The following is a 55749-nucleotide window of genomic DNA, read 5'->3' as shown; positions in this document are numbered from 1 at the left end:
ACTTCGTACATAAATCGCAAACCTTTGATCCAATCCTTCGGTTGGCTGCCGCATGGGCCTGTCCGGGCTCCGGGGCCCGTCCCGTAAGCATTCCTGACCATGGCCAGCCGGCATCTGGTGAGGCTATAGTACACTTTGGTCTGTTGCAGCTCGATTTTTATCGCGGCCCGAGAGCAGCATGCGGAATGTCGGGCCGGGGCCGCAAGCCGGTAGCTTCATTCATGCAGCGATGACCGGTGGTGCCTGACAGGAACAAACATTGGGAATAGTGGGAGCCTTGAACAGCATCGAGTTTTCCGTGGAAACGGCCATCGAGGCCGCCGAAGCCCTGCAGGCGACCCTGGCCCGCCGTACCCATCGCAAGAAGGTGATGGGCCAGGAAGTGATTCGCCCCGGTCAGTTGGGCGAGGCATTGCGCCTGCCGACGATTCTCGGCAAGCTGCGCAGCCGCCAGGCACGACGGCGCGAAGAAGGCCTGGAGGACTTCCAGAGCCTGTGGCCTACCCTGTCGCCCTCGACCCACGAAAAAGTGCTGAGCGAGATGGACTGGTACGACCCGCGCGCCCTCGACTGGGACGACAAGCGTTCCAACCGCCGCCCGCCGCCCCCCGAGAACGGATAGCCCACGACCATGACCGACCTGAGTGAACTGCGCCGGATCCGGCACGAACTGCATCGTCACCCCGAACTGTCCGGCCAGGAACAGGCCACCGCCCGGCGCATCGCTGAGTTGCTGCGCGCCTGTCAGCCGGACGAGCTGGTTGAAGGCCTGGGCGGCGCCGGCGTGCTGGCCGTGTTCGATGGCCGGGAGCAGGGCCCCGCGACGCTGATCCGCTGCGAACTGGATGCCCTGCCCATCCACGAACGCAGCAGCCAGGCCCATCGTTCCACGGTAGACGGTTGCGCCCATGCCTGCGGCCACGATGGCCATATGAGCATCGTCATCGGTCTGGCCCGGACCCTCGCCGAAAGACGCCCGGTTCGCGGCCGGGTCCTCCTGCTGTTCCAGCCGGCGGAAGAGGACGGCCAGGGCGCGCGCCGGGTCTTCGACGATCCGCGCTTTGTCCCTTACCGGCCGGATTACGCCTTCGCGCTGCACAATGTTCCGGGATTACCGCTGGGCGAGGTATTCACACGCCCCGGCCCTTTCAACTGCGCTTCAAGGGGATTGATTGTCCGCCTCACCGGCAAGACGTCCCATGCCGCGCACCCGGAGGACGGCGTCAGCCCGGCGCCGGCGCTGGCGCACCTGATGCAGGCGCTGCCCGGCCTCCCCGAGGCCTTCACCGAGAAAACCTGGGTGACCCTGGTGCACGCCCGCCTGGGCGAGAAAGCCTTCGGTACCGCGGCAGGCGACGCGGTGCTGATGGCGACCCTGCGCAGCGAGACCAACGACGCCATGACCGCCCTGTCGGAACGAGCCTGCAATCTGGCCCGCAAAGCCGCCGCTCAGGCCGGCCTGGGCGTGGCGTTCGAGTGGGAGGACGACTTCCTTGCCAGCGTCAATGGACAGGAGGGCTTCGAGCAGGTGGCACAAGCCTGCCGGAGCCTCGACGTGCCATTTCACCGCATGCCCGAGGGCTTTCGCTGGTCCGAGGACTTCGGCGTCTTCACGCTCCATGCCGAGGGCGCCATGTTTGGCCTGGGAGCCGGCGACGTCCACCCGCAGTTGCACAACCCCGACTACGACTTCCCCGACGAGCTGATTCCGGTCGGCCTTGGCGTATTCCGGACAATCGTTGAACAGATCAACGATTTACAGGAGTAGCCCGGAACACCGCCGACGGCATTGCGTTATTTACGTACAGGCAGACCGAAATTTTGACTTGGAAATGTCATCTTTCGGCCTTAGGTTAAACAGATGGGCGCTGTTAAGGAGAACTCACCCACGATGAAAACCTGAAAGGAGCCATTATGTGTAACCACGAGCATCATGAGCACTATGTTGCGAAACTGGCCGAAGGCAGCGTGATCCCCACGTTCCTGTGCGGTCACTGCAGTTCCCTGCTGCCCAAGGCGCGCATTTTCTCCAACGAAGGCGAGAATCGCCAGGATATGGCCTGTCACACCATCGGCCTGTGTTCGGCCGACGACTGCGGCGCGGTTAACTGCCTGGACGAGGCGATGCGCCAACTGGAGCAACAGAAAGACGATCAGCAGGCGGCCGGTTAATACCGGGGCCGCTCTGCCGGGGATGTGATCCCCGCCCTCCCGAACGCTGTTTTCTCAGCTATCCTGTATCATCAAGACCACCGCCGAAGCGGCGGCCGTCCCGTTTTCGTTGTAAGGAATTTGGACAGAATGCGTATTCTTCGTACTGAGGAACAGCGCTTCGCGCAGTTGCCCGATTTCCCGTTCGAGCCTCACTATGTCGAAGTCGCCCGTGGCCTACGCATGCACTATGTGGACGAGGGGCCAAGCGAAGCCTCCCCGGTGGTGATGCTGCATGGGGAACCCTCGTGGTCGTACCTTTACCGGCACATGATCCCGCCGATTGCCGACGCGGGTTTCCGTGTCCTGGCGCCGGATCTGATCGGCTTCGGCAAATCCGACAAGCCTGCGGAGCCATCAGACTACACCTACCTGACCCACATGGAATGGCTATTGACCTGGCTCGACGCCCTCGGCCTCGAACGGATCACCCTGGTGTGCCAGAACTGGGGGTCCCTGCTGGGACTGCGCCTCGCCGCAGAGCATCCCGATCGTTTCGAGCGGATCATCGTGGGCAACGGCATGCTGCCCACCGGGGACCACAAGGCCCCGCTGATGTTCAGCCTCTGGAAAAACTTCGCCGTCTACAGCCCCTGGTTCCCAGTAAGCCGGATCATCCAGCTGGGCACCTCGCGCCCCCTGACCGACGCCGAGCGGGCCGCCTACGACGCCCCTTTCCCGTCCGCCGATTTCAAGGCCGGCGCCCGCGCCTTTCCTCGGCTGGTTCCCGTAGCCCCGGACGATCCCGCCAGCGACGCCAACCGCGCCGCCTGGGAAGCACTGGAGCACTGGCACAAGCCGTTCATCACGTGTTTCAGCGACGGCGACCCGATCACTCGCGGCGGCGACCGCTACATGCAGCGGCGTATCCCCGGCGCCCAGGGCCAGCCGCACACCACACTGCGAGGCGGCCACTTCCTGCAGGAGGACGCGCCCCAGGCGTTCGCCCGGGTGATCATCGACGCCTGTCGTCAGCCGGTCGTGCGCCCCGCCTGAACGGACGCCGCTCAGCCGAAGACGGTCACCGTCTGGCGACTCAGTGCCACCAGCTCGCCCTGCCGGTTCCAGATACCGGCATGGGTATGACCGTAGCCACCACCGGCCTGGTCGATCCAGTTGCGGTACAGCAATGGCTCGTCGGGCGCCATCGACGGACGCGGGTGCACCAGTTCCAGCGACCAGCTCATCGAGCTGGCCGGAACCGGCTGTTTGACGTGCTGCAACACCGCCGGCGGCCAGGCATCCACCAGGGCGATCACATGGGCGTCGGTCATCGCGTCGCCCGGTTCACGAAAACGCATCCAGCCGCCCATTTCCCGCGAAGCCTGACCGGAAAACGGCAGATTACCGAACGCCCAGCGCATCTCGATGTGCTGTGTGAACTCCGGCGTCACACCCGGGATGTAATCCAGTGGCTGACAGTCCTCCGGCGCCGGCGCTTCCGGTGCGGGCTGCGCCGCCACCTGCACGCTCGATTCCCGCTCGCCGCCGAAACTGCCCAGGGCGACCAGCCGCACCTCGCCATCCTGCACGATGCGCGCCTCCACCTGGCTCGCCGCCCGCCCCTCACGCAGAAGGGTCGCCTCGATCGACAGCGACGCGTCCACCGTGACCGGCCCGACAAAGGCCACCTGCAGGGCCCGCAACGGGCGATCATCCGCCACCACCCCCTGCATGCGCTGGTACGCCAACCCCGCGACCAGTCCACCAAAGGTGGCACGGCCCTGCCCCCAACTGCCCGGAATGGCCAGGCGACCGCTGTCGGCGCCGGCGAGTAATGCCTCGAATGTCATGGTGCTGTGTCCTTTTTATCGGTTCTGAAAGCCAAAGAAGCGTGGATGCTGCCCCACCCACGAGCCTCGCGCAAGCGCGACCCGCGTGTATCTACTTATGACCCTGACGGGATTGCGCATATCGATCTGGCGCGCCAGCGTCTATAATACCCAGTTCACCGCTCCCCTTTTCTCGGACGTTGTCAGTCCCGGAGCGCCGTATTTTTTCCCGACCCCTGAGTTTCCTGAATGCAATCAAAGACTTTTGCCGAGCTCGGCCTTCACCCGGCGGTTCTCGACGCCATTGCCACCGTGGGCTACGAAAACCCGTCACCGATCCAGGCGCAATCCATCCCGATCCTGCTCACCGGACGCAACCTGCTGGGCATGGCACAGACCGGCACCGGCAAGACGGCCGCCTTTGCGCTGCCGCTGCTGAGCCGCATCGACCCGGAACTGGCCGCGCCCCAGATCCTGGTGCTGGCTCCGACCCGCGAGCTGGCGATCCAGGTGGCCGAGGCCTTCACCACCTACGCCGGGGGCTTCAGGAACCTGCAGGTATTGCCGATCTACGGGGGCCAGGACTTCCGGCCCCAGCTCAAGGCCCTGCAGCGCGGTGCCCAGGTCGTGGTCGGCACGCCGGGACGCCTGCTGGACCACCTGCGTCGCGGCACCCTGCAGCTTGATCAGTTGAAGTCGGTGGTTCTCGACGAAGCGGATGAAATGCTGCGCATGGGCTTTATCGACGACATCGAGGCAATTCTGGCGCGCACGCCGGAGAGCTGCCAGCGAGCGCTGTTCTCCGCGACCATGCCGGCGCCCATCCGCAAGGTTGCCCAGACTTACCTGAGCGACGCGGACGAGGTGAAGATCGAGAGCCAGACCCGCACCGTATCGCGGATCTCGCAGTTCGTGCTGCCGGTCTTTGCCGAGCGCAAGCTGGACGCCCTGACCCGAATCCTCGAAGTCGAACCGGTGGACGCCACCATCATCTTCGTGCGCACCAAGGCGGAAACCACCCTGCTGGCGGACAAGCTGTCCGCGCGCGGTCATTCCGTGGCGCCCCTGAACGGCGACATCAACCAGCGCCAGCGTGAACAGGCCGTGGAAGACCTGCGCCGGGGCAAACTGGACATCGTGGTGGCCACCGACGTGGCGGCCCGCGGCCTGGACGTGCCCCGCATTACCCACGTCATCAACTACGACGTGCCCTACGACAGCGAAGCCTACATCCACCGGGTGGGCCGTACCGGTCGTGCCGGGCGCGAAGGTAAGGCGATCCTGCTGGTGACGCCGCGCGAGCGCAGCTGGCTGCGCACCCTGGAGCGGGCTACCAACTCGCCCATGAGCGATTACCAGCTGCCGCCACCGGCCGATTTGCAGAAGCTGCGCGTGCAGCAGTTCGAACGTCAGTTGCTGGATTTTGCCGAGGACGGGCGTCAGGCCAAGGCCATGGCACTGCTGGATGCCATTGCCGAGCGCAACGATCTGGATATGGCAGGCATTGCGGGCGCCCTCGCCTGCTGGCTGGAATCGGCGCAACCGGGCGCGATGCCGCTCGAAGCCCCGGCCGAGCTGCCGATCCCGCCGGCGCGCAGCAAGCGCCCGCCCAACAAGGGCGACCGGCGCGGCTTCAAGCCGGGCGGCAAGAAGCCGTTCCGCAAGGGCAATGACCGCAAGCGCCCCGGCGGCAACGGCGGCGCGCCGAAAGGCAAGGCGCCGAAGCGTCAGCCGCCGCGGCGCTGATAGACGACGAAACTGTAGTCGTACGGGTTGTTATCGGACGCGGAGAAATCCTCCCGTCCGATTTCCTGCCACTGCCCCCAGTTCACTTCCGGGAACCAGGCGTCCCCCTCCACATCGTCGTGGACCAGGGTGACGTACATGCGATCCACATCGGCCAGGGCGTCGGCGTAGATCTGTCCGCCACCGATGATCATCACTTCCTCGCTACCATCCAGCTCCGCCTGGGCTCCGGCGCGGCGATAGGCCGCTTCCAGCGAATGCTCCACCGCCACACCAGCCGGCGCCTGCCAGCTTTCATCACGGGTGATCACCACGTTGAGGCGCCCCGGTAGCGGCTTGCCGATGGATTCAAAGGTCTTGCGCCCCATCAGGATGGGCTTGCCCATGGTGGCCTGCTTGAAATAGCGCAGATCCCCTGGCAGGTACCAGGGCAGCGCGTTGTTGCGGCCGATAACCCGGTTTCGGGCCATGGCGACGATCAGTGCCTTGCGCATGTCCACGCTCCTCAGATGGCGATGGGGGCCTTGATGCCGGGCATCGGGTCGTAGCCCTCGAATTCGAAGTCTTCCAGCTCGTAGTCGAACAGGCTGTCCGGGTTGCGGCGGATGTTCAGCGTGGGCAGGGCCCGCGGTTCACGCTTGAGCTGCTCAAACACGATCTCGTCGGTCAGGTGGTTCTGGTACAGGTGACAGTCACCGAAAGTGTGCACGAAATCCCCCACGCCCAGATCGCACTGCTGGGCAATCATGTGCGTCAGCAGGCTGTAGGAAGCGATATTGAAGGGGACGCCCAGGAACAGGTCGGCACTGCGCTGGTAGAGCTGGCAGGACAGCTTGCCGTCGGCCACGTAGAACTGGAACAGGCAGTGGCAGGGAGCCAGCGCCATGCGCCCCTCGCGGGCGTTGTCCTGCGGGCTCCGGGTCTCGTCCGGCAGCTCCGCCGGATTCCAGGCAGAGACGATCAGGCGACGCGAGTTGGGCTTGTTGCGGATCTGCTCCACCACCTCGCTGATCTGGTCCACCACCTCGCCGTTGGGGCACTGCCAGCTGCGCCACTGCTTGCCGTAGATCGGCCCCAGGTCGCCGTCTTCCAGCGCCCACTCGTTCCAGATACTGACCTTGCGCTCGCGCAGCCAATTGTTGTCGGTGGAGCCTTTGAGGAACCACAGCAGCTCGTAGATCACGCTGCGCAGGTGTACTTTCTTGGTGGTCAACAGCGGAAAGCCCTCGGACAGATCGAACCGCAGCTGGCGCCCAAAAACCGAGCGGGTGCCCACACCGGTGCGATCCCCGCGATCGAGGCCGTTGTCGACCACGTCCTGCATCAAGTCCAGATAGGCTTTCATGCTGCCTTTCTCCTGTATGCCCAAACCATCATGAGTATGCCGGCCAGCACCATCGGCAGCGACAGAACCTGCCCCATGGTGACCCAGTCAAACGCCAGGTAACCCAGTTGCGGGTCCGGCTGGCGGAAGAATTCGGCAATGATACGGAAACAGCCGTAGAGAGTCAGGAACAATCCGGACACGGCCATGCGCGGCCGCTGCTTGCTGGAGAACAGCCACAGGGCGGCGAACAGCAGCACGCCCTCCATCGCGAACTGGTACAGCTGCGAGGGGTGCCGCGCCAGGGCATCCGGCGCGGTGGGAAAGACCATGCCCCAGGCCACGTCGGTGGGCTTGCCCCAGAGTTCGCCGTTGATGAAGTTGCCGATACGCCCCGCGCCGAGACCGACCGGCACCAGCGGCGCGACGAAATCCGCCAGCGCGAAGAAGCCGCAGTTGAGCTTGCGACCGTACCACCACATGGCCAGGATCACCCCGATCAGGCCGCCGTGGAACGACATGCCCCCTTCCCAGACCCGGAACAGCCACAGTGGATCGCCCATAAAGGTCGGGAAGTTGTAGAAGACGACGTAGCCGAAACGACCGCCCAGAATCACCCCGAGGGCGATGTAGAACAGCAGATCGCCCATCTGCTGTTCGTTGACCGGCGACCAGGGCTTGCGGGTGCGCAGACGCCCGAGCCACCAGCCGACGGCAAAGCCGATCAGGTACATCAGCCCGTACCAGTGGATTTTCAGCGGGCCGAGCGATATCGCGATCGGGTCAATCTGTGGGTAACGCAGCATGCAATCTCTCTCTATGCGAGTCCGGGCAATCGATTATCCGCGCAGCCTCAAAGCAGGAAGCGGACACCGATCACCAACAGGATCAGGGCAAAAATCCGTTTCAGCAGCGCCGCATCCAGCCGATGGGCCAGCGCCGCTCCGAGGCGTGCGAACAGGACACTGGTCGGCACGATGCCAAGCAAAGCCGGCAGGTAAATGAACCCCAGGCTGTACGATGGCAGCTCCGGCGACTGCCAGCCGGTGGCGACGTTGGTCAGGGCGCCGGCGACGGCTATAGGCAGGCCGCAGGCGGCGGAAGTTCCCACCGCCTGCTGCATACGCACGTTGCACCAGCTCAGGAAGGGAACCGTGAGGGTGCCACCGCCGATGCCAAAAATGGCGGACGCCCAGCCCACACCACCGCCGGCGGCGACCAGACCGGGGCGCGCCGGCACATCACGCCCCGGTTTGGGTCTAACGTCGAGCAGCATCTTCAGCCCCACCAGGATCACGAACACGCCGATCACCAGCTCCAGCACATCACCGGGCAGCAGGGAGGCGGTCCAGGCACCCAGCATGGCACCGATCACGATCCCCAGCGCCATGGGTCGGAACAGCTCCCAACGTACCGCGCGATGCTGGTGATGGGAGCGGATCGAGCTGAGCGACGTGAAGATGATGGTCGCCAGCGATGTGCCCACGGCCAGATGGGCCGCCACGTCGCCGCTGACGCCCTGCCGGGCGAAGCCGAAGATCAGTACCGGCACGATAACCAGACCGCCGCCGATGCCGAACAGGCCCGCCAGTACGCCGGCGAGGGCGCCCAGAGCCAGGTAGATCGTCAACAGCAACGCCAGGTCCATCGCCAAACCGCTCCAATAGCCATCGCAAAGGCCCGTATGATACACAGGGCTATGCCATGGATCACTTGCCAGATTCCGAATGGCCCTTGACCCAATCCTTTTCCTCGGAGACGACCGGGAACACCATGTGCCTGATCCTGTTTGCCATTGACCAGCATCCCGACCTGCCTCTGGTGGTGGCCGCCAACCGGGATGAGTTCTACGAACGCCCCACCGAGGCCATGCACTGGTGGTCGGCACCGGAGATCCTGGCCGGCCGCGACAGCCGTTCCGGAGGCACCTGGCTGGCCATCACCCGGGACGGCTCTGTCGCCGCGGTAACCAACGTGCGGGACGGTCGGCCGGAAGCCGGCGAGCGGTCGCGGGGAAACCTGCCCATTGCGGCGCTGGAACGAAACACCGGCGATCTTAAACGGGAACTGGATGCCAGCCACGCGCAGTTCGCCGGCTACAACCTGGTGCGCGCCAATGGCCAGCGGGGCTGGTACTACAGCAATCGCGACAGCCATCCCGGACGCACGCTCTTCCGCGGGGCCTATGGCCTGAGCAATCACCTGCTGCAGAGCCCCTGGCCCAAACTGGTCCGCTTGCGCCACAGCCTGGTGAAGCATATGCGGGAGACACCGGTGGCGGATCTGCACGACGCCCTTATCGAGGCACTGATGGACACCACGCCGGCTCCCGATGCCTTCCTGCCGGATACCGGGGTGGGACTGGAGCGTGAACGCTTCCTCTCGGCGCCGTTTATCCGCAGCGAGCACTACGGCACCCGAGCGACGACCATTGTCAGCGTGCATCGGAACGGTGAGATCCAGGTCACCGAGCAGAACTGGCGGGCCCGGGGGGAGACCGGACCGCGCCAGACGTTCCGCTGGATCAGGCCATCATGACTCGGCGGGCGGGTCTTCGGGGCCAGACCGGGCCCGGATGCGTTCGCTCTGCAGGCGCATGATGTGCCCCATCAGGATTTCCCGGTCGGCATCCCCCATACGCGCCACGTCCAATCGCAGCAACTGCCCGCTGGCGGCCGGCTCGCTGGCCACCACCCGGGCCAACGCCCGCACCGTGCGCCTTTCCGGGTAGAACAGCAGATCGATCAACAGGTTCTCGCCGACGGCGATCCGCTCCTCGGTGGCGAAAGCGAAACCACCCACACTGAGACTGATGTCACGAGTGATCAGGCTGGGATCGCCGTTGGCCTGCCGCCCCACGCCCGCCGCTTCCAGGGCGAGTTCGAGCTTGCGGTTGAGCAGATCGGCAACGGTCTGCCCGGCCGGCGACTGTTCGGCAAAACGCCCCATGGCTTCGTCCAGCGCCAGATCCAGGTCCGCCAGTCGGGTACGCAGAGAAAGGTCCTGCATTTCTCCGGACAGGGAGGCCTCGTCGGAGAGGCGCACGTAACGCAGGGCGACCCGGTCGTCCACCCGATAGAAACGTCTGCGATCCCTGCCCTGCCAGCCCGTTGACTCCATGCCACTCATCCTGTGCCACCGTTTTCACCAGCATAGCCGTCGATCCGGCGGCAGCCAACGCAAACAGTGTCCGCTCTGGTATACTCCGCCGGAAACCGATCATCCGCGGAGATTTCCCGTCATGAGCGACGAGACCGCCGGCGTCACCATCGCCGACTTCGAAAAGTCCCTGAACGAGCTGGAAACCCTGGTGCGCGACCTGGAACAGGGCGACCTGCCGCTGGAGAAATCCCTGGCGGCGTTCGAGCGTGGCGTCAAACTGACCCGCGAATGCCAGCAGGCCCTCAAACAGGCCGAACAGCGGGTGGAGCAGCTGGTCAAGGCGGACGGCGATGAATTCGTCACGCAACCGTTCCACGAGGAAGACGAGGGGCAATGAGCGCCACCACCCTTCCCGACCAGACGGCCTGGCGCCAGGCCATCGAAACCACCCTCGACGGCTGGCTCGACGACGCCTCCGCACCGGATCCACGCCTGCAGGAGGCCATGCGCTATGCCGTCCTGGGCGGCGGCAAACGCATCCGCCCAATCCTGGCCATGGCGGCTGCCAGCGCCGCTGGAGGCACCCCCGAGCACGCCCTGGTGCCGGGCTGCGCCATCGAACTGATTCACGCCTACTCACTGGTCCACGACGACCTGCCGGCCATGGACGACGACGCCCTGCGCCGCGGCAAGCCGACCGTGCACATCGCCTACGACGAAGCGACCGCCATCCTCGCCGGTGACGCCCTGCAGGCCCTGGCGTTCGAGGCTCTCGCCGCCTATGGCGATTTCGCCGACGCCACCCGGGTGCCGATGCTGCGCATCCTGGCCAACGCGGCCGGTCGCAACGGCATGGTCGGCGGTCAGGCGATCGATCTGGGCGCGGTGGGGGAAACCCTGCCCCTGGAAGCCCTGCAGCGCATGCATCGCTGCAAGACCGGAGCGTTGATCGAGGCCAGCATCCAGTTGGGCGCCCTGGCTTCCGAACGCGCCGATGACGACCAGCGCCAGGCCCTGGCCACTTACGGCCGGGCCCTGGGCCTGGCCTTCCAGGTGCAGGATGACCTGCTCGACATCGAGGGCGCCACCGACACCATCGGCAAACCCCAGGGCTCGGACGCCGCCCGCAACAAGCCGACCTATCCGGCCTGCCTGGGTATTGACGGCACCCGCGATCATCTTCGATGCTTGCAGGAAGAAGCCAATGCGGCGCTCGCGATGTTTGGTAGCAGCGCCGACCCGCTGCGCCAGCTCGCTGATTTCGTCGTTACTCGCACGTATTGAGACATCGGCGACACCTAACCGAACGGAAATGTGAAACCGCGGAAGGTGATCCCGTATAATTGCCCCATATTGAATCAGAAGATACAGAGCGGATGCAGGATACGACCATTTTCAAGGAGATTCCGTCACGCCAGCCGAACACACCGCTGCTGGACGGAATCGACACCCCGGAGCAACTGCGCGACCTGGCGGAGGAGCAACTGCCCCAACTGGCCCGGGAACTGCGCGCGCACCTGCTTTGGAGCGTGGGCCAGTCCGGCGGTCATTTCGGGGCCGGCCTCGGCGTGCTGGAACTGACCGTCGCCCTGCACTACATCTTCAACACGCCGGAAGACCGGCTGGTGTGGGATGTGGGCCACCAGGCCTATCCCCACAAGATCCTGACCGGACGCCGTGCGCAGATGGGCTCCATCCGCAAGAAAGACGGCCTGGCCGGCTTTCCTAAGCGTGGCGAAAGCCCCTACGACACCTTCGGCGTGGGCCACTCCAGCACCTCGATCAGCGCCGCCCTGGGCATGGCCATCGCCGCGAAGATGCAGAATCTGCCGCGCAAGACCATTGCCGTCATCGGCGACGGCGCGATGACCGCCGGCATGGCCTTCGAAGCACTCAACCACGCCGGGCACCTGCGCTCCAACATGCTGGTGATCCTCAACGACAACGACATGTCCATTTCCCACAATGTGGGCGGGCTGTCCAACTATTTTGCCAAGCTGCTGGCCAGCCGCACCTACAACCAGGTGCGCGATGGCGGCAAGAAGGTTCTGCAGGGCGCACCCAATCTGATGGCGCTGGCCCGCAAGACCGAAGAGCATTTCAAAGGACTGATTTCCGGCGGCACCCTGTTCGAGGAACTGGGCTTCAACTACATCGGCCCCATCGACGGTCACGATCTGCCACTCCTGATCGATACCCTGCGCAACATCCGCGAGCTGGATGGGCCGCAGTTCCTGCACATTGTGACCAAGAAAGGCAAGGGCTTTGCACCGGCCGAGGCGGACCCGATCGGCTATCACGCCATCAACAAGATCGAGCCCAAACCGCCGGTCACTGCGGCCGAAACCCAGCCGGCTCCGAAGAAGCCCAAGTACGCCAACGTCTTCGGCCAGTGGCTGTGCGACTGCGCGGAACAGGACGAGCGTGTGGTCGGCATCACCCCGGCCATGTGCGAGGGCTCCGACCTCGTGCGCTTCGCCGAACGCTTCCCGGACCGCTATTACGACGTCGCCATCGCCGAACAGCATTCGGTCACCCTGGCCGCGGGCTTGGCCTGCGACGGCGCCAAACCGGTGGTGGCGATCTACTCCACCTTCCTGCAACGGGCCTACGACCAGCTGATCCACGACGTGGCGATCCAGAACCTGGATGTGCTGTTCGCCATCGACCGCGCCGGCCTGGTGGGCGAAGACGGCCCGACCCACGCCGGTTCCTTCGACCTGAGCTACCTGCGCTGCGTCCCCAATATGCTGGTAATGGCACCCTCGGACGAAAACGAAACCCGCCTGCTGCTGCAGACCGGCCTGGCCCACAGCGGCCCGGCTGCGGTGCGCTATCCGCGAGGGACCGGCCCGGGCACGGTGATCGACACCGACCTGAAAACCGCCCCCATCGGCAAGGGCCGAATCGTGCGCGAGGGCGAACGCATCGCCATCCTCAACTTCGGCGCCCTGCTCGCGGCGGCCATGCCGGCCGCCGAAGCGTTAGGCGCCACCGTCGCCGACATGCGCTTCGTAAAACCGCTTGACGCCGAGCTGGTGCGCGATCTGGTGGAGCGGCATGACCTGGTGGTAACGCTGGAAGAAAATGCGGTGGCCGGTGGCGCCGGCAGCGCCGTGGCGGAATTCCTGAACGAGGAAGGCATCGACGCCTCGCTGCTGCACATCGGCCTGCCGGACCGATTCGTCGACCACGGCAAGCACGGCGAGCTGCTCAGCGAGTGCGGCCTGGATACCGACGGCATCCAGAGCCGGATCGAGAAGCGCCTGGCACGCATGAACGACCAGAAAGCGCTGCGGGCGGTGAAGTAGCGCCGCCCTTCCTCTTCTTCAACCCAATCGAAACGTCAGCATCCGGGTCCGAGAAGGCCCCCCTTTTTTCTGGGCGCGTCCTGCTTCGTTAAATAAACGGACGAAGGGCTTGTCGAGCCGCCATCGACAACTCGATAGGAATACCCTGCACAGAGGCCATGGGCGGGCGCAGGCGCCCGGTATAGGCCTCCGAAACGATCGTTTCAGCGACATAAGCGAGGGGGGGGGGGGGAGACTATCTCAGGCTTCGTCGTCCTGGTGGGTTTCCAGCCAATGACCCAGCTTGCTCTGCTTGGTGGCGAGATAATTCTCGTTATGGGGATTACGGCCCACGTGCAACGGCACGCGCTCAACGACGTCGATGCCGAGGCCGGTCAGGGCATTCACCTTGCGCGGGTTGTTGGTCATCAGCTTGAGCCGCTTGATGCCCAGGTGCTCGAGCATGTCCTTACACATGCTGTAGTCCCGCAGATCCGCCGCAAACCCGAGTTGCTCGTTGGCTTCGACGGTATCGGCCCCCTGATCCTGCAGGTTGTAGGCTCGGATCTTGTTGAGCAGGCCAATGCCGCGGCCCTCTTGGCGCAGGTACATGAGGATGCCGCGGCCTTCGCGGGCGATGCTGCGCAGGGCTTCCTCAAGCTGGTAACCGCAGTCGCAGCGCATGCTGTAGAGCGCGTCACCGGTCAGGCATTCCGAGTGGGTGCGTGCCAACAGCGGCTCGTCCCCTTCCAGGGCGCCCAGGGTCAGGGCGATGTGCTCCTTTCCCGTATCCGGTTCCTCGAAACCATGCATGTCGAAGACACCGAACGGGGTCGGGAGTCGGCAGCTCTGGACATAGCGAACAGCCACGGCGTTACCTCACTCGTGTTAACAGGCGGCGCATTTTATCAGAATGGCCGGGGTCGGCGTACCCTGAGAACGTACGTAGGAAATGCGCTTCCGTATCAACCGCCTGTGGCGTTCATGAACCGCAGGATTTGAGGTTCGGAATCGTGGGAGAAGTAATGGCGCTCGGGCTTGAGCTTCATCGCCTCGTGCAGGGCTCGCTGGACAGCCTGGTCATCGCCGGGGCGGGAACGGATAATCTCGCGGAAATCCATGGAGTGTTCGTTGCCCAGGCACAGCAGCAGCCGGCCTTCGGTGGTCAGGCGAACCCGGTTGCAGTCACCACAGAAGTTGTGACTGTGGGGTGAAATGAAGCCGATGCGGTTGGCATCGTAGCCCTCCGCCCGCCAGTAGCGGGACGGGCCACCGGTATCAACGGACATCGGGCTCAGGTCGAACGCTTCGCCCAGACGCTCGCGGATTTCGTCGCTGGAACAGAAGGCTTCGGCCCGGTCGTGCTCGGTGATCACACCCAGCGGCATTTCCTCGATAAAGCTGATATCCAGCCCACGCTCCAGGGCAAAACGCACCAGCGGAACCACTTCGTCGTCGTTGCGCCCCTTGAGCACCACCGCATTAAGCTTGGTGTGCTCGAAACCGGCGTCACGGGCAGCGTCAATACCGGCCAGCACCCGCTCCAGACGACCGGTGCGGGTGAGCTGCCGGAAGCGCTCGGGGTCGAGGGTATCGAGGCTGATGTTCAGGCGATCCAGACCGGCGTCTTTCAGCGGAACCGAGTACTTATCGAGCTGGCCACCGTTCGTGGTCATGCACAGCTCCCGCAGGCCGGACATCGCCTTAAGCCGCTCCACCAGACCAACCACTCCCGGCCTGACCAGCGGCTCGCCACCGGTCAGGCGAATCTTGGTGACCCCGCAGGCCACCAGGTTACGGGCAATGGTTTCGATCTCTTCCAGCGACAGGATCTGGGACTTGGGGAGGAAGATCATGTCTTCCGCCATGCAATAGACACAGCGAAAATCGCATCGGTCCGTGACGGAGATGCGCACGTAGGTGACCTCGCGTCCGAAATTGTCGACCAATGCTGCTGTCATGTTCAGCTCCGCTTCCAGTGTCCGGACCGGCCGCCCTGTTTTTCCAACAGCCGGACCCGGCCGATTTCCATGCCGCGGTCCACCGCCTTGCACATGTCGTAGAGGGTCAGCGCCGCGATATTGACCGCGGTCAGCGCTTCCATCTCTACGCCGGTCTGGCCGGTCAGGCGGCACCGCGCCGTGATCTGCACGCCGCTCTCACCGTCTCCGTCGCCCGTCTTCGGCGCCAGTTCCACCTTAACAGACGTCAGGTTCAAGGCGTGACACAGCGGGATCAACTCGTGGGTTTTCTTCGCCGCCATGATGCCGGCGATGCGCGCCGTGGCCAGCACATCCCCCTTGGGGTGTTCGCCTTCGATGATCATGGCCACCGTCTCCGGCTGCATGGCGATAAAGCCTTCGGCCCGCGCCTCGCGGCTGGTGGCGGCCTTGTCGGTCACATCCACCATGCGCGCAGCACCGGTGTCATCCAGGTGTGTCAGCTTGCTCAAGGTATCCTGCTTCCTCTGTCGGATGGTCACCACCAGGCGCTGATGCCGGCAACACCCTGGCCGCCTGCATCGCGCGCCCTGGCAATGGCCGTGAAATCGAGCCCGCCCAGGGCGTAAACCGGCAGCTTGGCGCCGCCAGCCAGGTCGACGAACGCTGACCAGCCCAGGGACGCCGCCCCCGGATGGCTCCGCGTGGCTTCCACCGGGCCCAGCGTTGCGAAATCGGCGCCGATGGCCGCGGCATGCTGCAACTCCGCCTCATTGTGACAGGATACGCCCAACAGCGCCTCGCTGACCAACGGTCGCGCATCCAGACCGGCCGCTACCCGCCATGGCAGGTGTACGCCGGCTGCCGGCAGGCTAGCCAGCCGCTCTGGTGCACCGTGGAGCATCACGCCGATCTGCCGCGGGCCGCACCAGTCGATCAGGCGGGCGGCCAGGGACCGATAGTCGTTCTCCTCCAGCCAGGGAGCCCGCAACAGGAACAGCTCGGGCCGCAGATGGTCCAGGCGCGCGCACAGATGCTGGTAGAGCGCATCGCCGCCCAGCCCCTCACCGCCGCTGACGGGATAGGCGCGAGGCAGCCGGAGCGCCCGGATGATCGGGCGGTTGGCCGCTGGGAAGGCGTCGTCGCGCAGGGCGTCCTGATCCAGCCACTGCACCGGCTGGCCTTCCCGACCGTGGGGTTCGCCGTCGAACGACGATGTTTGCCAGACGTCGAGGAAGACCCGCTTGTCCCCGTAGTCGTGACGAATGCCGATCACCGGTTCCAGGGAAGCGCCCGCCACGCGGATACCGACTTCCTCCGCCAACTCACGCACCAGCGCCTGCTGGACCGTCTCTCCCGGCTCTACCTTGCCGCCGGGAAACTCCAGCAGACCGCCCTGATGGGCGTCCTCGGGACGGCGCGCGATCAGCACCCGGTCGCCCCGGCGCACCACGCCGACCGCCACATGCACGTGTTTCATGTCAGGTCCGGTACTCGGCGTTGATGGTCACGTAGTCCTGGGACAGGTCGCAGGTCCACACCGTGTCGTTGACCTCTCCCCGACCCAGGCCGACGCGGATGGTAATGTCAGACTCGTCCATCACCGCCTGACCGCGGGCTTCGGTGTAATCGGCCGCGCGGCCACCGTTGCGCACCAGGGCGACGTCCCCCAGGTCGATTTCAATAGCGGACAGGTCCAAATCGGGCACGCCCGCGCGCCCCACTGCGGCCAGGATGCGGCCCCAATTGGGATCGGAGGCGAACAGCGCAGTCTTGACCAGCGGCGAATGGGCCAGGGTGTAGGCCACATCCAGGGCTTCCTGCGTGCTGGCCGCCTGCTCCACCCGGATGGTGATGAACTTGGTGGCACCCTCACCGTCCCGCACGATGGCGTGAGCGAGGGTCATGAACACCGCTTTCAGCGCTTCGCGGAAGGCATTGAGGTGCGGGCTGTCGGCGGTCAGCCGGGGCGCTTCGCTGCGTCCCGTGGCGACCAGCATGCAGGCGTCGTTGGTGGAGGTGTCGCCGTCGATGGTGATGCGGTTGAACGACTGCTCACCCAGTTCGGACACCAGGCTCTGTAGCAGGGCCGGCTCGATATCCGCGTCGGTGGCCAGGAAGCCCAGCATGGTCGCCATGTTGGGACGAATCATGCCGGCACCCTTGCTGATGCCGGAAATATGTACCGGCTTGCCGTCCAGCTCCAGCCGACAGGTGGCGCCCTTGGGCAGGGTATCGGTGGTCATGATACCTTCGGCCGCCTCGGCCCAATGGTTCTCGGCCAGGTTGTCCAGCGCCTCCGGCAAACCATTGCGGATGACCTCGACGGGCAGGGGCTCGCCAATAACACCCGTGGAAAACGGCAGCGTCTGGTTCGGCGCGGTACCGGTCAGGTCCGCCAGCGCGGCGCAACAGGTCCGGGCATCGGCCACACCCTGCTCGCCATTACCGGCGTTGGCGTTGCCGGTGTTGATTAGCAGGAACCTTGGCGCAGCCTGGGACAGATGCTCGCGGGTAACCAGGACCGGCGCCGCACAGAACTGGTTGCGGGTAAAAATTCCGGCGACCTGGGCGCCTTCCTCCAGCGCCATGACCACCAGGTCGCGCCGCCCAGGCTTTTTGATGCCAGCCCGGGCCACGCCCAGACGCAGGCCGGTGATCGCGTGAAAGTCCGGCAGGGGACCCAATCCAACCGCCATTGGCTTACTCCTCTCTATCTCTGGGCAAGGCGAAAATCGCCGTAAAACAAAAAACGTCCGCAAGAGCGGATTGCCGGGGCAGATCCGATCCAGCGGACGTTGCTGGTGTCATGCGCACTTCCCGCCCGGGCCGCCGTCAATCGCGACGCTGCTGGCGCGGGCCCGAAAGTGGCCTCAGGCCACCTTGCCGTGACACTGCTTGTACTTCTTGCCGGACCCACAGGGACACGGCTCGTTACGCCCCACCTTGCGCTCATTGCGCACGAAGGTTTCCGGCTGTGGGCGGGGCTGGCCGCCTGGCTCGCCGTCGCCGCCCGGGGTGTCACCGCTGGCCTGGGCCGTCGCACTGGCTTCGTCATGCTTGAGGTTGGCGGCCGCCATCTGGCGCTCCAGCTCCTCGCGACGGCGACGCTCGATTTCTTCCATTTCCTGCTCACCCTGGACCCGCACATGGCACAGGATGCGCGCCACATCGCGCTTCATCGCATCCAGCATGTTCTCAAACAGGTTGAAGGCCTCGCGCTTGTATTCCTGCTTCGGGTTCTTCTGGGCGTAGCCACGCAGGTGAATACCCCGGCGCAGATGATCCATGTTGGACAGATGCTCCTTCCACAGGGTGTCGAGCACCTGCAGGAAGACCTGCTTCTCGAAGTTGCGCATGGCCTCGGCCCCGGCCACCGCTTCTTTTTCCTGGTAGACCTTGACCACTTCGTCGAGGATCCGCTCGCGCAGACTTTCCTCGTAAAGACGGTCGTCCTCGTCCAGCCACTGCTGGATCGGCAGCTCGATGGCCATCTCGGACTGCAACTGCGCTTCCAGACCGGCAATGTCCCACTGTTCGGGCATGCTCTGCGGCGGAATGTAGTCGCTGATCAGGTTGTCCACCACGTCGGCGCGGACGGTCTGCACCAGCTCGCTGATGTCCTCGGACGCCATGATCTCGTTGCGCTGCTCGTAGATTACGCTGCGCTGGTCGTTGGCCACATCGTCGTATTCCAGCAGCGTCTTGCGCATGTCGAAGTTGCGACCCTCGACCTTGCGTTGGGACTTCTCGATGGCGTTGGTGACCATGCGGTGCTCGATGGCCTCGCCCTTCTTCATGCCCATCGCCTGCATGATGTTCTTGACGCGATCCGGTGCGAAGATCCGCATCAGGTTATCTTCCAGCGACAGGAAGAAACGGGACGAGCCCGGATCCCCCTGGCGGCCGGCACGGCCCCGCAGCTGGTTGTCGATGCGGCGGGATTCGTGGCGTTCGGTACCGACAATGTGGAGACCGCCGGCCTCCAGTACCTTGTTGTGGGTTTCGGTCCACTCGGCCTTGATCTTGGCGATCTGCTCCTCGGACGGATTGTCCAATTCCGCCACTTCCGTTTCCCAGTTGCCGCCGAGCACGATGTCAGTGCCGCGGCCGGCCATGTTGGTGGCGATGGTCACCGCGCCGGGGCGGCCCGCCTGGGCGATCACGTGGGCCTCGCGCTCGTGCTGCTTGGCGTTGAGGACCTGGTGGTCGATCTTGGCCTTGCGCAGCAGCATCGACAGCAACTCGGACGCCTCGATGGAGCCGGTCCCCACCAGCACCGGGCGACCTTCGCCGGTCACGTCCTTGATTTCGTCGATGATGGCCTGGTACTTCTCTTCCTGGGTCAGATACACCAGATCGTTGTAGTCGATGCGCTGGATCGGCCGGTTAGGTGGAATGACCACCACGTCGAGGCCATAGATCTGACGGAACTCGAAAGCTTCGGTATCGGCGGTGCCGGTCATGCCCGCCAGCTTGTTGTACAGGCGGAAATAGTTCTGGAAGGTGGTGGAGGCCAGGGTCTGGCTCTCGGCCTGGATCTTGACCCCTTCCTTGGCTTCGATGGCCTGGTGCAGCCCCTCGCTCCAGCGACGGCCCGGCATGGTCCGGCCGGTGTGTTCGTCGACGATGACCACCTGGCCACCCTGGACAATGTAGTCGATGTCGCGCTGGAACAGGTGATGCGCCCGCAGGGCGGAATGCACATGGTGCAACAGGCTCAGGTTGGTGGCGGAATAAAGGCTGTCGCCCTCTTCCAGCAGGCCCTTGTCGATCAGCAGCTGTTCGACCTTCTCGTGGCCGGCCTCGGTCAGCTCCACCTGACGGCTCTTCTCGTCGATGGTGAAATCACCGGTGGGTTCACCCTCTTCCACCGGCTCGCCCATGTCCAGGCTCGGCACCAGGGTGTTGACCGCAAGATACAGTTTGGAGCTGTCCTCCGCGGCGCCGGAGATGATCAGCGGCGTCCGCGCTTCGTCGATCAGGATGGAGTCCACTTCATCGACAATGGCGTAGTTCAGCCCGCGCTGGACCTTGTCAGCGGTGCTGAAGGCCATGTTGTCGCGCAGATAGTCGAAACCGAATTCGTTGTTGGTGCCATAGGTGATGTCGGCCGCGTAGGCCTCGCGCTTGGACTGGCCGTCCTGTCCGGCCACGATCACACCCACCTGCAGACCCAGGAAGCGGTACAGCTGGCCCATCCACTCGGCGTCCCGCGAGGCCAGGTAGTCATTCACCGTGACCACGTGCACACCTTCGCCGGGCAGCGCGTTCAGGTAGACGGAAGCGGTCGCCACCAGGGTTTTACCCTCACCGGTCTTCATCTCGGCGATGTGGCCTTCATGCAGGGTGATACCACCAATCAACTGAACATCGAAGTGGCGCATGCCCATGACACGCCGACCGGCCTCACGCACGGTGGCAAAGGCTTCCGGCAGCAGTTGGTCCAGCGTCTCGCCTTCGTCCAGGCGCCGGCGGAATTCCGCGGTCTTGCCTTGCAGTTCGGCATCGGAAAGCGCGGTAAAGGACTCTTCCAGATCGTTGATGCTGGAGACGACCTTGCGCATCCGCTTAATTTCCCTGGCATTCTTGCTGCCGAACATCTTGGTTGCGAGCTTCGTGAACATAGACCACTGCTTCTTTGATTAACGAAATACGCCACCGGGGCGGCGGCGCCTGCCATTCTCAGGATATCCCCACCGGGGAAAGGCATCGTTGAAGACACCGCACCGCGGTACGGTGGGACATGGGGAGCCATCCCGGACATGCCATACAAGAACGGCATTCTAACCTTATTTGTTTTGAAGGCGAAAGGTAGGTCCGGTTTCCCGCGTGACCCGGGCCGTCTGGCCGCTTTGGGTCGGCCAATCAGCCAAAAAAAAGCCACTTGCGGTATCCCGAAGTGGCTTTGTTGTGCAGCCGCTATCGGCTGGCACGTTTGATGTAGTCTTCCGGGTTCTGGCTCTTGCCGTTGCGCCTCACCTCGAAGTGCACATGCGGGCCTGTCGAGCGCCCGGTGCTTCCCATCAGGGCAATCAACTGGCCTTTCTGGACCACGTCGCCGACCTTGACCTTGACGGTCTTGCAGTGACCGTAACGGGTCACCAGGCCATCACCGTGGTCGATCTCCACCAGATTACCGTAACCATAACGATCCCCGGCCCAGGTGACGACGCCGGCCGCCACGGCAATGATGTCGCTGCCTTCCTTACCGGCCAGGTCAACGCCGTCGTGCCACGTGCGTTTGCCGGTGAAGGGATCTGAACGATAGCCATAACGGGAAGACAGCCAGCCCCAGGTAATGGGCCGACCGGCCACAAAGCGTTCGTCCTCGATGCGCTCCTGGGACAGGAGCTGGTCGAGCAGGCGCAATTGCTGTTCGCGGTCGCCGATACGTTCGTCGAGCTGGTCGATCATGGCGCTCAGTTCCGGGGCACCGTAGCTTTCCCCGTCACCAGGTTCCTCCGGACCACCAACAGCCGGGGCCTGATCAAAATCGAATTCGCCGTTGTCCAGATGCGCGGATTCAACGAGCCGCTGGCCCAGGGCATCCAGGCGCAGCAGGCGACCCTGCATCTGGCCCAGGCGCAGGGTCAGGGCATCGACCTGCTGACCGGTGGTTTCACGCACACGGGTCAGGGCATCGGCCTGCTCATGGATGCGCGCCTCCCAATTCCGGATCAACGACGGCGACGCACCGTAGGCCACGGGCTCGGGCGCAACGGCACCAAGCTGGTAACCCGCCCAGCCAACGCCACCGATGACAGCGCTCGTCAGCACCAGCAGACACGCTACAACCGGCATATTAAGCCGAACCGAACGGGACTTGCCCGGATTCTTGCCGACGAAAATAATGTTCATAGTTACACGATCACTTATCGGAACCACCCGGCTCACGCCCTGAGCCGCATGGTGATCATCAACAATCCTGCCGGACGTCCATATCCGGATTGCAGAGCATAGCCGCGGTGCTATCATCCACTGGACGGCTTTCGCTCCGTCAATCCACTCGTCGAAGGGTGTTGCAAAAGCGACGGCATGCCCACTGCTCCAGCGCTTGTCATCACTCCGCCGTTTTGCTGCGACACCTTTGGAACACCCTCTTCGGGCAGGATGACAACACTCGTCACCCCCGGGAAAAGCGGGCCATGAAAAGTTATCCCCAAGATTACAGCCAGTTTAATACAGGGCTGCATCCACAAACCGTGCCAAATAGTAACCAATCGTAACGGGCGACGTCGAGTTCCTGTGGCCTTACAATACACAAGCGACCCGCGACCACGGACATCGAGCTCACGACAACCGGCTGGACACTGATGAGACGCAAGACCAACCTTTCCCTGGAACCCAGCGATACCCGGCACCCCCCGAACCTGCGCCGTTTACTCGCCCATGCGGAAGTGCACCGGCGAGCCGAGCAAGTCGTGCTTCACGCGCTGCCGGACAACCTGCGGAACCACTGCCGGTTCCTCAGCTATCACGACGGCGACCTGGCCCTGTCTGCGGAAAGCAGCATGACCGCCAGTCAGCTTCGTCTGCGTCAGCGTGAAATTCTCGAGGTGCTGCGGAAGGAACCGGACTTCCAGCACGCCTGGCGCCTGAAAGTGAAGGTGGCACCGCCCCGCCCCAAGCGGAAGCCGGTGTACCAGAAGGAAGCCTTGAGCAAAGAAAATGCCCGGCTCCTGGATCAGGAGGCCGGGCATACGAAGGACGAAGGTTTACGCGAAGTTCTCGAAAAACTGTCTCGTCACGTCAAGGACTGAGCGTCCTGCTCAGCCCTGTGCCACGAGTACCGGCTTGAGGTAGGAAATCGGAGCCGTGGCTTCGTCGTCGAAGGTCACCACTTCCCACGCATCCTCTTCCGCCAGCAGTTTACGCAGCAGCCTGTTGTTCAGGTCGTGCCCGGACTTCAGTCCACGGAACTCACCGATCAGGCTGTTGCCCAGCTGGTACAGGTCGCCAATGGCGTCCAGAACCTTGTGCTTGACGAACTCATCTTCGTAACGCAAGCCGTCTTCGTTCAGGATTTTGTAGTCGTCAACGACGATCGCGTTGTCAACACTGCCACCCAGCGCCAGATTCATGGAGCGCAACTTCTCGATATCACGCACGAACCCGAAAGTCCGGGCACGACTGACTTCCTTCACGAAGGACGTGCTGGAAAAGTCGACCGTGGCGTACTGGGCGCGGCCCTTGAAGACCGGATGATCGAAGTCGATGCCGAAGCTGACCTTGAAGCCCTCGAACGGCAGGAACGTCGCCTTCTTGTCGCCGTCCTCGACGCTTACTTCCCGCTTGATGCGGATAAAGCGCTTCGCCGCGTCCTGCTCGGCAATGCCCGCCGACTGCAGAAGGAAGACGAAAGGACCAGCACTGCCGTCCATGATGGGTACTTCGGCGGCACTCAGCTCGACATAACAGTTGTCGATGCCCAGCCCGGCCATCGCGGACAACAGGTGCTCAACAGTGGCAACCCGGACACCGTCCTTGACCAGCGTCGTGGACAGCATCGTTTCACCGACGTTTTCAGCGTACGCCTTGATCTCGGCAACCGGATCCAGGTCCGTTCTCCGAAATACGATTCCAGTATCAACCGGCGCAGGCTTGAGCGTCAGATAGACTTTCTCACCCGAGTGCAAACCGACCCCGGTCGCACGGATGGTGTTTTTAAGCGTACGTTGTCTAATCATCGTACAAAAATCCGTCACAAAAGTTATCTATCATTCGGGTAAAAACTGCGCGCAGCTTACCAGAAAGACCAACTGAACACCATTTAACCAGCCTTTAATAACACTAGGCTATGGCTATGACCTTTCTAGATTCTCTCTATTCTATCCCGAATCCCTATTGAGACAGTTTATCAGTCAGCCTGGCGACGCAGGAATGCGGGAATATCGAGATAGTCGACACTCTGCTCATCCCCTTCACGCTCCTGGTCAACCGCCACGTTGCCATTGGCAACAGCTCGGCGGCGCAGTACGGCCGGGCGATCCAGCTGGTGATAGTCTGTCTTGCCGTCCAGTGTCCTTGTGTTGTCCACCACTTTGGTCGGTTTCTCGCGATCACCGCCCAAACCGGTGGCGACCACAGTCACCTTCAGCTCATCGGTCATTTCGGGGTCGATCACGGTGCCGACAACCACGGTCGCGGCGTCAGAGGCAAATTCGCGGACAATGTCGCCCACTTCGGAAAATTCGCCCAGGTTGAGGTCCATACCTGCAGTAATGTTAACCAGGATACCCTTGGCGCCCTGCAGGTTGATGTCTTCCAGCAGCGGGCTGCGAACGGCGGCTTCGGCGGCTTCGCGGGCGCGGTTTTCTCCGGTGGCCCGGGCCGTGCCCATCATGGCCATGCCCATTTCCGACATGACGGTTTTCACGTCGGCAAAGTCGACGTTGATCATACCGTTGCGGGTGATCAGGTCGGCAATGCCCTGAACGGCGCCCAGCAACACGTCGTTAGCGGCTGCAAAAGCATCGAGAAGACTAGTCTTCTTGCCCATAACAGCAAGCAGTTTTTCGTTAGGAATCGTAATCAGCGAGTCGACGCTGTCTTCCAGGTCTTTCAGGCCCGCCTCGGCCACGGTCATGCGCTTGCCGCCCTCGAAGGTAAACGGCTTGGTCACGACGGCAACGGTAAGGATACCCAGTTCACGGGCCACTTCCGCCACAATCGGCGCGGCGCCCGTCCCGGTACCGCCACCCATACCGGCGGTAATAAAGACCATATCAGCGCCCTGCAGCGCTTCGGCGATACGGTCGCGGTCTTCCAGAGCCGACTGGCGCCCCACTTCGGGGTTGGCACCGGCACCCAGGCCCTTGGTGATGTTGCCTCCAAGTTGAATGACCTGCTTGGCGCCCATATCGGCGAGCGCCTGGGCATCGGTATTGGCGCAGATAAAATCCACACCCTCGATGTCGCTGGTCAGCATGTGACGTACGGCGTTGCCGCCACCACCACCGACACCAATGACTTTTATAACCGCGTTTTGCTGAACATTATCGACAAGTTCGAACATTTCCCCTACTCCTTCGTTTTCGTTCCGGCCTTCGCTGACCGGTATTTTTCGAGAGACCTTCGTTTGTGTTGGCCGGCGTTACCGGCCCGGCCACGGGTGACCGGTTCTCAGAAATTCCCTGTGAACCAGTTCTTCATGCGCTCAAACAGCGAGGGGGCATCCTCCTGCTTGAGCACGGGTCCCTTACCCAGGTCCATCTGGCGGAACCCGTGTATCAACAACCCAACCCCCGTGGCATAGATCGGGTTATTGACTACATCGGTCATACCGGACACGGCCTGCGGCGAGGCCAGCCGTACCGGCATGTGAAATATTTCCTCGGCCAGCTCCACCACGCCTTCCATGGTGGATGAGCCGCCGGTGATCACGATGCCGGCGGGGATCATCTCTTCGAAACCGGAGCGGCGCAGTTCGGCCTGAACCAGCGTGAAAAGTTCCTCGTAGCGCGGCTCGACCACTTCGGCCAACGCCTGGCGCGAGAGATCCCGCGGCGCCCGCTCGCCGACGCTGGGAACCTTGATGGTCTCGTCGGCACCGGCCAGTTGCGTCAGCGCGCAGGCATACTTGATCTTGATTTCCTCAGCGTTCTGCGTCGGCGTGCGCAGGGCCATGGCGATGTCATTGGTCACCTGGTCGCCGGCGATGGGGATCACGGCGGTGTGACGGATGGCCCCACCGGTGAAGACCGCGATATCGGTCGTCCCGCCACCGATGTCGACCACGCATACGCCCAGTTCCTTCTCGTCCTCGACCAACACGGCATGGCTGGACGCCAGTTGCTCCAGGATCACGTCGTCCACATCCAGACCGCAGCGTCGCACGCACTTCTCGATGTTCTGGGCGGCGTTCACGGCGCAGGTCACCAGGTGAACCTTGGCCTCCAGACGGACACCCGACATACCCAGGGGTTCCTTGATGCCCTCCTGGTTATCGATGACGAACTCCTGGGGCAGAATGTGCAGCACCTTCTGGTCGGCTGGAATCGCCACCGCCTGGGCCGCGTCGATCACCCGGTCGATATCCGCCTGGGTCACTTCCCGGTCGCGGATCGCCACGATGCCGTGGGAGTTGAGACTGCGGATGTGACTGCCGGCAATACCCGCGTAAACGGAATGGATACGGCATCCGGCCATCAGCTCGGCTTCCTCGACGGCCCGCTGGATGGCGTTGACGGTGGTTTCGATGTTGACCACCACACCCCGCTTGAGACCGCGGGACGGGTGCGAACCGATGCCCACGATTTCGATCGTGCCGTCCAGTTTGCGCTTGCCGACAATGGCCACCACTTTCGAGGTGCCAATATCCAGGCCGACAATCATGTTTTCCGTTTCAACCCCTGACATGTGCTTCACTCACCGGATGAATGGTCTATGAATTTTTCTCAGGCGCTTTCTCAAGCGTCTTCCAGCGCACCGCCACGCCATTGGTGTAGCGCGCGTCGATACGTTCCACCTGGTCAGCCCGGCTGACCAGCTTCTTCTCGTATACCGTCAGGAACCGTTCGAACCGGTTCTCGACGTGGTCCCGCCCGAGCGCGACCTCGATGCCGTTGCTCATGTGCAGTGTCCAGGCGCCGCGTTTTTCCAGCGTCAGCCCGGCAAAGCCGATCTTGCGCTCATGCAGCATCTTCGCCATTTGCCGCGCCCGGGCCATGACTTCGTCGATGCGGTCATCCGGCCCGGCCAGATGCGGCAGTGCGCCTGCCACCTCCGGGTTGGCCGGTTCAAAGACGTGCCCCGAATGCCCGATGATCTCGTCATCGTTCCAGTAGGCCAGCGGCTTTTCCTCGCGGATGTCGACGGCCAACTGGTCCGGCCAGACCCGCCGTACGGCGGCCGAATCAACCCAGGGCTCACGCTCCACGGTCCGCTTGACGTCTTCCAGATCCGTGGCAAAAAAGCTGCGTCCGATCAATCCTTTGAGATCAGCCCGCAGGCGGGTCTTGTCCAGACCCTGAAAATCCCCTTCCACCTGAATGTCGACGATCTGGCGGTCCATGGCATTCAGCGCGGCGCCGGTAGCCCAGGGCACCAGCCCCGCCAGCACCAGCACCATCGCACCCAGTGACAACTGAACCCAGGGCAGCACCCGCAGCCATTCCCAGAGCAGCGCCAGCGGATTGAACCGCTCGCGTTCCGGCTCCAGGGATGACGCTCCCCGCCGCCGGGGCGGCTCTGGGGGCTGGCGCATGCGCAGGTTCAGTCGGTCATGCATCGGCGTCCTCCAGCGTGTCCGACAGGATGCGGACCACCAGCTCCTCGAAACTGAAGCCGGCAGCGCGGGCCGCCATCGGCACCAGACTGTGGTCCGTCATTCCGGGCACCGTGTTGACTTCCAGCACCCAGAATTCACCGTCATCGTCCTGCATGACATCGACCCGGCCCCAGGTCTGGCAATCCAGCACCCGGAACGCGTCCAGCGCCAGATGCTGCAGGCGCAGCTCGTCATCCGGCGCCAGGCCGCAAGGCACCCGGTACTGGGTGTCGTTGCTCAGGTACTTGGCGTCGTAGTCATAGAACACGTGATCGGTGCTCAGACCGATCGCCGGCAGCGCCCGTCCCTGCAGGACGCTCACCGTAAACTCCGGGCCCTCGACCCATTCCTCCACCAGCACCAGCGGGTCGTGCTCGCTGGCCACACGGTAGGCCTCGATCAACTCGTCCCGGCTGGTCACCTTGCGAATACCGATGCTGGAGCCTTCACGCGAGGGCTTGACGCTCAACGGCAGGCGCAGCGACCGCAGCAGGTCATCGGCCTCCCGCTCGCCGGCCATGGCGCGGAAGCGGGGCGTCTTCAATCCGCACCCTTCCAGCACGTACTTGGTACGCAGCTTGTCCATCGCCAGCGCCGAGGCCATCACGCCGCTGCCGGTATAGGGAACGCCCGCCTCCGACAGGATGGCCTGGATCGTCCCGTCCTCGCCGCCGCGACCGTGCAGGGCGATGAACACCCGGTCGTAATCCCCCGGGCGCACCACATCGAGCAGGCTGCCCTGGACGTCGACGCCATAGGCATCCACGCCGGCCGCGATCAGCGCATTGAGCACCGCCTCTCCGCTCTTCAGGGATACCGCCCGTTCCGCCGAATCGCCGCCCATCAGCACCGCCACTCGGCCCAGCGCCTTGAGCAGGTCCGGATCGGCCTGGTAGTTGGTGACGGCGTTCATGCGCCACCTCCGCCAACGAAGCCGGATTTGGACAGGCGTGCAGCCAGCCCGCCGATATCACCAGCACCCTGGGTAAACAGGACATCGCCGTCCTTGAGCGTGCGTGACAGTAACCGGTTGATGTCGTCGTCTTTTTCCACGAACACCGGTTCTACATTGCCCCGCTGGCGGATGCTGCGGCACAGGCTGCGGCCATCCGCGCCCGGAATGGCGGGTTCCCCGGCGGCATAGACGTCCATCAGCAGCAGCGCGTCCACGTCGGACAGCACCTTGACGAAATCCTCGTAGAGATCCCGGGTACGGCTATAGCGATGCGGTTGATACAGCATGACCAGCCGCCGGTCCGGCCAGGCCTCGCGAGCGGCACGGATGATCGCGCCGACTTCCGTGGGGTGGTGGCCGTAATCGTCCACCAGCGTCACTGAGCCGTCGGCGATCGGGTAGTCGCCGTACACCTGGAAACGGCGTCCGACACCGGCAAAGCCCGCCAGCCCGGCAGTAATGGCCGAGTCGTCGACTCCTTCGTCACTGGCGACCGCAATCGCTGCCAGCGCGTTCAGCACGTTGTGCCGGCCGGGCATGCGCAGCGACACCTTGAGGTCGGACCGGCCACCCGGGCGCTTGACCAGGAAGTGGGTGCGCAAACCGTCGGACTGGATGTCCACCGCCCGGTAGTCGGCGCTCTCGTCGTCGATCCCGTAAGTGATGATGGCCCGTGAGATGCGCGGGGTAATTTCGCGCACGTAGGCATCGTCACTGCACATCACCGCCACGCCGTAGAACGGCAGGTTGTGGAGGAAGTCGACGAAGGTCTGCTTCAGCTTCTCCAGGTCGTTGCCGTAGGTGTGCATGTGGTCGGCTTCGATGTTGGTGACCACGGAAATCACCGGCGTCAGGTGCAGGAACGAGGCATCGCTCTCGTCCGCTTCCGCCACCAGGTAACGCGACCCGCCCAATTGGGCATTGGTGCCGGCGCTGTTGAGCTTGCCGCCAATAACGAAAGTCGGGTCCAGACCGCCCTCGCCCAGGATCGAGGCGATCAGGCTGGTCGTCGTGGTCTTGCCGTGGGTGCCGGCAACCGCAATGCCGTGGCGATAGCGCATGATTTCCGCCAGCATCTCGGCACGGGGCACGATCGGTACCCGACGCTCCCGCGCCGCGGCCACTTCCGGGTTGTCCGACTGAACGGCGGTGGACACCACCACCACGTCGGCGTCGGCACTGTTCTGCGCCTCGTGGCCGATGAAGATCTGCACCCCGAGGCCTTTCAGGCGCTCAGTGACAGCGCCGGCCTTGAGGTCCGAGCCGGAAACCTCGTAACCCTGGTTATGCAGGACTTCGGCAATGCCACACATACCGGCGCCACCGATGCCCACGAAGTGGATCCGGCGGATACGGCGCATCTCAGGCACCTGATAAACCAGCGGCGGATTGGTCGATTCAGCCATGGGCCGCCTCCAGACAATAGTTCACAACTCGCTCCGTAGCGTCGGCGCGGGCCAGGGACCGCGCGGCTTCCGCCAATGCCACAACCTGGTTGCGGTCATCGAGCAGGCCGCTCAGCGTTTCGGCCAGCACCTCGTCAGTCAGTTTGTCCTGCGGGATCAGCATCGCGGCTCCCGCCTGTACCATCTGCTGGCCGTTCAGCGTCTGGTGATCGTCAACGGCGTGGGGGAACGGCACCAGGATAGCGCCCAGCCCCACCGCGCAAAGTTCCGCGATGGTCAGAGCTCCGGCGCGGCACAGCACCACGTCTGCCCATCTGTAGGCTTCGGCCATATCCTGGATAAACGGCTCCAGGCTGGCCTCGACACCCGCCTCCCGATAGCAGGCTTCGGTGTCTTCGAGATTGCGCGTGCCGCACTGGTGACGCACGGTCATCCGATCCGCCCCCAACTGAGCCAGCACGCGCGGCACGGTTTCGTTGATGGCCCGAGCGCCAAGGCTGCCGCCGAGCACCAGCAGACGTAGCGGCCCCTGCCGGCCGTTAAAGCGTGGCCCGGGGGCTTCCATCGTCGCCAGATCGCCACGCACTGGGTTGCCGGTGTAGCGGGTCACCACGTCCTGTCCAAAGCTACCGGGAAAGGCCTCCATGACCGTCTTGGCAAAACGCGCCAGAATACGGTTAGTCATCCCGGCAATGGCGTTCTGCTCGTGCACCAGCAGGGGGGTGCGGGTCAGCCAGGCGGCCATGCCGCCCGGACCGGTGACGAAACCACCCATGCCAATCACGCAATCGGGACGGATCCGGCGAACGATCCCCAAAGCCTGCCCCAGCGCACGCACCAGACGGAACGGCGCCGTTACCAGCGCCAGACGGCCCTTACCTCGCAGGCCGGAGACCGAAATCGTGGCCATGGGGATATCCGTCTCGCTGATCAGGCGCTCTTCCATCCCGCCTTTCGAGCCCAGCCAGAACACTTCATGCCCCTGCTCCTGCAGACGCCGGGCCGTCGCCAGCGCGGGAAACACGTGACCGCCGGTACCGCCGGCCATCACCAGGAAACGCTTAGTCGTCATAACGGGCGCCCCCCTTTCGCTTCGGTTTGCCGTCGTTCTTCTGTTCGAGGGCATCCAGCCGTTCCATTTCGATCCGTGCCAGTACTCCGATGCACACGCAGGTGGCCAGCAGGCTGCTGCCACCGTAGCTGACCAGCGGCAGGGTCAAACCCTTGGTGGGCAGCAGCCCGGTGTTGACCGCGATATTGATCGCCGCCTGCAGACCGATCAGCAGCGTCAGGCCATAACCGAAACAGGAAGCGAACGGCATTCCCGCCTGCTCCGCCTGCCGGGAAATCTTCAGCCCGACCCAGACCAGCAGACCGAACAGCGCCAGGATGGCCAGCGATCCGGCCAGACCGAATTCCTCGGCGATGATGGCGAAGATAAAATCGGTGTGGGCCTCAGGCAGGTAGAAAAGCTTCTGCACCGAATTGCCCAACCCGACGCCAAACCACTCGCCGCGCCCGAAAGCGATCAGCGACTGGGTCAGCTGGTAACCGGTATCGAACTGGTCCTGCCAGGGATCCAGGTAGGACACCACCCGTTTCAGCCGGTACGGCTGAAACACGACCAGCGCCGCGCCCACTGCCACACACACCGCAATCAGCGGCAGGAAACGACTCAGGCGCACGCCGGACAGGAAAATCATGCCCAGTGCCGCCGTCATCAGCACCACCGTGGCGCCGAAATCCGGCTCGGTCACCAGCAGCACCGACGCGATGGCCAGCACGATGACCGGCTTGAGGAACCCCAGCCAGGTGTTGACCAGCTCGTCCCGACGACGCACCACGTAGCCGGCGAGGTATGCGATCAGACAGATCTTGGCCACTTCCGATACCTGCACGTTGAACAGGCCCAGCGGAATCCAACGGGTCGACCCGTTCACCGTGCGGCCCAGCGGCGTCAGTACCAGCGCCAGGACCAGCAGGCCCACCCCCAGCAACAGCCAGCCGCTGCGCGACCACCAGCTCAGCGGCACATTGGCCACCGCGAGGCACAGCAACGCGCCCATGATCGCGTAGACGAACTGCCGGCCCAGGTAATAGAAGGCGGAGCCGGTGTTCTGGGCCGCGGTATCCATAGAGGCAGAGCCGATCATGACCACACCGATCAGCAACAGGCCGACCGCGCTAAAGATCAGTAGCGGCAAGGGCTGCAGCGACAAGCCGTTGGGACGGAGGGCCAGTGCTCGATTCATGACAGCGCCTCCACCCGTTCGATAAAGGCTGCCCCGCGCGCCTCATAGTTGCGGAACATGTCCAGGCTGGCACAAGCCGGTGACAGCAGAACCCGGTCACCCTTAAGGGCCTGGGCCGCCGCGACATCGACGGCCTCGGCCAGATCCGCCGCACGGGTCACCACGACCGCACCGTCCAGAGCCTGCTCCAGACGTTCCGCGTCCTTGCCGAAGACCACGACACCGCGGCAGCGCCTGCCGGCGGCATCCCGCAGCGGGCCGAAATCGGCGCCCTTGCCGTCGCCGCCGGCGATCAGGACCAGTTGCCCCTCGGCCGGCGCCAGACTTTCGAGTGCGGCAACGGTGGCGCCCACATTCGTGCCCTTGGAATCGTTGATGTAATCCACGCCGTTGACCGAGCGCACGAACTCACAGCGATGCGGCAGGCCGCGGAACGAACGGGCGGCCTTCAACATGGCGTCCATCGGCAGTCCGGCGCAATCGCCCAAGGCCAACGCCGCCATGACGTTGAGCAGATTGTGGCGGCCGATCAGCTTCAGCTCATCGGCGGGAATCAGGTTGTCGAAGCCGTAGGTAATCCAGAGCTGCCCCTCATCCTCACGCAAGCTGAAGGTTTCCGGATTGATCCGGTGCTCGCCATAGCAGCGGAACGTCAGATTGTCCCGGGCCATCGGCTGGCTCAGGGCGTCGTCCAGATTGATCACAGCCTTGCGGCAGCCGTTGTAGATGCGCTGCTTGGCCTGGAAATAGGCCATCTTCGTCGGGTAACGATCCATGTGATCGTCGGTGACATTGAGGATGGTCGCCGCCTCGGCGCCCAGTTCCCCGGTGGTCTCCAACTGGAAACTGGACAGTTCGAGCACGTACAGCTCGACGTCGTCCGCCAGCAAATCCAGAGCCGGTGTACCGATGTTGCCACCGACCGCCACCCGGACGCCGGCTTCCCGCGCCATCTCACCCACCAGGGTGGTGACGGTGGTCTTGCCGTTGGAGCCGGTGATGGCGACGATAGGCGCCCGGGCCGCCTCGCTGAAGAGGTCAATATCGCCCCGGATCTGGGCACCCCTTTCCCGTGCCCGGGCGATCACCGGTGTCTCGACGCTCAGGCCGGGACTGACGATCAGCTCGTTGTAGCCGGCGAAGAACTCGGGGTCGAAATCGCCACATTTCACCGTGACGTCGGGATACTGCTCGCGCAGCTCTGCCAGCCCCGGCGGCTCGACGCGGGAATCGGCCACGGCGACAGACCGCCCCTGCCCATGCAGGTAGCGCACGCAGGAGAGCCCGGTCTTACCGAGCCCGACTACCAATGTGCGACGATCTGAAGCGATAACACTCATCGATTCACCTACGCCCTAGCGTATCTTCAACGTGGCCAGCCCGATCAGGACCAGCACGACGGTCACGACCCAGAAGCGCACGATCACGCGCGGCTCGGGCCAGCCTTTCAATTCAAAGTGATGGTGCAGCGGCGCCATGCGAAAGATGCGGCGACCGGTCAGCCGGTATGACGCAACCTGCAGGATCACCGACACGGTCTCCATGACGAACACACCGCCCATGATGAACAGCACCAGTTCCTGGCGTACGATCACGGCGACCACGCCCAGCGCGGCGCCGAGGGCCAGGGCACCCACGTCTCCCATGAACACCTGTGCCGGATAGGTGTTGAACCAGAGAAACCCCAACCCGGCACCCACCAGGGACCCACAGAACACAATCAGCTCGCCACTGCCCGGCAGGTGCGGGATCAGCAAATAGGACGCGAACTCGGCGTGGCCGGACAGGTAGCAGAAAATCGCCAGCGCCGCGGCCACCATGACCGTAGGCATGATGGCCAGCCCGTCCAGGCCGTCGGTCAGGTTCACGGCATTACTGCTGCCGACGATCACGAAATAGGTCAGCAGAATGAAAGCCACCGGCCCCATCACCAGGCTTACGTTCTTGAAGAACGGCAGGAACAACGACGTCTCCTGCGGCAGTGAGGAGGAATAGAACAGGGCCACCGCGGCGCCCGCACCGATCACGGACTGCCAGAAGTACTTCCAGCGTGCCGGCAACCCGCGCGGGTTACGCTCCACCACCTTGCGATAGTCATCGACCCAGCCGATGGCGCCGAACAACAGTGTCACCAGCAGGGTGACCCAGACATAGCGGTTGGTCAGGTCCGCCCACAGCAGGGTGCTGATGGCGATCGCCACCAGGATCAGGGAGCCGCCCATGGTGGGCGTGCCGGCCTTGCTCAGATGGGTCTGGGGACCGTCATCACGAACCGCCTGACCGATCTGGTACTGCCCCAGCTTGCGAATCATGGTCGGGCCGATAATCAGCGAAATCAGCAGCGCCGTGAGCACGCCGAGAATGCCGCGCAGGGTCAGGTAACGGAAAACCGTCAGTTCATCAAAATACTGTGCCAGGAAGTCTGTCAGCCAGAGCAACATCAGCTATTCACCTTCTTTATTAATGCCCTGACCACGTTATCCATGGCAGAACTGCGAGATCCTTTAACCAGAACGGTTGCGGGTGGATGCACCTCCGTCGACAGCCACTCGGCCGCCTCGTCGTGAGTGGCAAAGACCCGGGCGGCAGGCCCGAAGCCCTTCACGTACCCGTCGACGCCGTCGCCGACCAACACCAGCTGAGCAATGCCCAGGCGGGCGGCGAGGGCGCCCACTTCCCGATGCAGCGATTCAGCGTCGGCCCCCAGCTCGGCCATCTGCCCCAGCACGGCCACCGATTCGCCATCCTGCTCGGCTACGTACTCAATGGCGGCCTTCATGGAGGTGGGATTGGCGTTATAACTGTCATCCACCAGATTGACGCCGGACTGTAACGCAATCTTCTCCAGACGACCTTTAACGGGTTTTAATTCAGTCAGGCCGCGATAGATGGCCTCATCGGACACGCCCATCTCCCGGGTCGCGGCAATGGCCATCATGGCGTTAACCAGGTTGTGCTCTCCGGGCAGGTTCAGGCGCACCGGGCAAAGCCAGCCATCCGCCCCCACCACGTCGAACACCACCGCGCCATCTTCAGCACGAACATTACGATAGTGATAGTCGACGCCATTTTCCCCGGACTTGCCGACCGCCAGCACGCGACGCTCGCCCGCCCGGGCCCGCCATGTAGCGCAGGCCGGATCATCGGCATTGAGGATCACCGCGCCATCGAACGGGACGCCGTCGATGATTTCGCCCTTGGCCTGGACGATGTTCTGGTAACTGCCGAAGCCTTCCAGGTGTGCCTCACCGGCGTTAGTGATGATGGCCACGTCCGGCCGCGCAAGATTCACCGTGTAGGCAATCTCGTTCAGTCCGCTGGCGCCCAGCTCGATCACGGCGTAACGGTGTTGCGGGGCGAGCCGGAACAGGGTCATCGGAACGCCGATGTGATTGTTCAGGTTGCCCTGGGTCGCCAGTGTTTCACCGGCCTGCCGCAGGATCGCCGCCAGCATTTCCTTGACGGTGGTCTTGCCACTGCTGCCGGTCACCGACACACAGCGAACCGGGCTCGCCAGACGGTTCCCCAAGGCCAGCTTCCCGAGGGCCTGGACCGTGTCGTCCACACACAGCTGCGGAGCCTTGATGCCTTCCTGCAGGGAGTCGACAACCACACCGACAGCACCGGCGTCGATGGCCTGCTGCAGGTACTGGTGCCCGTCAAACCGGTCGCCGCGCAGGGCCACGAACAGGTCGCCTGGTTGCAGGGTCCGGGTATCGGTCGACACGCCGCGATACTCCACCGCCGAGGCCATGGGATTGGCTCCGATCATTTCAGCGGCATCCCGCAGGGTGAAAGCGTGCATCATGGCTGCGCCTCCCGGTCGACCAACGCCTGGCGAACCACGCCGGCGTCGCTGAAATCGAACCGCTCTCCCTGGATTTCCTGATAGGTTTCGTGCCCTTTGCCGGCCACCAGGATCACGTCACCGGGTTGCGCCTCGAAGACGGCCTGCCGGATGGCTTGCTCCCGATCATGCGCGATGGCCACACGCTCCGCCTCGCGGAAACCGGCCACGATGTCCCGCACAATGTGTTCGGGCGCTTCGCTGCGCGGGTTGTCGTCGGTCACAATCACCTGATCGGCAAACCGCTCCGCTTCGACCGCCATCTCCGGCCGCTTGCCGGCATCGCGATCGCCGCCGCATCCGAACACGCACCACAGCTGCCCCTCGACGTGGGGTTTGATGGCTTCCAGCGCGTTGTGCAGGGCGTCCGGCGTGTGGGCGTAGTCCACCACAACGCGCACGCCACCGGCTCCGGCAAAACTTTCCAGCCGCCCCGGGGGTGGCACCAGCCGCTGCACGGCCCGCTCAATGTCGTCCGGCGAAACGCCCAGCTGCAGAGCCGTTGCCACGGCCGCCAGCAGGTTGCTCACGTTAAACGTGCCCATCAATGGCGCCTGCAGGGTCAAGGCGCCCCACTTGCCGTCTACCGAGGCTTCGAAGCCATCGACATGGGCCTTCAAGGCTTTCAGCCAGAGCTCCGTCTGGGACTCGTGAAGGCTGTAGCGAATCAGATCCGCCTCGCCGGTCAGCTGCTCGTAGAGCTGACGGCCGAACGGGTCGTCGAAATTAAGCACGGCGAATTCAAGGCCGTCGCGACGGAACAGCAGGCTCTTGGCCTCGGCGTAGGCATCCATGCTGCCGTGATAGTCCAGGTGATCCCGGGTCAGGTTGGTCAGCACGCCACCGCGGATGTGAAGGTCGTCGATCCGCCCCTGATCCAGCGCGTGGGAGGAAACCTCCATCGCCACCGCTTTGCCACCCGATACGCGAATCCGGCGCAGGGCCTGATTGATGCGCACAACGTCCGGCGTGGTGTGGGTCGCTTCGGTCATCTGCCCGCCGATGCCATAGCCCAGCGTGCCAATCACCCCGCACTGGTGTCCGGCGGCACTGAGCAACTGGCTGATGTAATGGGTCACGGACGTCTTGCCATTGGTGCCGGTCACGCCGATGACATCCATCTCCTGCGACGGCGAGCCATAGAAGCGATCAGCGATGACACCCAGTTGCTGGCGCAGGTCCGCCACCGGCACGACCAGGATACCGGCGCGCTCATAGCACAAACGGGGCTCATCCACCTCCAGAAGGACCGCGACCGCTCCCGCTTCGGTGGCCTGATCCAGATAATGGTCAGCCGGCGTGCGAGCGCCGCGCAGGGCAGCAAAGGCATCACCGGAGCGTACTTCACGGCTGTCCGCCGTCAGCCCGTGCACCGTAACGTCGAATACGGAAGGCACATCGGCGATATCGGCAAGAAGGGATTGGAGAGATGTCATACACATGGCTTACCCCCGGCCTCCGGCCTGGCTATCGGGCTTGGATGCCAGTGACTTGTCATCGAGCTCCGGGCGCACGTTCAACAAGCGCAGCGCGTCACCCATGACCCGCGAGAAGACTGGTGCCGCAACTTCCCCTCCATAATACTCCCCGCCTTTGGGCGCATCGACGGCTACAACGCAGACGATACGGGGATTCTCCACCGGAGCGATGCCGGCAAAGATGGCCTTATACTCACTGTCTTCGTAACCGTTCGCGCCAACCAGGTGGACAGTACCGGTCTTGCCACCAGCCTCATAGAAACCGACACCGGCTCGCTTGCCCGTCCCCTCTTCAATCACCGCCTGGAGCATCTGGCGCACCTCGCCGGTTACCTTTTCGGAAATGATCCGCTGGCCCTGAGGCGGCTCATCGCGTTTCATCAGGCTCAACGGGTAGCGGACGCCACCGTTCGCCAGCACCATGTAGGCCTCGGCCAATTGCAGGGCGTTGACGCTCAGGCCGTAGCCGTAGGACAGGGCCGCCACTTCCACCGGCCGCCAGCGCGGCGGGGACGGCAGCACACCGACGGCCTCACCCGGGAAGCCAATCCCGGTGGCCTGACCCAGTCCGACGCTGAAGAACATGTCACGGATGGCATTGCCACCCAGTTTGGCCGCAACCTTGCTGATGCCGACGTTGCTGGACTTGGCGATGATGCCCTTGAGATCCAGCACGCCGTGGTTGCCGGTGTCGCGAATTGTGAACCGCCCAAAACGCAGATAACCCGGATTGGTATCGATCCGGGTTTCCGTAGTGACCACACCCGCCTGCAATGCGGCGGCAGCGGTTATGGGCTTTATGGTCGACCCGGGTTCGAACAAATCCGTAATAGCTTTGTTTCTCAGGTTTTTCGGATCCAGTTGGCTCCGGTCGTTGGGGTTATAGGACCCCTGGTTGACCATCGCCAGCACCTCGCCGGTGCCGGCATCAAGCATCACCAGCGTGCCTCCCCTGGCGTGGTGGGCCTGGACGACCGCTTTCAACTCTCGATAGGCCAGGTACTGAAGCCGCAAATCCAGGCTCAACTCGAGGTTCTGGCCGGGCCGGGCATCTTTGACCAGACTCAGGTCCTTGATGATGTGGCCACGCCGGTCCTTGAGCACCCGCTTGCTGCCGCGCTCGCCGCTGAGGTAGTCGTTGTAGGCCAGCTCAATGCCTTCCTGCCCCTGCTCATCGATATTGGTAAAGCCCACAACGTGAGCGGTCACTTCTCCGGCGGGGTAGTAACGACGGTACTCACGACGACTGTAGATGCCGGCAATATCCAGCCCCATGACCTGGCGCGCCAGGGCCGGCTGAACCTTGCGACGGACATAGATGAACTCACGACCGGCATAGCGCTTCAGACGTGAACGCAGACGACCCTCACTGATACCGAGCATCCGCGCCAGGGGTGTCAGGCGGGGATCGTCGGCATCCATCTCACTGGGATTGGCCCAAAGAGTCTGAACCGGCGTGCTAACCGCCAGCGGTTCGCCGTGGCGGTCGGTGATCATGCCGCGATGAGCGTCGATGGTTTCGCTGCGCACAGTCCGGACATCGCCCTGCTTGCGCAGGAAGTCCTGATCCACCACGTGGAGTTCGACGAGACGACCAGCCAACACCGCCATGACGACGAGAAAAACACCAAGCACAGACGCATGACGCCACGCCGAAAGCTTTGCCTTCAGCGTGGCCGTCACACCTTGTGTCGGTTTCTTCTCGGACACGGGTTATCCTGCTTCCGTCAGATTCAAGATTCGGGACTGCCTGGCACCAGGACGATATCCCGCTTGCCAGGCACCACCATGTTCATCCCCTGCGACGCCCGCGCCTCAACACGGCTGTGTGCGCTCAGGGCGCTCTGTTCCAGCAGCAGCTGGCTCCACTCTCGCTGGTAGCCGTCGCGCTGGGCCTGCAACTGCGCCAGATCGTTGAACAGCACCCGGTTTTCGTGAGCGCTGTAGACCACACCGACCGCCGATACGACCAGCGCGGTCGCCAGGCCGGCCGATACCAGCACGTGCCGCTGCCAGAGGCCGGCAAAGATACGGCGCGACAGCCGCAGCGCGGTGGTCACCCCAACCTTCACGGTATCCGGGCGCAGCTTGCTGCGTGTCTGAACTTCGGGGCGCTCGATGGTTACGGCGGCCATATCTATCCCTCACTCTTTGCGGGTCGACGCTCGATAATCCGCATCACGGCGCTGCGTGCGCGAACGTTGTCGGCCACTTCGTCTGTCTCCGCCTTGCGGGCCTTCCCCACCAGCCGGAAATCCGATTCGGTCTGGTCCGCCTTGACCGGCAGACCTCTTGGCAGCTGGGGCCCTCGGGCCAGATCACGCATAAAGCGTTTGACCATGCGATCCTCCAGCGAATGGAAACTGATCACCACCAGGCGACCGCCGGGTTCAAGACAGTCGACCGCCGCCTGCAGCCCGGTTTCCAGGTCTTCCAGTTCCCGGTTGATAAAGATCCGGATCGCCTGGAAGGTCCGGGTCGCCGGGTGCTTGTGCTTTTCCTTGCGGGGAACCGCCGCGGATACCAGCTCCGCCAGCTCCCGGGTCGTGCTCAAGGGGGTTTCCGCGCGCTGCTCGACGACGGCCCGGGCAATACGACGGGAGAAGCGCTCCTCGCCGTACTGGAAAATCACATCCGCGATCTCGGCTTCCGGCGCCGAATTCAGCCACTCGGCAGCGCTTGGCGCCTGCTCGGGATTCATCCGCATATCCAGCGGACCCTGGCGCATGAAACTGAAACCTCGCCCGGCGTCGTCCAACTGCGGCGACGACACCCCCAAATCCATCAGCATGCCGCTGATACCGTTCCAGCCGGCGTCTTCCAGGAAACGCGGGAGTTCGGCAAATGAGCCGTGACCAATACGAAACCGGGAGTCAGCGCTCGCTAACTCCCGACCAACCGTAATGGCCTCCGGATCCTTGTCGATGCCCAAAAGCTCACCGTCCCCGGACAGGCGTTCGAGAATCAGACGACTGTGGCCACCGCGACCGAACGTCCCGTCCACGTAGCGCCCGTCCGGTCGAACGACCAGACCATCCACCGCTTCATCCAACAGCACCGACAGGTGTGCCGGGGCTGCCCCCTTACGCGTCGTCATAGCGAGAGGGACTCCATCTCGGGCGGCATGTCTTCATCGTCATCACCCTCATCCAGCCAGGCGAACCAACGCTCCTCACTCCAGAGCTCCAGCTTCTTGCCCTGGCCGACGAGCATCAGCTTCTTTTCCAGTCGCGCGTAACTACGCAGCGTCGGCGGCACCAACACGCGGCCAGAACCGTCAAGTTCCAGCGGCGTAGCATGCCCCAGCATCTTGCGCTGCAGGCGGCGCGCCGCCTTGTTCATGTTCGGTAATGCTTCAATCTGCGGCCGGATCTCTTCCCACTGCGGTTCCGGATAGACCAGCAGGCAGCGCTCTTCGTCGGCATTGGCGGTAAGCACAATGCGGCCACCGCAAGCCTCGGCGAGGTCCTCGCGTACACGGGTCGGGATCGCTATGCGCCCCTTTGCGTCCATGTTGATGGCGTGACTGCCGAGAAAGTTGCTCATAGTCGCTGCCGTTTAACGGCCCATTCACGGCACGCTGGCCGCCTAGTTCAGGTTGAGACAGGGCGATTTTCCCACTCTCGACCTCCGAAAACCACAAAAAACCACTTCTATCCACTTTTTCCCACTTCTGCACACTATAGAAACACGAAAAATACAATGCAAGCGCCGCCAATAGCGGCTTGCCGCAAAAACTTTCAGGTATGACAATGAGTTAGGGACAATAAAACAGACTGGTTCGCAAAGTGACGAGAAGAACCTCTGCAAAATCAATCAGCTGAAGAACAAAGCGGACAAAGAACCTTAGAGGTAAGAATTTTTCGCTATATGCCTGAGAAAGGACTGGTGCCTGCACACCAGAGACGAGGAAGGGAAAAAATGAGCTCGCCTGTAAGCCGGGTTCTGTCGGGGACAGTCATTCGTCTAGGGCCTGCGTCACCACAGGCCTCAAGCAACCTACCCGAGTCCAGCGCGGGCCACGCCATTGGACTCCTATTTGGTCTTGCTCCAGGTGGGGTTTACCATCGCCATGCACTGTTGCCAGGCATGCGGTGCGCTCTTACCGCACCTTTTCAACCTTACCGGCACCCGAGGGTGCTTAGGCGGTTTCCTTTCTGCTGCACTTTCCGTCGACTCGCGCCGCCCAGGCGTTACCTGGCACCTCGCCCTATGGAGCCCGGACTTTCCTCCCCCCTGGGTCGAAACCCAGAGCGGCGACTGTCCGGCGAGCTCAGGCGAGACAATACTGCGCTTGCCGCAGCGGCGCAAGCACAATCGCGCCACTCCGGCGCTGCCGGCTACTTGAGCTCCAGTGCGCGCTGATAAAGAGCGTTGCGAGCCTCACCGGTAATCTCGGCTGCCAGGCGCGCCGCCACCTTGACCGGCACCTCTTTAAGCAGCGTAGCCAGCAACCGATCGGTATCGACGGCCCGCGCCTCACTGTCCGACTGTTCGGGCGCGCCGGCAAGCATCACCACATACTCGCCCTTTTCCGCGTAGTCATCCTGCGCCAGTTGCTCGACCACCTGCCCGACCGAACCACTGTAATAGGTCTCGAACGCCTTGGTCAGTTCCCGGGCCAGCACCAGCGGGCGCTCGCCCCCCATCACATCCACCAGAGTATCGACCGTTTCCCGGATGCGGTGGGGCGCCTCGTAGAACACCATGGTCCGGGGTTCCGACCGCAAGGCCATCAGTGCGTCGTGGCGGGCCTTGCGCTTGGTGGGCAAAAATCCCTCAAAGGTGAAGCGATCGGTGGGCAGGCCGGCAGCGCTCAGGGCCGTTACAATCGCACAGGGCCCGGGCATCGGCACCACTGGCAATCCGGCCTCGCGAGCTGCCCGCACAAGAATGAACCCCGGGTCTGAAATCAGTGGCGTGCCCGCATCGGAGACCAGCGCAATGGATTCGCCGCCGGCAAGGCGCTCCAGAACCTGTTCGTGCTTGTGGCGCTCGTTGTGTTCGTGCAGGGCCAGCAGCGGCTTGTGCAGGCCCAGAGCCTGCAGCAGGCGCTGGGTGTGGCGCGTGTCTTCCGCCGCGATGCAGTCCACACGGTCGAGCACCTCTATCGCGCGCTGACTGATGTCACCGAGATTGCCGATCGGCGTAGCGACGATATAGAGGGTCCCGGCGTCGGGAGAACGACTAGCTGGCATGGAAACGATCCTGGGAGATGATGCAGATACCCCGGGATGAAAGTAACGTCATGAGAAATCCGGGGCGAACTGGTAAACTCGCTGCTTGGTAATTTCCGGCATGATGCCCCGATTCCGCCAGCGCCACAACCGCCGGCTCGACAAGGGCCCGTCCGCCGACGCGGAGATGCCCAAATCCATGGCCATACTGTGAGCATTGCATGACGATGAGATTTCGATTTCGCATTCGCCCTGCGTTTTTCCTGGCACTGATTGTCCTGACTGCCGGTTGTAGCCCGATGGGGATCCAACCGAACGAGGCGGATACGCCGCAGGGAGCGCTGGCCATTGCCGAAGCCTCCGGCTACAGCGACACGGCACTGCGCGGCCTGCTCAGCACCGCGTCACGCTACCAGCAGGCGGGACGCCATGACGACGCCCGGGTCATCCTTCGCAGCGACGCCTTTGCCGACGCCCAGGGCGCGACCCTGGACCAGTTCCGGCTGCTGGCCATGAACAGCATCGTCGCCCTGGACGATCGGACCTGGGCCGCCAGTTTCACCCGCGACCTGCCGGTGGAACAGTTCTCCAGCTACCCGGCGGATCGTCAGCAAAGCGCCGTTGACCTGCAGGTGCAGACCTTCACCATCGCCGGACGCTACCTGCCGGCGGCGCAAAGCCTGATTGCATCCGCTCCACTGCGTCCGGACGCGGGCAGCCTGGCGGACAACGACCGCATCTGGCAACTGCTTAAACGGGCGTCAACCAGTCGCCTGGACCGGGAAGCACGAACCGCCATCGGCTACGAACAACAGGGCTGGCTGGAACTGGCACTGTCGCTGCGCGAGCCGGGCATCACCCTGGAAGCCCAAGGCAAGAGCATTCGCCAGTGGCAATCAAACTGGGCAGATCACCCGGCAGCACAACCACTGCCCAGCGAACTGCAATTGATTACCAACCTGTCGGGAGAACGTCCGGGCTATATCGCACTCGCCCTGCCGCTGACCGGGCCGCTGGCCGAAGCCGGTCAGGCCATTCGCGATGGTTTTTTCGCCGCCTACTATGAGGACGACCAGTCGGACGCGGACACCCAGACGCGCGTCCGCGTCTTCGATACCCACGCCGCCGACTTCCCCGCCATCTACGACCAGATCGATGGCACCCGGCCGGACCTGGTGGTCGGCCCGCTGGACAAGTCAGCCCTCAACACCCTGACCAACCGGACGTCACTGCCCACCCCGGTGCTGGCCCTCAATTACCTGGAAGACGGTCAGGATCATCCGGCCCAGCTGTTCCAGTACGGCCTGTCCGCCGAAGACGAAGCACGCCAGATTGCCGACCGCCTGATGGCCGACGATCGCCCCCAGGCCGTTGCCCTGATCCCCTGGGGAGACTGGGGTGACCGTGTGGAAAGCGCACTGGTCAAACGCATGAACGAGAACGGCGGCAAGATTCTGGACATTGTCCGTTACGATCGGGAAGAGGACCTGCGCAAGACCGTCGCTGATCTGTTCGATATCAACAGCAGCCGCCAGCGGGCGATCAACATCGAACACACCATCGCACTGAACGTGGAATTTGAACCGCGCCGGCGGCAGGACATCGACGCCGTCGTTCTGGTCGCCTCGCCCACCATCGGCCGCCAGTTCAACCCGCTGTTTGCGTTCTATTTCGGTGGCGACCTGCCGGTGTACGCGCCGTCCACGATCTACACCGGAACGCCGGACGCCTCCCGCGATGGCGACCTGGAGCGGGTGCGCTTCACCGATATCCCGTGGATGCTCAATCCGGACTCCGCGCGCCGCCAGCGCACCTCGGCCGCCCTGCCGAACGCAACCCAGCGCTATGGCCGTTTGTTCGCCATGGGAATGGATGCCTATGCCCTGTCCTCCAAACTGCAGCTGCTGTCGCAAGTCGAGGGCAGCGACATCGAAGGCCTGACCGGCACGCTGAGCATGACGCCCGAAGGCATCGTCCGACGCCAGCAACAGTGGGCCATCTTCCAGCAGGGGGTGCCGACGAGACTGGAGACGCCAACCGATCCATCGGAAGACACCCCGATTGATCCGCAGGACACCCTGCAGCCAACGGACCGGTAAAATCATGAGCCAGACCAGGGACGGTCGGCGGAGACAGGGCCAGGAAGCCGAAGAGGCGGCGGCCCGGTATCTGACGCGTAAAGGATTGAAGGTCGTCACGCGCAACTTTCATTGCCGTGGCGGCGAACTCGATATTGTGGCGTGGGACGCAGAAACCTTGGTTTTCGTCGAGGTTCGCTTCCGCGGTAACGGCAGCTTCGAGAACCCGATGGAATCGGTGACGCCAAACAAGCAGCAGCGCGTGATTCGCGCCGCTTCGGTCTACCTGCAGAAACAGGGGCTGTGGCAGGCCCCCTGCCGGTTCGACGTCATCGCCATCACTCCCGGACGCTGGCGCCGCTTTCGCGCACAGTGGATTCAACATGCATTTGACGCTACCCAATGACTGAACAAAGCCCGGATTTCCTGATCAATTCCATGTTCGCCGAACACATGGAGAACGCTGCGCACACCGCCGGTGAGCTTGGCCCCGCCCTGATTGAAGTGGCGGACACACTGGTCAACTCGCTGCTCACGGACGCCAAGATCCTGATGTGCGCCAACGGCAGCGCCAACTGCCTGACGCAGTACTTCTGCACCAACCTGCTCAATCGATTCGACCAGGACCGCCCGGCGTTACCCGCGATGAATCTGGGCGCCGATGCCACCACCTTCTCGGCCATCTGCCGGGACAATCGATTCAACGAGACGTTTTCCCGCCAGGTCCGCGCCCTGGGCAAAGAGGGCGACACGCTGTTCGTGATCGTCGATGACGGCCACAAGGCCAATCTCATCCAGGCCATCCAGGCTGCTCACGACCGGGGCATGAAAGTCGTGGTACTGAGCGCGCGGGAGAAGACCGACGTCACCTCACTGCTGCACCCCGATGACCATGAGATCGCCCTGCATAACCTCAGCCCCGCGCAGGCCACCAGCGTCTTCGTCCTTGTGCTCAACGCCCTCTGCGCCCTGATCGACCACAAGATCTTCGGCGGCTGAGCATAGCGCCCGCCACGCAGGCACAAAAAAGCCGACCCGAGGGCCGGCTTTTGCTTGCGCCGTATAACAGCGTGAGGGCTACTTCACGACTTTAAGGCTCGGCTTGCCGGAAGGACGTTCGGGCTGACGCTGCCCCTCGTCCGGATCCGTGCCCGTGCCGTCCGGGTCCGGAGTGCCCGGCTCGCTGCCAAACACCATCCCTTCGCCGTTTTCCCGCGCGTAGATGGCGAGCACCGCCACCAGCGGCACGGAGACCTGCATGGGAACGCCGCCGAAGCGCGCGCTGAACTCCAGGGCACTGTTGCCAATCATCAACCCCTTGACCGCAGTCGGACTGATATTCAGAACGATTTGCCCGTTGGCCACATGCTCGGCCGGCACCTGCACGCCCTGGATGCTGGCATCCACCAGGATATAGGGAGTGCAGTTGTTGTCGAGAATCCACTCATTGAAAGCCCGCACCAGATAGGGACGGCTCGAAGTCATTCTGAATGCCTTGTCAGACATAACATCTCCCACTCAGGCTCGGATACAAGTCGATCGCTTAGCTGCGAATGTCTTCTTCCAGGTCGGACAGGCTCGCCTTGAAGCCTTCCCGCTGGAACAGGCGCTCCATGTACTTCAGCAGCGGCTTGGCCTGCTTCTCGGGCAGCTCGATTCCCAGGGCCGGCAGGCGCCACAGGATCGGTCCAATGCAGCAGTCGACGATGGTGAACTCCTCGGACAGGAAAAACGGCATTTCGCCGAACAGGGGCGCCGTTGCCAGCAGGCTTTCACGCAGTTCTTTGCGGGCCGCCTCAGATGCCTTGGCGTTGGGCTGCGCCAGGATCTGGTCCACCAGGCCACACCAGTCTTTCTGGATCCGGTGGATCATCAGGCGGCTGTTGGCCCGCGCCACCGGGTACACCGGCAGCAGCGGCGGGTGCGGGAAACGCTCGTCGAGGTACTCCATCATGATGTTCGGCTCATAGAGTACCAGGTCACGATCGACCAGGGTCGGCAACGCGTTATACGGATTCAGGTCGGAGAGTTCCTCCGGCGGATTGTCAGGATCGACGTCGACAACGTCGACCGTGACGCCTTTCTCGGCAAGTACAATACGCACCCGGTGGCTGTAATGGCTGGCCGGATCAGAAAAAAACGTCATTGATGACCGCTTGGTCACAACGCCCATAGAACTACTCCACGATTACATGAACACAGAGGTGGCAAAACGGAAAATCCAGCGGCAAGCCAACTGGCTCCCGCTGGGATCGGCGAAAACTGCCATTATACCTGATTCTTTAGTGTACGTCTTTCCAGTACTCGCGATTGAGCAGGTAGGCAAACACGAAGAAAATCGCGATAAAGATCAGAACAAACAGCCCCAGCCGCTCTCGCTCCAGTTTGACCGGGTCCCCCATGTAAGACAGGAAATTGGTCAGATCATACATGGCGGCGTCATACTCCTTGGGCGTCATCGAGCCTTCGGTGGCCCACTCGGGGCAGACCGTGTCATTGACGACGCTGCCACTGAGCGGATCGACGCTGGCGCGCCCGCCGATCTGCGGCTCCACGGCGCACAGCCCCTGCAGGTCCACCAACACATGCGGCATGCCGACGTTGGAAAACACGACGTTGTTGACCCCCAGCGGACGGGATTCATCCTTGTAAAAGCCACGCATATAGGAGTAGATCCAGTCCTCACCGCGCAGCCGCGACTCCAGCGTCAGGTCCGGCGGCGGGTTGCCGAACCAGGCCTTGGCCTGCTCCTTGTCCATACTGATCTTCATCAACTCGCCAATCTTGGCGCCGGTGAAAATCAGGTTCTCCTCGTAGAGTTCCTCGGGGATCCCCAGGTCATTGGCCACCCGCTTGTAACGGGCATACTCCATGGAATGGCATCCCATGCAGTAATTGGTAAACAGGGCCGCGCCCCTCTGCAGGGAGGATTTATTGGCATGGTCCGGCTCCATGTGGTCAAGCGGAATGCCGGCCCCACCTGCGGCCAGACTCAGGGCCGGCAGGCACATTATGAAAAAACCCGCAATCAGTTGTCTCATCAGCCTGTCACCCTTTCCGGTACCGGTTTTGTTGTTTCCATCCTTGTGTAGAACGGCATCAGGAGAAAGTAGAGAAAGTACAGGACGGTCAACAGCTGGGCCAACGCGGTCCGACCAGCAGTGGCCGGCATGATTCCGAGATAGCCGAGAATCACAAAACTGATGGCAAATACCGCCAGGGCGATCTTGCTGGGCAGGCCCTTGTAACGGATCGACCGCACTGGACTTCGGTCCAGCCAGGGCAACACGAACAGGATGGCGATGGCCGCCCCCATGACCACCACGCCCCAGAACTTCGCCGGCAAGCCGAACAGATCCACCGTGACCGCACGCAACATGGCGTAGAAAGGCGTGAAGTACCAGACCGGCGCAATGTGCTCAGGTGTCTTGAGTGCGTTGGCTGGCTCGAAGTTGGGCTTTTCGAGAAACAGGCCGCCCATTTCGGGGAAGAAGAAGACCACCACGCAGAATATAAACAGGAAAACCCCGACCCCAAGCAGGTCGTGCACGGTGTAATAGGGATGAAACGGGATACCGTCTTTGGGAATACCGTTTTCGTCCTTGTTCTTCTTGATGTCGATCCCGTCCGGGTTGTTGGAACCAACCTCATGTAAAGCCAGGATATGCAGCACCACCAGCCCAAGGAGCACGATCGGCAGGGCAATGACGTGCAAGGCAAAGAACCGGTTAAGCGTGATGCCGGAGATCAGATAGTCGCCGCGGATCCAGAGGGACAGATCCTCACCGATCACCGGGATGGCACCGAACAGGTTGACGATAACCTGCGCTCCCCAGTAGGACATCTGCCCCCAGGGCAGCAGGTAACCCATGAACGCTTCCGCCATCAATACCAGGTAGATCAGCATCCCGAAGATCCAGATCAGTTCCCGGGGCTTTTGATAGGAACCGTACATCAGCCCGCGGAACATATGCAGGTAGACTACAACGAAAAAGGCCGAGGCGCCGGTCGAGTGCAGGTATCGCAGCAACCAGCCCCACTCCACATCCCGCATGATGTATTCGACGGATGCAAACGCGCCCTCAGCGGAGGGGTTATAGCTCATCGTCAGCCAGATTCCGGTCACCAGTTGGTTAACCAGGACCAGCATCGCCAGTGACCCGAAGAAGTACCAGATGTTGAAGTTCTTGGGGGCGTAGTACTGGCCGAGATGCTTGTTATAGGCATCGATGATCGGGAGTCGTGCATCAATCCACTTTATGAGCTTCTGCATCACGCGGCCTCCGGATCCAGTCCAACGGTCAGGGTGTTGTCGGAATCATAGCGGTAAGGCGGGACTTCCAGATTCAGGGGCGCAGGCTGACTGGAATAGACCCGGCCCGCGAGGTCGTAATGGGATCCGTGGCAGGGACAAAAGAAACCGCCCAGCCAGTCATCCCCGAGATCGGCAGGCGCCACTTCCGGCCGGTAGCTCGGCACACAGCCAAGATGGGTACAGATTCCGACCAGAACGGCAATATCAGGTTTCAGCGAGCGGTAGACGCTCTCTATATAGGAAGGCTGCTGGGAAGCCTGCGTCGACTCGGGGTCCTTGACTCGATCATTCAGCTTTTCGATGCTTTCCAGCATCTCGTCGGTGCGGCGCACGATCCACACCGGTTTGCCCCGCCACTCAACCGTTACTTGCTGGCCGGGCTCTAATTTCGCAATGTTGACCGAGACCGGCGCGCCTGCGGCCTCCGCTTTTGCACTTGGGTTCCAGGATGCTACGAAAGGCACTGCTGCCCCCACGACGCCGATACCTCCCACTGCGGAGGTCGCCCCAATGAGGAATCGACGCCGGCTGCGGCTCACGTCGCCGTTATTCATTATAGTTTTCTCCCATCAGGCGATGCGAAGCTGATTTTTATAGGCCGCACATCGTATTAGACTTCACAACCCGAAAATGAGTCCGAAAAAATGGTAATGAAATAACCAAACCCTGACAAGCTGACGCCGGCGGGGCCCAAACCTTGCTACCCCCGCCGGCAAGTTTGCATCAACCCGAAGTGTAGACAAAAAAAAGCCCGGTAAAACCGGGCTTTTTCGAAAAAGCAGCGCTGGATCAACGCTTGGAGTACTGAGGACGCTTACGCGCTTTCCGCAGACCCACTTTCTTACGCTCAACACCACGCGCGTCACGGGTAACGTAGCCCGCTTTGCGAAGGGTCGGACGCAGGGATTCATCGTAATCCATCAGGGCACGAGTCAGACCGTGGCGAATGGCGCCGGCCTGGCCACTGGTGCCACCGCCTTCTACAGTGATCTTGATGTCAAAACGCTCTTCTGACTCGGTCAGAACCAGCGGCTGACGAACAATCATCTGCAGGGTTTCGCGACCAAAGAACTGCTCAATGGTGCGGTTGTTGATGGTGATGTTGCCGCTACCCGGCTTGATGAATACACGCGCCGCGGAAGTTTTGCGGCGACCAGTACCGTAATTTTGTGCTACAGACATATTCGCCTTCCGTTAGATGTCGAGTTCTTTGGGCTGCTGGGCTGCATGCGGATGCTCAGCACCGGCGTAGATTTTCAGCTTCTTGAACATGGCGCGACCCAGCGGTCCCTTCGGCAGCATGCCCTTGACGGAATGCGCGATCACCTGTTCAGGCGCCTTGTCGATCAGCTTCTCGAAGTTGATCTCACGGATACCACCCGGGAACCCGGTGTGGTGGTAATACTTTTTAGCACCGGCTTTCTTACCAGTCACACGAACCTGCTCAGCGTTGATCACAACGATGTAATCGCCCGTGTCGACGTGGGGAGTATATTCCGGCTTATGCTTGCCCCGCAGACGAAGGGCGATTTCGGTTGACAGACGACCCAGCGTCTTGCCGGCTGCGTCCACAACGTACCAGTCACGCTTTACGCTTTCTGGTTTCGCACTCAGAGTCTTCATTGATTCCGCCTTGTACGCTTAAAACGAACGTTAAAGATCACCGCAAACCAGCGCCATGCGCTATACGGAGACCTTCGACCATATTTACTTGTGGCGGTGCACCATTCGGGGCTGAGATGGATACATCGCCTTGAAAAGCCAGGGCGCGAAGTATACAGGGTCGAACCAGTGGTGCCAAGCCCCTTTTCACGCCCAATTATGCCGACCAAGTCAGTGCCAGTGGGTTCCGTAGAGGGCTTCCACGTTACGCTGGAGCTGTTCCCGGATCCGCGCCTCGGGCTCGTCCCGCAGGTCACACAGGGCCCGGAACACCCGCGGCAGCGCGATCGGTGCGTTATCACCTTTGGCGACACCTTCCGGCGGCATGTCCGGCGCGTCAGTTTCGAGCACCAGGTGGTCAAGCGGAGCGCGGGCCAGCGCACGCCGGGTTTTGGCCGCCCGGTGATAGGTAATTACCCCACCCACGCCCAGGAAACACCCCTGGCGAACCAGCGCCAGCGCCTGCTCCGGACTGCCGGAAAAGCCGTGGACCAGACTCCGGCCGCTAAACTGGCGGCGGCGCAGGCACGCGCCCACCTCGTCGTGGGTTCGCACCGAGTGGATAACCAGCGGCATGGCGCAGGCCGCAGCGATGTCAATCTGGGCCTCGAACCAGGGCAGCTGCTGTTCCAGATCCCCCCGGACGCAGTCCAACCCACATTCTCCCAGCGCGACACAGCCTTCGGGAGAGCTGGCAAGCCGCGTTTCCAGGCCCTCCAGATCGTCAGGGCCATGTTCGCCAATGAACCAGGGATGAATCCCGAGGCAGTAACGCAACGCCGGGGACTCGGACGCCACAGCCTGAACACGATCCCAGTCACGGGCCCTTACCCCGGGAATAACCAGCCCAGCCACTCCTGCAGAGCGGCACTCGGCCAGCACCGCTGCGCGCCGGCCATCAAAACAGGGGTAGTCGAAATGGCAGTGGGCATCGATCAGCATGACAGACCCCGCCCGGCTCAGTGCTCCCGGGTCTTGTTGAACTTCACGTCCGGATGGCGTTCCTGGGCCAGTTGCAGGTTAACCATCGTCGGCGCGATATAGGTTAGCCGGTCGCTGCCGTCCAGCGCCAGATTGTCGTAGGCCTTGCGCTCGAACTGATCCAGGGTTTTGGCATCTTCGCAGGTAATCCAGCGGGCGGTGGCAACGTTGATGGGCTCGTAGACGGCCTCTACCTTGTATTCGCTTTTCAGTCGCGCCACGACCACATCGAACTGCAGGACACCGACCGCACCGACGATCAGGTCGTTGTTCTTCATCGGTCGAAAAACCTGCACGGCGCCTTCCTCGGACAGCTGGATCAGTCCCTTTTGCAGCTGCTTGGCCTTGAGCGGGTCCTTGAGCTGGATACGCCGGAATAATTCCGGAGCGAAGTTGGGGATGCCAGTGAACTTCATGTTCTCGCCAGCGGTGAACGTGTCGCCTAGCTGGATCGTGCCGTGATTGTGCAGGCCGATAATATCGCCAGCATAGGCTTCGTCGGCCTGGGTCCGGTCTCCGGCCATGAACGTCAACGCGTCGGCCAGGCGCACGTCTTTACCGATACGCGAATGCCGCGCTTTCATGCCCTGGCTGTAACGGCCGGACACGATACGCAGGAAGGCAACCCGGTCCCGGTGCTGCGGGTCCATGTTCGCCTGGATTTTGAACACAAAGCCCGAGAACCCGTCTTCGGCCGGCTCGACCTGGCGCTGATCGGTCGCGCGCGGCTGCGGTGACGGCGCCCACTCGACCAGTCCATCCAGCATATGATCCACGCCAAAATTACCCAGTGCCGTACCGAAGAACACCGGCGTCAGCTCGCCCTTCAGGAAGGCCTCCAGCTCAAACTCGTGGGAAGCGCCCTTGACCAGTTCGATCTCGTCGCGCAGGTCCTGGGCGTAGGCGCCGATGGCCTCATCAAGCTCGGGGCTGTCGAGGCCGCTGATGATCCGTTTCTCCTGGATCGTATGACCCTGGCCACTCTGGTACAGGATCACCTCATCACGCAGCAGATGGTAGACGCCCTTGAAGTTCTTACCCATACCGATCGGCCAGGTGACCGGCGCGCAGGCGATCTTGAGAACGTCCTCCACCTCGTCCATCAGCTCGATCGGGTCCCGGGTATCCCGGTCCAGCTTGTTCATGAACGTGAGAATCGGGGTATCGCGCAGGCGAGTGACTTCCATCAGCTTGATGGTCCGCTCCTCGACACCCTTGGCGCTGTCGATGACCATCAGACAGGAGTCGACGGCCGTGAGCGTGCGATAGGTGTCCTCCGAGAAGTCTTCGTGACCCGGCGTATCCAGCAGGTTCACCAGCTTGTCGGAATAGGGAAACTGCATGACGGATGTCGTAACGGAAATCCCCCGCTCTTTCTCCATCTCCATCCAGTCGGACTTGGCATGCTGACCGGATTTCTTGCCCTTGACCGTCCCCGCGGTCTGTAGCGCCTGACCGAAGAGCAGGACTTTCTCGGTGATGGTGGTCTTACCGGCGTCCGGGTGCGAGATGATCGCAAACGTCCGACGCTTTTCGATTTCCGCGGGAAGCGACGTCATAGTGATAACAGCCTGAAAGTTGGAACCAATGAACTGGAAAGCCCACCATTATAAATTCTGAGGCGCGCAGACGCGAACCATCAGAGATAGCGGCTTTCATCGAGGGTGATCAGGCGTTGCGGGTGGAAGATCATCAGCCCGGTAACCACAACGCCGTTTACAAAAGCTTCCGGCAACATAATCAGAGGCAGGTAACGGAGATACTCGTGGACCAGCACGCGCCAGGAATAGACATCCGCAAGCCAGAGCAACAACACCATCAATAACCCGCTGCCGGGAAAAGCCAGCGCAGCCCCAAAAAAGCCGCAGAAAAACAGGTAGACGAAAAACAGGCGAAATCCGCGGCGGCGCTCCCAGAGCATCACTTCATAGCTCACCACAGCGGGCATTACGACGGTGACCAGCCCACTGATGCCGAACGTCGAAAGAGCTTCATCCCCAGGAGATGGCTCGTTAGCCCCAGGGATAGACCGGCCCGCAGCTGCCATAACAGAAACAGCAGCAGGACGCTGGCAAAGAAGCTGTGCTGAAAAAGACGTTCGACGGCCACCTGATCCCAGTCAGCCTCACGAACGGCCCATACCACCACACCGAGCAGGGCGATGTTCGTCAACCATAGCCAGACCGATGAGAAAAGCTCTGGCGTGATGCCCACGTCAGCCTACCGGAGCTTCCAGGGCGAAGACCAGGGCATCTTCCCGCTCCGGTACGCCCGGATAGTACCCCCGGCGCTCACCAATCTGTTCGAACCCTTCGGAGCGGTACAGTCCGGCAGCCACCTGATTAGAGCGCCGAACCTCGAGAATGAGCCGCTGCATGCCATCGCCGAAAGACTCACGGAGGAGGTGGCGTAGCAGGCGGCGCCCCGCTCCCACACTGCGATAGTCTCTGGCGACACACAGGTTCAGGAGGTGGGCTTCGTCGAAAAGGTAGGCAACGACGGCGTATCCGCCCAGCGCCTCGCCGTCGGACAACCGCCATAGCCGATAGTCCGGACGGAAACAGTCTCGGAAAACAGATTCCTTCCAGGGGTGGGAATAGCCGCCACGCTCGACTTCCATCACCGCAGGCAGGTCTTCCAACTGCAGAGGGGAAATGCCCCAGTCGTTTTTCAAACCAATACGGTAGGCGTCACCGGCGCTCATCACGATACCCCGGACACCTGCTCCTGAAGCAGCGTCCAGAGCGCCCGCTTGCGGGCAGGATCGGCGGCGAGGGCGGCCAGTGGGTCCTCTCCGGACAGCCGGTCGTCTGCACTTGACAAGTGAGCCAGAAGCGCTTTATCGGTTCCTTGCTCCTCATGAAGAGCGCCCAGACACACCAGGCGACGCTCACCAATGATCGATTCACGCAGCGCCTCCAGCAAACGTTCAAGCTGCTGCCCACCGCCCCGCATAACTCTCGGATTGTTGAAAACCGGCCACCCCAGCCGACGATGCTGTACGTCATCGTCGCCCAAGGCACGCAGAATGTTCTCCGCCAGTTGCGACTGCAGCTCGGCGCTGACCTCCCCGGACAGAGCGCTAAGCAGCGTAAACCGCTTCCCGCTCCAGACACCCATGTCCAGGCTGACGTTGTCGAGCGGTGAGGCAGCGACCGTTTCCGCAGGGGATTCCTGGGGGGCAGTCGAAGCCATCCCGGGCTTATTTTCAGTCTCTGCCGCGGGCCCGGCGACCTCCCGGGGTGAAGGTGCATCTTGAGCGGCCGGCTTCTCTGGAGTCGCCGACTCCTTGCCATCGTCGATACTCTGCATCAAAGCCTTGACACTGCCCTTGCTCGCGGGCAGACGGACTGGCGCCGATGAGCGGTCCGGAACCTCTTCAGGTGCTTCCGACTCGCTGAAGTCGAGATCCGGCGTCGGAGCCGCCCCCGGTACAGCCGATCGCGCATACCAGAGCTGTATGCCCATACGCGAGAGGTAGTACTGACGTTCGGCTTCGGTCGGTGTCATAGGGTCCTGATCGGTTTCCGGTGCGTACCCGGCATCCCTGGGAGGGCGCGGGCATTTGGAATGATGCGGGGATGATATAACCCTGGAAGCGGTGCGTCCATTGGGTGTTGGTGTAGGCTGCGGTGTGACGTTAACCTACTGTGCTCACGCCTGGCGGCGTTCGGCCCTTCGGGCCCGTCGTCGCAGGCTCCGACGTCCTGCGCTCGCCGTTGGCGAGCTTGTCGCATGGGGCCGTTGTAGTGACAGAGACCCACGTATCCCAAATAAAAAAGCCCCGGCAGCTTTCGCTGTCGGGGCTGTTTTATTTAGGAGCCTGACGATGACCTACTCTCGCATGGGCCATGCCACACTACCATCGGCGCAGGTCCGTTTCACTTCTGAGTTCGGGATGGGATCAGGTGGTTCCGGACCGCTATGGTCGTCAGGCAAAAA

57 protein-coding genes, 1 rRNA gene and 1 other RNA gene (1 of these 59 only partly in view) are annotated in these 55749 nt (G+C 62.8%); 13 read left to right on the top strand and 46 right to left on the bottom strand.

Features of this window, described 5'->3' with window-relative positions:
• Nucleotides 1-11 carry the start of an AI-2E family transporter gene (locus tag DKK67_RS15090; RefSeq protein WP_111497339.1) on the bottom strand. Its footprint begins 1075 nt before the window's first position, so the window shows 11 of its 1086 coding nt (coding positions 1-11); its start codon is at nt 9-11; the stop codon falls past the left edge of the window.
• 266 nt (nt 12-277) lie between these two features.
• On the opposite strand from DKK67_RS15090, the gene DKK67_RS15085 reads away from it, so the two are divergent.
• From DKK67_RS15085 to DKK67_RS15070, 4 genes are all read left to right on the top strand, one after another.
• Nucleotides 278-622, top strand: a complete 345-nt coding sequence (locus tag DKK67_RS15085) for a hypothetical protein (RefSeq protein WP_111497338.1) — start codon at nt 278-280, stop codon at nt 620-622.
• Between the two features lie 9 nt (nt 623-631).
• Nucleotides 632-1768, top strand: coding sequence for an amidohydrolase (locus DKK67_RS15080; protein WP_111497337.1), 1137 nt, complete (start codon nt 632-634; stop codon nt 1766-1768).
• 146 nt (nt 1769-1914) lie between these two features.
• Entirely contained in the window at nt 1915-2172 is a 258-nt protein-coding gene (locus DKK67_RS15075; protein ID WP_111497336.1) for a hypothetical protein, read from the top strand.
• A gap of 129 nt (nt 2173-2301) precedes the next feature.
• Nucleotides 2302-3207, top strand: coding sequence for a haloalkane dehalogenase (locus tag DKK67_RS15070; RefSeq protein WP_111497335.1), 906 nt, complete (start codon nt 2302-2304; stop codon nt 3205-3207).
• 11 nt (nt 3208-3218) lie between these two features.
• On the opposite strand, the gene DKK67_RS15065 is transcribed toward DKK67_RS15070, so the two are convergent.
• Entirely contained in the window at nt 3219-4004 is a 786-nt protein-coding gene (locus tag DKK67_RS15065) for an acyl-CoA thioesterase (RefSeq protein WP_111497334.1), read from the bottom strand.
• A gap of 228 nt (nt 4005-4232) precedes the next feature.
• Between DKK67_RS15065 and DKK67_RS15060 the strand changes: the two genes are divergently transcribed.
• Complete coding sequence (locus tag DKK67_RS15060) at nt 4233-5729, top strand: DEAD/DEAH box helicase (RefSeq protein ID WP_111497333.1); 1497 nt, start codon at nt 4233-4235, stop codon at nt 5727-5729.
• Here the strand turns inward: DKK67_RS15060 and DKK67_RS15055 are convergent.
• From DKK67_RS15055 to DKK67_RS15040, 4 genes are read right to left on the bottom strand one after another with little or no spacing between them, the layout of a single operon-like run.
• The gene (locus DKK67_RS15055) at nt 5711-6223 is read right to left on the bottom strand and encodes a dihydrofolate reductase (protein ID WP_111497332.1); all 513 of its coding nucleotides are present in this window, start codon (nt 6221-6223) and stop codon (nt 5711-5713) included. The genes DKK67_RS15060 and DKK67_RS15055 overlap by 19 nt on opposite strands.
• 11 nt (nt 6224-6234) lie before the next feature.
• On the bottom strand, nt 6235-7074 hold the full coding sequence (locus DKK67_RS15050) for a thymidylate synthase (protein ID WP_111497331.1): 840 nt from the start codon (nt 7072-7074) through the stop codon (nt 6235-6237).
• Nucleotides 7071-7859, bottom strand: a complete 789-nt coding sequence (gene lgt, locus DKK67_RS15045; protein WP_111497330.1) for a prolipoprotein diacylglyceryl transferase — start codon at nt 7857-7859, stop codon at nt 7071-7073. The genes DKK67_RS15050 and lgt overlap by 4 nt, the downstream gene beginning before the upstream one ends.
• A 47-nt stretch (nt 7860-7906) precedes the next feature.
• Entirely contained in the window at nt 7907-8689 is a 783-nt protein-coding gene (locus DKK67_RS15040; protein ID WP_228160681.1) for a sulfite exporter TauE/SafE family protein, read from the bottom strand.
• Between the two features lie 68 nt (nt 8690-8757).
• Here DKK67_RS15040 and DKK67_RS15035 point away from each other — a divergent pair, with 68 nt between their 5' ends.
• Nucleotides 8758-9591: an NRDE family protein gene (locus DKK67_RS15035; protein WP_407657860.1), complete on the top strand. Its 834-nt coding sequence runs from the start codon at nt 8758-8760 to the stop codon at nt 9589-9591.
• Here DKK67_RS15035 and DKK67_RS15030 read toward each other — a convergent pair.
• The gene (locus DKK67_RS15030; protein ID WP_162628853.1) at nt 9586-10173 is read right to left on the bottom strand and encodes a PilZ domain-containing protein; all 588 of its coding nucleotides are present in this window, start codon (nt 10171-10173) and stop codon (nt 9586-9588) included. The genes DKK67_RS15035 and DKK67_RS15030 overlap by 6 nt on opposite strands.
• A 121-nt stretch (nt 10174-10294) precedes the next feature.
• Between DKK67_RS15030 and DKK67_RS15025 the strand changes: the two genes are divergently transcribed.
• The 3 genes from DKK67_RS15025 to dxs all read left to right on the top strand — a co-directional run bounded on the left by DKK67_RS15025 (nt 10295) and on the right by dxs (nt 13466).
• The gene (locus DKK67_RS15025) at nt 10295-10552 is read left to right on the top strand and encodes an exodeoxyribonuclease VII small subunit (RefSeq protein ID WP_111497326.1); all 258 of its coding nucleotides are present in this window, start codon (nt 10295-10297) and stop codon (nt 10550-10552) included.
• The gene (locus DKK67_RS15020; protein ID WP_111497325.1) at nt 10549-11439 is read left to right on the top strand and encodes a polyprenyl synthetase family protein; all 891 of its coding nucleotides are present in this window, start codon (nt 10549-10551) and stop codon (nt 11437-11439) included. Before DKK67_RS15025 ends, DKK67_RS15020 begins: the two co-directional genes overlap by 4 nt.
• 92 nt (nt 11440-11531) lie before the next feature.
• A complete protein-coding gene (dxs, locus tag DKK67_RS15015) occupies nt 11532-13466 on the top strand; it encodes a 1-deoxy-D-xylulose-5-phosphate synthase (RefSeq protein ID WP_111497324.1) in 1935 nt (644 codons plus the stop codon).
• A 240-nt stretch (nt 13467-13706) separates the two neighbouring features.
• On the opposite strand, the gene ribA is transcribed toward dxs, so the two are convergent.
• The 7 genes from ribA to DKK67_RS14980 form a co-directional block, all read right to left on the bottom strand.
• Nucleotides 13707-14315 (bottom strand): GTP cyclohydrolase II, encoded by a 609-nt coding sequence (gene ribA, locus DKK67_RS15010; protein WP_111497323.1) that lies wholly within the window; start codon nt 14313-14315, stop codon nt 13707-13709.
• 95 nt (nt 14316-14410) lie between these two features.
• A complete protein-coding gene (gene moaA, locus DKK67_RS15005; protein WP_111497322.1) occupies nt 14411-15406 on the bottom strand; it encodes a GTP 3',8-cyclase MoaA in 996 nt (331 codons plus the stop codon).
• Nucleotides 15407-15408: 2 nt separating this feature from the next.
• Complete coding sequence (gene moaC / locus DKK67_RS15000; RefSeq protein WP_111497321.1) at nt 15409-15897, bottom strand: cyclic pyranopterin monophosphate synthase MoaC; 489 nt, start codon at nt 15895-15897, stop codon at nt 15409-15411.
• A 26-nt stretch (nt 15898-15923) separates the two neighbouring features.
• Nucleotides 15924-16865 carry a Nudix family hydrolase gene (locus DKK67_RS14995; protein WP_111497320.1) on the bottom strand — a complete coding sequence of 314 codons (942 nt, stop codon included), beginning with the start codon at nt 16863-16865 and terminating at the stop codon, nt 15924-15926.
• A gap of 1 nt (nt 16866) precedes the next feature.
• Nucleotides 16867-18084: a bifunctional glutamate N-acetyltransferase/amino-acid acetyltransferase ArgJ gene (gene argJ, locus DKK67_RS14990; RefSeq protein WP_111497319.1), complete on the bottom strand. Its 1218-nt coding sequence runs from the start codon at nt 18082-18084 to the stop codon at nt 16867-16869.
• 174 nt (nt 18085-18258) lie between these two features.
• The gene (secA, locus tag DKK67_RS14985) at nt 18259-21012 is read right to left on the bottom strand and encodes a preprotein translocase subunit SecA (RefSeq protein ID WP_111497318.1); all 2754 of its coding nucleotides are present in this window, start codon (nt 21010-21012) and stop codon (nt 18259-18261) included.
• Nucleotides 21013-21307: 295 nt separating this feature from the next.
• Nucleotides 21308-22246, bottom strand: coding sequence for a M23 family metallopeptidase (locus DKK67_RS14980; protein WP_111497317.1), 939 nt, complete (start codon nt 22244-22246; stop codon nt 21308-21310).
• Between the two features lie 455 nt (nt 22247-22701).
• On the opposite strand from DKK67_RS14980, the gene DKK67_RS14975 reads away from it, so the two are divergent.
• Nucleotides 22702-23148, top strand: a complete 447-nt coding sequence (locus DKK67_RS14975; protein WP_111497316.1) for a DciA family protein — start codon at nt 22702-22704, stop codon at nt 23146-23148.
• 9 nt (nt 23149-23157) lie between these two features.
• Here the strand turns inward: DKK67_RS14975 and lpxC are convergent, their stop codons facing one another.
• The 18 genes from lpxC to rsmI all read right to left on the bottom strand — a co-directional run bounded on the left by lpxC (nt 23158) and on the right by rsmI (nt 42792).
• The gene (gene lpxC, locus DKK67_RS14970) at nt 23158-24075 is read right to left on the bottom strand and encodes a UDP-3-O-acyl-N-acetylglucosamine deacetylase (RefSeq protein ID WP_111497315.1); all 918 of its coding nucleotides are present in this window, start codon (nt 24073-24075) and stop codon (nt 23158-23160) included.
• A 170-nt stretch (nt 24076-24245) separates the two neighbouring features.
• Nucleotides 24246-25403 carry a cell division protein FtsZ gene (gene ftsZ, locus DKK67_RS14965; protein WP_111497314.1) on the bottom strand — a complete coding sequence of 386 codons (1158 nt, stop codon included), beginning with the start codon at nt 25401-25403 and terminating at the stop codon, nt 24246-24248.
• 107 nt (nt 25404-25510) lie between these two features.
• The gene (gene ftsA / locus DKK67_RS14955; RefSeq protein WP_111497313.1) at nt 25511-26746 is read right to left on the bottom strand and encodes a cell division protein FtsA; all 1236 of its coding nucleotides are present in this window, start codon (nt 26744-26746) and stop codon (nt 25511-25513) included.
• A gap of 25 nt (nt 26747-26771) precedes the next feature.
• Complete coding sequence (locus tag DKK67_RS14950; protein ID WP_111497312.1) at nt 26772-27617, bottom strand: cell division protein FtsQ/DivIB; 846 nt, start codon at nt 27615-27617, stop codon at nt 26772-26774.
• On the bottom strand, nt 27610-28569 hold the full coding sequence (locus DKK67_RS14945) for a D-alanine--D-alanine ligase (protein ID WP_111497311.1): 960 nt from the start codon (nt 28567-28569) through the stop codon (nt 27610-27612). Before DKK67_RS14945 ends, DKK67_RS14950 begins: the two co-directional genes overlap by 8 nt.
• On the bottom strand, nt 28566-30017 hold the full coding sequence (gene murC / locus DKK67_RS14940) for a UDP-N-acetylmuramate--L-alanine ligase (protein WP_111497310.1): 1452 nt from the start codon (nt 30015-30017) through the stop codon (nt 28566-28568). The genes DKK67_RS14945 and murC overlap by 4 nt, the downstream gene beginning before the upstream one ends.
• Nucleotides 30010-31089 (bottom strand): undecaprenyldiphospho-muramoylpentapeptide beta-N-acetylglucosaminyltransferase, encoded by a 1080-nt coding sequence (gene murG, locus DKK67_RS14935; protein WP_111497309.1) that lies wholly within the window; start codon nt 31087-31089, stop codon nt 30010-30012. The genes murC and murG overlap by 8 nt, the downstream gene beginning before the upstream one ends.
• Entirely contained in the window at nt 31079-32269 is a 1191-nt protein-coding gene (gene ftsW, locus DKK67_RS14930; RefSeq protein WP_111497308.1) for a putative lipid II flippase FtsW, read from the bottom strand. The genes murG and ftsW overlap by 11 nt, the downstream gene beginning before the upstream one ends.
• Entirely contained in the window at nt 32266-33609 is a 1344-nt protein-coding gene (gene murD, locus DKK67_RS14925) for a UDP-N-acetylmuramoyl-L-alanine--D-glutamate ligase (protein ID WP_111497307.1), read from the bottom strand. Before murD ends, ftsW begins: the two co-directional genes overlap by 4 nt.
• Nucleotides 33610-33624: 15 nt before the next feature.
• Nucleotides 33625-34710 carry a phospho-N-acetylmuramoyl-pentapeptide-transferase gene (gene mraY, locus DKK67_RS14920; RefSeq protein ID WP_111497306.1) on the bottom strand — a complete coding sequence of 362 codons (1086 nt, stop codon included), beginning with the start codon at nt 34708-34710 and terminating at the stop codon, nt 33625-33627.
• On the bottom strand, nt 34710-36077 hold the full coding sequence (locus DKK67_RS14915; protein ID WP_111497305.1) for a UDP-N-acetylmuramoyl-tripeptide--D-alanyl-D-alanine ligase: 1368 nt from the start codon (nt 36075-36077) through the stop codon (nt 34710-34712). The genes mraY and DKK67_RS14915 overlap by 1 nt, the downstream gene beginning before the upstream one ends.
• A complete protein-coding gene (locus tag DKK67_RS14910) occupies nt 36074-37558 on the bottom strand; it encodes a UDP-N-acetylmuramoyl-L-alanyl-D-glutamate--2,6-diaminopimelate ligase (RefSeq protein WP_111497304.1) in 1485 nt (494 codons plus the stop codon). The genes DKK67_RS14915 and DKK67_RS14910 overlap by 4 nt, the downstream gene beginning before the upstream one ends.
• Nucleotides 37559-37561: 3 nt before the next feature.
• On the bottom strand, nt 37562-39304 hold the full coding sequence (locus DKK67_RS14905; RefSeq protein ID WP_228160669.1) for a peptidoglycan D,D-transpeptidase FtsI family protein: 1743 nt from the start codon (nt 39302-39304) through the stop codon (nt 37562-37564).
• A 23-nt stretch (nt 39305-39327) separates the two neighbouring features.
• Nucleotides 39328-39729 carry a cell division protein FtsL gene (gene ftsL, locus DKK67_RS14900; protein WP_111497303.1) on the bottom strand — a complete coding sequence of 134 codons (402 nt, stop codon included), beginning with the start codon at nt 39727-39729 and terminating at the stop codon, nt 39328-39330.
• A gap of 2 nt (nt 39730-39731) precedes the next feature.
• On the bottom strand, nt 39732-40691 hold the full coding sequence (gene rsmH, locus DKK67_RS14895; RefSeq protein WP_111497302.1) for a 16S rRNA (cytosine(1402)-N(4))-methyltransferase RsmH: 960 nt from the start codon (nt 40689-40691) through the stop codon (nt 39732-39734).
• Nucleotides 40688-41140, bottom strand: coding sequence for a division/cell wall cluster transcriptional repressor MraZ (gene mraZ, locus DKK67_RS14890; RefSeq protein ID WP_111497301.1), 453 nt, complete (start codon nt 41138-41140; stop codon nt 40688-40690). The genes rsmH and mraZ overlap by 4 nt, the downstream gene beginning before the upstream one ends.
• Nucleotides 41141-41512: 372 nt before the next feature.
• Nucleotides 41513-41870, bottom strand: an RNA gene (rnpB, locus tag DKK67_RS14885) — RNase P RNA component class A.
• 64 nt (nt 41871-41934) lie between these two features.
• The gene (gene rsmI / locus DKK67_RS14880) at nt 41935-42792 is read right to left on the bottom strand and encodes a 16S rRNA (cytidine(1402)-2'-O)-methyltransferase (RefSeq protein WP_204355844.1); all 858 of its coding nucleotides are present in this window, start codon (nt 42790-42792) and stop codon (nt 41935-41937) included.
• Between the two features lie 278 nt (nt 42793-43070).
• Here rsmI and DKK67_RS14875 point away from each other — a divergent pair, with 278 nt between their 5' ends.
• From DKK67_RS14875 to DKK67_RS14865, 3 genes are read left to right on the top strand one after another with little or no spacing between them, the layout of a single operon-like run.
• Nucleotides 43071-44870 carry a penicillin-binding protein activator gene (locus DKK67_RS14875; RefSeq protein ID WP_162628852.1) on the top strand — a complete coding sequence of 600 codons (1800 nt, stop codon included), beginning with the start codon at nt 43071-43073 and terminating at the stop codon, nt 44868-44870.
• 4 nt (nt 44871-44874) lie between these two features.
• Complete coding sequence (locus DKK67_RS14870) at nt 44875-45255, top strand: YraN family protein (protein ID WP_111497298.1); 381 nt, start codon at nt 44875-44877, stop codon at nt 45253-45255.
• Complete coding sequence (locus DKK67_RS14865) at nt 45252-45848, top strand: D-sedoheptulose-7-phosphate isomerase (RefSeq protein WP_111497297.1); 597 nt, start codon at nt 45252-45254, stop codon at nt 45846-45848. The genes DKK67_RS14870 and DKK67_RS14865 overlap by 4 nt, the downstream gene beginning before the upstream one ends.
• A 78-nt stretch (nt 45849-45926) precedes the next feature.
• On the opposite strand, the gene DKK67_RS14860 is transcribed toward DKK67_RS14865, so the two are convergent.
• From DKK67_RS14860 to rrf, 14 genes are all read right to left on the bottom strand, one after another.
• A complete protein-coding gene (locus DKK67_RS14860; protein ID WP_204355859.1) occupies nt 45927-46334 on the bottom strand; it encodes a ClpXP protease specificity-enhancing factor in 408 nt (135 codons plus the stop codon).
• A 58-nt stretch (nt 46335-46392) separates the two neighbouring features.
• Nucleotides 46393-47022, bottom strand: coding sequence for a glutathione S-transferase N-terminal domain-containing protein (locus DKK67_RS14855; protein WP_111497295.1), 630 nt, complete (start codon nt 47020-47022; stop codon nt 46393-46395).
• 109 nt (nt 47023-47131) lie between these two features.
• Nucleotides 47132-47890 carry a cytochrome c1 gene (locus tag DKK67_RS14850; RefSeq protein WP_111497294.1) on the bottom strand — a complete coding sequence of 253 codons (759 nt, stop codon included), beginning with the start codon at nt 47888-47890 and terminating at the stop codon, nt 47132-47134.
• Nucleotides 47890-49122: a cytochrome b gene (locus DKK67_RS14845; RefSeq protein WP_111497293.1), complete on the bottom strand. Its 1233-nt coding sequence runs from the start codon at nt 49120-49122 to the stop codon at nt 47890-47892. Before DKK67_RS14845 ends, DKK67_RS14850 begins: the two co-directional genes overlap by 1 nt.
• Nucleotides 49122-49718, bottom strand: a complete 597-nt coding sequence (gene petA, locus DKK67_RS14840; RefSeq protein ID WP_111497292.1) for a ubiquinol-cytochrome c reductase iron-sulfur subunit — start codon at nt 49716-49718, stop codon at nt 49122-49124. The genes DKK67_RS14845 and petA overlap by 1 nt, the downstream gene beginning before the upstream one ends.
• Before the next feature lie 235 nt (nt 49719-49953).
• Nucleotides 49954-50346 (bottom strand): 30S ribosomal protein S9, encoded by a 393-nt coding sequence (gene rpsI / locus DKK67_RS14835; RefSeq protein ID WP_111497291.1) that lies wholly within the window; start codon nt 50344-50346, stop codon nt 49954-49956.
• Nucleotides 50347-50358: 12 nt separating this feature from the next.
• Nucleotides 50359-50787, bottom strand: coding sequence for a 50S ribosomal protein L13 (gene rplM / locus DKK67_RS14830; RefSeq protein WP_111497290.1), 429 nt, complete (start codon nt 50785-50787; stop codon nt 50359-50361).
• A gap of 210 nt (nt 50788-50997) precedes the next feature.
• Nucleotides 50998-51768, bottom strand: a complete 771-nt coding sequence (locus tag DKK67_RS14825; RefSeq protein ID WP_111497289.1) for a TatD family hydrolase — start codon at nt 51766-51768, stop codon at nt 50998-51000.
• A 17-nt stretch (nt 51769-51785) separates the two neighbouring features.
• Nucleotides 51786-53366, bottom strand: coding sequence for a peptide chain release factor 3 (gene prfC / locus DKK67_RS14820; RefSeq protein WP_111497288.1), 1581 nt, complete (start codon nt 53364-53366; stop codon nt 51786-51788).
• Between the two features lie 80 nt (nt 53367-53446).
• Nucleotides 53447-53755, bottom strand: a complete 309-nt coding sequence (locus tag DKK67_RS21855; protein WP_228160668.1) for a hypothetical protein — start codon at nt 53753-53755, stop codon at nt 53447-53449.
• The gene (locus DKK67_RS21850; RefSeq protein WP_228160667.1) at nt 53755-54021 is read right to left on the bottom strand and encodes a hypothetical protein; all 267 of its coding nucleotides are present in this window, start codon (nt 54019-54021) and stop codon (nt 53755-53757) included. The genes DKK67_RS21855 and DKK67_RS21850 overlap by 1 nt, the downstream gene beginning before the upstream one ends.
• Nucleotide 54022: 1 nt before the next feature.
• Complete coding sequence (rimI, locus tag DKK67_RS14810; RefSeq protein WP_111497287.1) at nt 54023-54511, bottom strand: ribosomal protein S18-alanine N-acetyltransferase; 489 nt, start codon at nt 54509-54511, stop codon at nt 54023-54025.
• Nucleotides 54511-55317, bottom strand: coding sequence for a hypothetical protein (locus DKK67_RS14805; protein WP_111497286.1), 807 nt, complete (start codon nt 55315-55317; stop codon nt 54511-54513). Before DKK67_RS14805 ends, rimI begins: the two co-directional genes overlap by 1 nt.
• Nucleotides 55318-55628: 311 nt before the next feature.
• Nucleotides 55629-55743 (bottom strand): 5S ribosomal RNA (rrf, locus tag DKK67_RS14800).
• Nucleotides 55744-55749: the final 6 nt, after the last annotated feature.

It is taken from the genome of Marinobacter bohaiensis (assembly GCF_003258515.1).
Taxonomy (GTDB): Bacteria; Pseudomonadota; Gammaproteobacteria; order Pseudomonadales; family Oleiphilaceae; genus Marinobacter_A; species Marinobacter_A bohaiensis.
Note: the sequence above shows the minus strand (reverse complement) of the source record. Positions and strands in the feature narration are given on the sequence as shown.

Bases quoted from the DNA above. Each gene is read 5' to 3' on its own strand.
- DKK67_RS15080 (WP_111497337.1), top strand. From the start codon at position 632: ATGACCGACCTGAGTGAACTGCGCCGGATCCGGCACGAACTGCATCGT.
- DKK67_RS15075 (WP_111497336.1), top strand. From the start codon at position 1,915: ATGTGTAACCACGAGCATCATGAGCACTATGTTGCGAAACTGGCCGAA.
- DKK67_RS15070 (WP_111497335.1), top strand. From the start codon at position 2,302: ATGCGTATTCTTCGTACTGAGGAACAGCGCTTCGCGCAGTTGCCCGAT.
- DKK67_RS15065 (WP_111497334.1), bottom strand. From the start codon at position 4,004: ATGACATTCGAGGCATTACTCGCCGGCGCCGACAGCGGTCGCCTGGCC.
- DKK67_RS15060 (WP_111497333.1), top strand. From the start codon at position 4,233: ATGCAATCAAAGACTTTTGCCGAGCTCGGCCTTCACCCGGCGGTTCTC.
- DKK67_RS15055 (WP_111497332.1), bottom strand. From the start codon at position 6,223: ATGCGCAAGGCACTGATCGTCGCCATGGCCCGAAACCGGGTTATCGGC.
- DKK67_RS15050 (WP_111497331.1), bottom strand. From the start codon at position 7,074: ATGAAAGCCTATCTGGACTTGATGCAGGACGTGGTCGACAACGGCCTC.
- lgt (WP_111497330.1), bottom strand. From the start codon at position 7,859: ATGCTGCGTTACCCACAGATTGACCCGATCGCGATATCGCTCGGCCCG.
- DKK67_RS15035 (WP_407657860.1), top strand. From the start codon at position 8,758: ATGGATCACTTGCCAGATTCCGAATGGCCCTTGACCCAATCCTTTTCC.
- DKK67_RS15030 (WP_162628853.1), bottom strand. From the start codon at position 10,173: ATGGAGTCAACGGGCTGGCAGGGCAGGGATCGCAGACGTTTCTATCGG.
- DKK67_RS15025 (WP_111497326.1), top strand. From the start codon at position 10,295: ATGAGCGACGAGACCGCCGGCGTCACCATCGCCGACTTCGAAAAGTCC.
- DKK67_RS15020 (WP_111497325.1), top strand. From the start codon at position 10,549: ATGAGCGCCACCACCCTTCCCGACCAGACGGCCTGGCGCCAGGCCATC.
- dxs (WP_111497324.1), top strand. From the start codon at position 11,532: ATGCAGGATACGACCATTTTCAAGGAGATTCCGTCACGCCAGCCGAAC.
- moaA (WP_111497322.1), bottom strand. From the start codon at position 15,406: ATGACAGCAGCATTGGTCGACAATTTCGGACGCGAGGTCACCTACGTG.
- DKK67_RS14995 (WP_111497320.1), bottom strand. From the start codon at position 16,865: ATGAAACACGTGCATGTGGCGGTCGGCGTGGTGCGCCGGGGCGACCGG.
- argJ (WP_111497319.1), bottom strand. From the start codon at position 18,084: ATGGCGGTTGGATTGGGTCCCCTGCCGGACTTTCACGCGATCACCGGC.
- secA (WP_111497318.1), bottom strand. From the start codon at position 21,012: ATGTTCACGAAGCTCGCAACCAAGATGTTCGGCAGCAAGAATGCCAGG.
- DKK67_RS14980 (WP_111497317.1), bottom strand. From the start codon at position 22,246: ATGAACATTATTTTCGTCGGCAAGAATCCGGGCAAGTCCCGTTCGGTT.
- DKK67_RS14975 (WP_111497316.1), top strand. From the start codon at position 22,702: ATGAGACGCAAGACCAACCTTTCCCTGGAACCCAGCGATACCCGGCAC.
- lpxC (WP_111497315.1), bottom strand. From the start codon at position 24,075: ATGATTAGACAACGTACGCTTAAAAACACCATCCGTGCGACCGGGGTC.
- ftsZ (WP_111497314.1), bottom strand. From the start codon at position 25,403: ATGTTCGAACTTGTCGATAATGTTCAGCAAAACGCGGTTATAAAAGTC.
- ftsA (WP_111497313.1), bottom strand. From the start codon at position 26,746: ATGTCAGGGGTTGAAACGGAAAACATGATTGTCGGCCTGGATATTGGC.
- DKK67_RS14950 (WP_111497312.1), bottom strand. From the start codon at position 27,617: ATGCATGACCGACTGAACCTGCGCATGCGCCAGCCCCCAGAGCCGCCC.
- DKK67_RS14945 (WP_111497311.1), bottom strand. From the start codon at position 28,569: ATGAACGCCGTCACCAACTACCAGGCCGATCCGGACCTGCTCAAGGCG.
- murC (WP_111497310.1), bottom strand. From the start codon at position 30,017: ATGGCTGAATCGACCAATCCGCCGCTGGTTTATCAGGTGCCTGAGATG.
- murG (WP_111497309.1), bottom strand. From the start codon at position 31,089: ATGACGACTAAGCGTTTCCTGGTGATGGCCGGCGGTACCGGCGGTCAC.
- ftsW (WP_111497308.1), bottom strand. From the start codon at position 32,269: ATGAATCGAGCACTGGCCCTCCGTCCCAACGGCTTGTCGCTGCAGCCC.
- murD (WP_111497307.1), bottom strand. From the start codon at position 33,609: ATGAGTGTTATCGCTTCAGATCGTCGCACATTGGTAGTCGGGCTCGGT.
- mraY (WP_111497306.1), bottom strand. From the start codon at position 34,710: ATGTTGCTCTGGCTGACAGACTTCCTGGCACAGTATTTTGATGAACTG.
- DKK67_RS14915 (WP_111497305.1), bottom strand. From the start codon at position 36,077: ATGATGCACGCTTTCACCCTGCGGGATGCCGCTGAAATGATCGGAGCC.
- DKK67_RS14910 (WP_111497304.1), bottom strand. From the start codon at position 37,558: ATGTGTATGACATCTCTCCAATCCCTTCTTGCCGATATCGCCGATGTG.
- ftsL (WP_111497303.1), bottom strand. From the start codon at position 39,729: ATGGCCGCCGTAACCATCGAGCGCCCCGAAGTTCAGACACGCAGCAAG.
- rsmH (WP_111497302.1), bottom strand. From the start codon at position 40,691: ATGACGACGCGTAAGGGGGCAGCCCCGGCACACCTGTCGGTGCTGTTG.
- mraZ (WP_111497301.1), bottom strand. From the start codon at position 41,140: ATGAGCAACTTTCTCGGCAGTCACGCCATCAACATGGACGCAAAGGGG.
- rsmI (WP_204355844.1), bottom strand. From the start codon at position 42,792: ATGCCAGCTAGTCGTTCTCCCGACGCCGGGACCCTCTATATCGTCGCT.
- DKK67_RS14875 (WP_162628852.1), top strand. From the start codon at position 43,071: ATGGGGATCCAACCGAACGAGGCGGATACGCCGCAGGGAGCGCTGGCC.
- DKK67_RS14870 (WP_111497298.1), top strand. From the start codon at position 44,875: ATGAGCCAGACCAGGGACGGTCGGCGGAGACAGGGCCAGGAAGCCGAA.
- DKK67_RS14865 (WP_111497297.1), top strand. From the start codon at position 45,252: ATGACTGAACAAAGCCCGGATTTCCTGATCAATTCCATGTTCGCCGAA.
- DKK67_RS14860 (WP_204355859.1), bottom strand. From the start codon at position 46,334: ATGACTTCGAGCCGTCCCTATCTGGTGCGGGCTTTCAATGAGTGGATT.
- DKK67_RS14855 (WP_111497295.1), bottom strand. From the start codon at position 47,022: ATGGGCGTTGTGACCAAGCGGTCATCAATGACGTTTTTTTCTGATCCG.
- DKK67_RS14850 (WP_111497294.1), bottom strand. From the start codon at position 47,890: ATGAGACAACTGATTGCGGGTTTTTTCATAATGTGCCTGCCGGCCCTG.
- DKK67_RS14845 (WP_111497293.1), bottom strand. From the start codon at position 49,122: ATGCAGAAGCTCATAAAGTGGATTGATGCACGACTCCCGATCATCGAT.
- petA (WP_111497292.1), bottom strand. From the start codon at position 49,718: ATGAATAACGGCGACGTGAGCCGCAGCCGGCGTCGATTCCTCATTGGG.
- rpsI (WP_111497291.1), bottom strand. From the start codon at position 50,346: ATGTCTGTAGCACAAAATTACGGTACTGGTCGCCGCAAAACTTCCGCG.
- rplM (WP_111497290.1), bottom strand. From the start codon at position 50,787: ATGAAGACTCTGAGTGCGAAACCAGAAAGCGTAAAGCGTGACTGGTAC.
- DKK67_RS14825 (WP_111497289.1), bottom strand. From the start codon at position 51,768: ATGCTGATCGATGCCCACTGCCATTTCGACTACCCCTGTTTTGATGGC.
- prfC (WP_111497288.1), bottom strand. From the start codon at position 53,366: ATGACGTCGCTTCCCGCGGAAATCGAAAAGCGTCGGACGTTTGCGATC.
- DKK67_RS21855 (WP_228160668.1), bottom strand. From the start codon at position 53,755: ATGCCCGCTGTGGTGAGCTATGAAGTGATGCTCTGGGAGCGCCGCCGC.
- rimI (WP_111497287.1), bottom strand. From the start codon at position 54,511: ATGAGCGCCGGTGACGCCTACCGTATTGGTTTGAAAAACGACTGGGGC.
- DKK67_RS14805 (WP_111497286.1), bottom strand. From the start codon at position 55,317: ATGACACCGACCGAAGCCGAACGTCAGTACTACCTCTCGCGTATGGGC.